The sequence below is a fragment of the Allobosea sp. P2_A10 genome, from assembly GCF_056405115.1.
On record NZ_JBFUCS010000004.1, the window covers coordinates 55,522 to 112,726 of the forward strand.

The following is a 57,205-nucleotide window of genomic DNA, read 5'->3' on the forward strand; positions in this document are numbered from 1 at the left end:
GTGCTGATGATCGAGAGCGCGCTCGGAATCGCCAACGCGGACGCGATCGCAGCCGTGCCCGGCGTCGATGTGCTGATGATCGGCGCCAACGATCTCGCCGCCGATATGGGCCATGTCGGCAATGTCGGACATCCCGAGGTGCATGCAGCTTTCGCGACCGTGGCGCGTGCGGCCCATGCCCATGGCAAGGTCTTCAGCGTGATCGGCGTCGGCGAGGCGCTGCTCGCCTCGCACGGGTTCGATCTCGGCGCGAAGCTGATCGTCGCCACCAACGACATCAACCTGCTGATCGACCAGGGTCTGGCGACGGCGGCGCGGGTTCGCGCGCTGCCCTGAAAGCTGCTTGCCGGAATGCGTTGACGGCCTGCCGCGTCGATGCGACCAATATACCGATTGTATGCAGTTTTTGAGCGTGCAGCCCGTTCCAGCCGGAGAGACGTCATGAGGTTCACGACCGCCGCCTGCCTGACCGTCGCTTATCTGTCCGTCGCCCTTGCCGCGCTGCTGCCGGGTCCGCTCGCCGCCAAGACGCTGCGCTGGTCCGCCCCGACCGACATCGCCACGCTCGATCCGTATGCACATACGGAGAGCTTCACCACCAGCATGCTGCACCACATCTTCGATCCGCTGGTGCGGCGCAGCCGGACGATGGAGCTGGAGCCGGCGCTGGCGACGAGCTGGAAGGCGGTCAAGCCCGATACCTGGCGCTTCGAGCTGCGCAGGAACGTGAAATTCCACAATGGCGACGCCTTCACCGCCGATGACGTCGTCGCCTCGATCACCCGCCTGATCGACCCGGCTTCGCGCGCCAAGGGCAATCTCTCGGCCGTGATCAAGGCCGAGAAGGTCGACGATTTCACCGTCGATCTCGTGACCAAGGGGCCGTATCCGCTGCTGCTGAACGACCTCGCCGGCATCTATATCATGGACAAGAAGTGGATGGAGGCGACCGGCTCGCTGAAGCCGGGCAACGCGTCGGCGGGTGTCGTCACGGCGGCGACGACCAGCGCGGTCGGCACGGGGCCGTTCAAGCTCGAATCCTACAAGCCCGACGCCGGCACGACCATGGTCGTGAACCCCGACTGGTGGGACAAGCCGCAGCACAACCTGACCCGGATCGAGTTCAAGCCGATCAAGTCCGACGCCACCCGCGTCGCCGCGCTGCTCTCGGGCGAGCTCGAACTGATAGCGCCCGCGCCGCTGCAGGATCTGGCGCGGATCGGCGCTGCCTCGGGTTTCAAGGTGATCGAGGAGCCGGCGCTGCGCCTGATCTTCCTCGGGCTGAACCACCGCCCCGAGCTGCTGGCGATGCCCGGCCAGAAGAACCCGATGCTCGACGTGAAGGTGCGCCAGGCGCTGTGGCAGGCGATCGACCTCGACACCATCCAGAAGCGGGTGATGCGCGGCAAATCCCGCAACACCGGCACGCTGGTGGCGCCGCCCGTGCCGGGCTATTCGGCCGAAGTCGACAAGCTGCTGGGCTATGATCCCGACAAGGCCAAGAAGCTTCTCGCGGAAGCCGGCTATCCCAACGGCTTCAAGACCGGGCTCGCCTGCTCCAACGACCGCTACATCAATGACGAGCAGATCTGTGTCGCGATCGCGGCGATGTGGACGAAGATCGGAGTGCAGACCGAACTCAAGACCGAGTCGCGCGCGACTTACTTTCCCAAGCTCGACAAGGGCGAGGTCGACGCGTTCATGCTGGGCTGGGCGACGCTGCCGCCAATGGACGGGTTCAGCGTGCTCTCGGCCCTGCTGACCGAGCCGAAGGAGGCCTATGGCGGCTCCAATCGCATGGGCTACGTCAACGCCCGGATCGAGGAGCTGACCAGGCTTTCGGCGGTCGAGCTAGACGAGACCAAACGCCGCGCCATGCTGGTCGAGGCGCTGCAGATCGCCAAGGACACGGTCGCATACATTCCGCTGCATCAGCAGCCGGTGGCCTGGGCGGCCCGCGCCGGGGTCGAGGTGCCGCAATTCCCCGACGAGTATGTGCGGCTCTGGTTTGCGCAGGTGAAGTGAGTGCAGCGTTCGCGCCGGCAAAAGGAAAGCCCTCATCCTGAGGAGCACCGCAGGTGCGTCCCGAAGGATGATCCAGAGATCACTGGAGCCTCCTTCGAGACGCCGCTTCGCGGCTCCTCAGGATGAGGGCTGGGGTGGCCCAATGCCGCTAGAGGCACAGAAGCAGGTTTGTTTGTGCGCGATGGAACAGCCTTGACGGATACCGCTCGATGCTGAGGCTTCTCCTCGCCCGGCTCGGCCAGGCGGCGCTGGTCATGCTCGCCGTCGCGGCGGTGTCCTTCGTGATGTTTCGCTTCGTCGGCGACCCCGTCGTCGGCATGGTGCGCGAGGACGCGAGCGTCCAGGAGAAGGCGGAGCTGCGACAGACGCTCGGGCTCGACCAGCCGGTAGTCGTGCAGTTCGGCCGGTTCGTCCTGCGCACGCTCAAGGGCGATCTCGGCGTCAGCTACCGCAACCAGCGCCCGGTCACGGAGCTGATCGCCGAGCGCCTGCCGGCGACGCTCGAACTCGTGCTGGTGGCGACGCTGCTTTCGCTATGTCTCGGCATTCCGCTGGGCGTGCTCTGCGCGCTGCGGCCGGACGGTATGGCGGCGCGGCTGGTGCAGGCGTCTCGCTGATCGGCATCTCGACGCCGACCTTCGTCACCGGCATCGTGCTGATCCTGGTCTTCGCGGTGACGCTGGGCTGGCTGCCGTCGTTCGGGCGCGGGCAGGTGGTGCAACTCGGCTGGTGGCCGACCGGCTTCCTGACCGCGTCGGGCTGGAAGGCGCTGCTGCTGCCCGGCGTCACGCTCGCGCTCTACCAGCTCACTTTGATCATGCGGCTGGTGCGCTCGGAGATGATCGACGTGCTCTCCAGCGACTATATCCGCTTCGCCCGGGCGCGCGGGCTGCCAAAACGACGGATCCACTTCACGCTTGCGCTGCGCAACGCGCTGATGCCGGTGATCACGGTGACGGGGCTGCAGATCGGCTCGCTGATCGCCTTCGCCATCGTCACCGAGACGGTGTTCCAGTGGCCCGGCATGGGACTGCTGTTCATCCAGGCCGTCAGCTTCTCCGATGTTCCGGTGATGGCCGCCTATCTGCTCTTCGTCGGGCTGCTCTTCGTGATCATCAACACCGCCGTCGATCTGCTCTACGGGCTGGTCGATCCGCGCCTGCGGGTGCGCGCGGGATGATGAAAGCGCTGCGCCGCGTCCCGGTCTCCGTGCTGCTGTCGGGCGCGCTCGCGCTTGCGATCATCGGCTGCGCGGCGCTGGCGTCCCATGTCGCGCCGTTCGACCCGACGAACCTGTCGAGCTTCAACCTGATCGACGCCGAAATCCCGCCGCGCTGGCTGCCGGACGGCGATGCGCGCTTCCTGCTCGGCACCGACAATCAGGGTCGCGACCTGTTCTCCGCGATGCTCTATGGCGCGCGGGTCTCGATCGCGATCGGCGGTGGCTCCGTGCTGGTCGCAGCCTTCGTCGGCGTCATGCTCGGCCTGGCTGCCGGCTATCTCGGCGGCTGGGTCGATGCGCTGATCATGCGCGTCGGCGACGTCATCCTGAGCTTTCCGACGATCCTGCTGGCGCTGCTGGTCGCCGGCATCGCGCGCAGCGTATTCCCTGGCGCCGGCACGGCGGAATGGGCGCCCTTCATCCTGATCGGTGCGATCTCGATCCATGAGTGGGTGCAATATGCCCGCACCGTGCGCGCCGCGACCATGGTCGAGAGCGCCCGCGACTATGTCCGGGCGGTCAAGGTCATCGGGCTTCCCTCGCACAGGATCATGCTGCGCCATATCCTGCCCAATGTGATGGGGCCGGTGCTGGTCATCGCCACGATCAATCTCGCCGGCGCGATCCTGACCGAGGCGACCCTGTCGTTTCTGGGCGTCGGCATGCCGCCGACCTATCCCTCGCTCGGCACGCTGATCCGGATCGGCAACGAATTCGTCTTCTCCGGCATCTGGTGGATCGCGCTGTTCCCGGCGCTCCTGCTGGTCGTGCTGGTGCTGGCGGTGAACGTCGTCGGCGACTGGCTGCGCGACCGCTTCAATCCCAAGCTCAGGGGGCGCTGATGGCGGTGCCCGCGCCCGTGCTGGAGATCGCCGATCTCAGGGTCGAGTTTCCCCTGGTCGAGGGCGGCGTCGTCACCGCCGTCGAGAGCGCGTCGCTCACCATCCGGCCCGGCGAAATCCATGCACTGGTCGGGGAATCGGGGGCAGGCAAGACCACGATCGGCAATGCCGTGCTCGGGCTGCTGGAGAAGCCGGGGCGGGTCGCCGGCGGCTCGATCCTGATCGAGGGCAAGCGCTTCGACCCAGAAGAACGCGGCGGCGAGATCAGGCTCGGGCGCGATATCGGCGCGGTCTTTCAGGATCCGATGACGAGCCTCAACCCGCTCTTCACGGTGGAGAGCCAGATCGTCGAGACGATCCGCGCCCATCTCCCGCTGGACCGCGCCGCCGCGCGGGCTCGCGCCCTGGACCTGCTCAGGGCCGTCGGTATCCCTGAGCCGGAGCGCAGGCTCCAGGCTTATCCGCACCAGCTCTCGGGCGGGCAGCGCCAGCGCGTGGTGATCGCCGCCGCGCTCGCCTGCAAGCCGCGATTGCTCGTCGCCGACGAGCCGACGACGGCGCTCGACGTCTCCGTTCAGGCGCAGATCCTCGAACTCCTGCGCCATCTTGCGGACACGCAGCGGATCGGCATCCTGCTGGTGACGCACAACATGGGCGTGGTCGCGCAGATCGCCGACCAGGTCACGATCATGCATCGCGGCAAGGTCGTCGAGAACGGTCCGGTGATCGAGGTGCTGCGGCGACCCAAGGCCGATTACGCGAAGGCGCTGATCGGGGCCGTGCCGCGCGTCGATGTGAGGCTTGACCGTTTCCCGATGCTCGATGGCGTCAACCAGCACAGGGCGGCTGCAGCGCGCGAGGCGCTGCGGGCGAAAGCTGGCCAAACCCACAGCCCTCATCCTGAGGAGGCCGCGTCAGCGGCCGTCTCGAAGGATGAGGGCTTGGGTGGGGGAGCGCCGCTGCTCGAGGTCGATGACCTTGTCGTGGAGTATGTCAGCGGCGGGTGGTTGCCGGGCGGCAAAGGCCAGCACTTCCGGGCGGTCGATCATGTCTCGTTTTCCATCCGGCAGGGCGAGGTCTTCGGGCTCGTCGGCGAATCCGGCTGCGGCAAGACCACCATCGCCAATGTCGTCGCCGGGCTGCGCAAGCCGAGCGCCGGCACCGTCTCGTTCAAGGGCAAGATCATCGCGGGCGAGGGGGCGACGGGCTGGAGAGGCCGGGTCCGGCGCGGCATCCAGATGATCTTCCAGGACCCGTATTCCTCGCTGAATGCACGGATGCGGATCGGCTCGATCCTGTCGGAGCCGATCCTGTTTTACGAGCTGGCGGCGACCAAGGCGCAGGCGCGCGACGATGTCGCCATGCTGATCGCGGCCGTGGGGCTCGAACCCGATGCTGCCCGGCGCTTTCCGCATGCGTTTTCAGGCGGGCAGCGCCAGCGGCTCTCGATCGCCCGCGCCTTGGGCGCGCGGCCGACTCTGATCGTCTGCGACGAGCCGACCTCCTCGCTCGACGTCTCCGTGCAGGCGCAGATCCTCAACCTGCTCAAGGATCTGCGCGACGCGACCGGGCTGACGCTGCTCCTGATCAGCCATGATCTCGCGGTGATCCGGCAGATGTGCGACCGGGTCGCGGTGATGAAGAGCGGGAAACTCGTCGAGGTCGCGGCCTCGGAGACGCTCTTCAACACACCGCAGCACGCCTATACACGCGAATTGCTCGCGCTGGCGCCAACGCTCGACCGTATTCGCGGCGAGCCGGCTTGAGACAATAAACGAACCCACCGGGAGATGCCTTCATGATCGACATTCTTATCGTCAACGGCACCGTCGTGACCATGGACGGCACGCGCCGCGTCATCGAGGACGGCGCGGTCGCCATCCGCGGCGATCGCATCGTCGCCGTCGGCACGACCGCCGAACTGCAGGCGGCCCATGAGGCGAAGACCATGATCGACGCCAGGGGCAAGCTCGTCATGCCCGGCCTGATCGACGGTCACGCCCATGCCGGGCATGGACTGATCAAGACCATGGGCGGCGGCCGAGGCGATCTCTGGTACGAGGCCTGCGGCACGGTCTACACGGTCGCCTCGACGCCGGAATTCTGGCGGGCGGAGGCGAGGCTTGCCGCGCTGGAGCGGCTGCGCTTCGGCGTCACCACCGGCGTCTCGCTGCTGGGCGGCGGCGACACCATCATGCGCTGCGATGAGCCCCCTTATGGCGATGCCCATTGCGAGGGCGTGCGCGAGGTCGGCACGCGTTCGGTCGTGGCGGTCGGCGCGACGCGCCCGCCCTTCCCGCGGACCTATGCCCGCTTCGAGAACGGCGTCGCGGTCGAGCGGCCGGTGACGTTCGAGGACCAGTTCTCGACCTGCGAGACGCTGATCGCGCGCTGGCATGGCGCCCATGGCGGCCGGCTCAACATCGCCCTGATCACGCCGACGCTGCGAGCCGAGCACGAGGCCTCGCTGAGCGCGTCGGATATGAGCGACGCCCGGGCGCAGGCGCAGCGTATGGCGGGGCTCGCGCGCGAAGCGAAACTCGTCTTCACGCAGGACGGCCACACCAGGGGCAGCGTCGCCTATGCCCATGCGCTGGGCGTGCTCGGCCCCAATGCGCTGCTCTCGCATGCGACGGCGCTGACCGACGAGGAGATCCGCATCGTCGCCGACACCGGCACCCATATCGCGCACAACCCGAGCGCGGTCGCCTCGATCATGGCGCGCTGCCCGGTGACGGAGCTGCTGGAGGCCGGCGCGAATGTCTGCCTCGGCTCGGACGCGACCGCGCCCGACCGCTCGGCCGACATGCTCCGGCACATGCAGCAATGCATGCACTACCACCGCACCTTCCATCACGATCCGAGCTGGCTGCCGCCTGGGCGCGTGCTGGAGATGTGCACGGTCGATGCGGCGAAGGCGCTCGGCATGGCCCATGAGATCGGCTCGCTCGAACCCGGCAAGAAGGCCGATGTCGTGCTGTTCGAGCTGCGCCGGCCGCATCTCTATCCGTTCAATATGCCGGTCTTCCGGCTGGTCTATTTCGCCAATGGCAACGACGTCGACACGGTGATCGTCGATGGCCGCATCGCCCTGCAGGATCGCAAGGCGATGTTCGTCGACGAGGACGAGGTGCTCGACGATGCGCAGGCCGAGACGGAAGCGATGCTGGAGCGCACCGGCTTTCGCTTCATGCTCGACACGCCCGCGACCTTCTGGGGCCATGTCCGGGCGACGGATCAGATCAGGAAGGCCTAACCAGCGAGCCAGCCGCCATCGACGCGCAAGGTCGAGCCGGTGGTGAAGCTCGCCTCGTCGCTGGCGAGAAACAAGGCGGCGCGCGCGACCTCCTCGGCAAGGCCGAGCCGGCCGAGCGGATGGCGCGCCACCGAGCGGGCGCGGGCAGCGTCGGGATCGGGCTGGCGGCCGAAGGAACGTGCCAGCAGCGGCGTCTCGATTGCGCCGGGGATCAGCGCGTTGACGCGGATGTTCTCGGGCGCGTGGTCGACCGCCATGGTCTGCATCAGGCTGACGACGCCGCCCTTGCTGGCGAGATAGGCGGCATTGGCCCGCCCGCCGGCGAAGGCGAGCTGCGAGCCGACCAGGATGATGGAACCGCTGCGGGCGGGCCGCATCGTCTTCAGCACGGCGCGGCTCCACAGGAACGAACCGGTGAGGTTGGTGCGCAGCACCGCCTCCCAGGTTTCGAGCGTGGTGTCGGGGACGCTGGTTCCGGCCGAAAACCCGGCGCAGGCGAGCAGGATGTCGATCCCGCCGAAGCGTGCGACGGCTGCGGCCGCGTGCGCTTCGACCGTCGCCTCGTCACCGACATCGCCGGTCAGCGCGATATGCTGCGCGCCCATCGCATCGAGCTCCGCGATCGCTCCGGCGAGCGCTGCCGCATCGCGATCGACCAGCGCCAGCGCCGCGCCTTCGGCTGCAAACAGCGCGCAGCTGGCGCGCCCGATGCCGGAGCCCGCGCCCGTGACGATCGCGGTCTTGCCTGAGAGCCTGCCTGCCATGAGTTTTGGGTGTCCGTATTGCCGTGGGGAGCGTCCGGCGAGCCAGTGTTAGAGAACAGGCCCCGGCAGCTCAACCAGCGTTGACGCTGCCCCCTGCATCGCCCGAAGGCGTTATGCTTTCGCCGTAGGCAGCGCGTCTGGAATTGAGCCTTGGCCCGCCCGGCACGGCGTGGTTACCTGCCGCTCCCGTTTCTGGCCGGATCAGCTTCATGTCGCCACGCATCGCCTTTGGCGGCTTCCTGCACGAGACCAACACCTTCGCGCCGAGCAAAGCGGGAATGGAGCAGTTCCTGCAGGGCGGCGGCTGGCCCGCGCTGGCGCGAGGCGAGGACATCTTCGCCGCCGTGCACGACGTCAATGTCGGCGCGGCCGGCTTCGTCGAGACCGCCAGATCGCTCGGCTGGGAGCTGGCGCCGACCTTGTGGTGCGCTGCCAGCCCGTCGGCCCATGTCACGGCGGAGGCGTTCGAGGCGCTGTTGACCGAGCTGGTCGCGGCGATCACGGCAGCGCTGCCGCTCGACGGAGTCTATCTCGACCTGCACGGCGCCATGGTCAGCGAGGCCTATCCCGATGGCGAGGGCGAGACGCTGCGGCGTGTCCGCGCTGCGATCGGTCCCGACATTCCGCTCGTCGCCAGCCTCGATCTGCATGGCAACATCACGCAGGCGATGATGGACGAAGCCGACGGGCTCGTCGCCTATCGCACCTATCCCCATATCGACATGGCGCAGACCGGCAGCCGCGCCACGACCTATCTGGCGACGCTGATCGGCACCAGGACGCGCCACGCAAAAGCCTTCCGGCAGATCCCTTACCTGATCCCGATCGCCTGGCAGGCGACGGCGATGGAGCCGTGCAAGACGATCTATCGCGAGCTTGCGGCGCTGGAGGGGCAGAGCGTGCCGACGCTCTCCTTCCTGCCCGGCTTCCCGGCCGCCGATTTCGCCGATTGCGGCGCGACCGTTCTGGCCTATGGCGTGACGCAAGCCGATGCCGACCGCGCGGCGGATGCGGTCTATGACCGCGTCATGGCGAGCGAGGCCGCCTTCAACGGCCAGGTGTTCACGCCCGATGCCGGCGTGCGGGAGGCGATGAAGCTGGCGGCGAGGGCGACGAAACCCGTCGTGATCGCCGATACACAGGACAATCCCGGCGCGGGCGGCGATTCCGACACGATGGGCATGGCGCGCGCGCTTGTGCGCAACGATGCCCAGCGCGCTGCGATCGGCGTCATCGTCGATCCCGCTGCGGCAAAGGCCGCCCATGACGCCGGCGTCGGCGCGACGATTACGCTCTCGCTCGGCGCAAAATCCGGCATTCCCGGCGATGCTCCGCTGGAAGGGGCCTTCGTGGTCGAGCACCTGTCGGACGGCCGCTTCGTCGCGCCGGGTCCGTTCTATGGCGGCTCGCGGATCAATCTGGGACCATCGGCCGCCTTGCGGATCGGTGGGGTGCGCATCGTCGTCGGCTCGCGCAAGGCGCAGATGGCCGATCAGGCGATGTATCGCCAGGTCGGGATCGAGCCGACGCAGCAGGCGATCCTGGTCAACAAGAGCTCGGTGCATTTCCGCGCCGATTTCGAGCCGATCGCGCAGGCGGTCCTGGTTTGCGCCGCGCCCGGCCCGATGCCGGTCGACCCGTCGGTGCTGCCGTGGAAGCATCTGCGCAAGGGCATCCGCACCGCGCCGCTCGGCCCCGTCTTCGGCTGAAGACCGCTTAATTTTTCAAGGAGATTTCACCCGTGCCGAGCCTTCCAGAAATCGACGCCTTCGCCGCCGAACTGCGCGCCATCCGCCAGGACATCCATGCCCATCCCGAGATCGGCTTCGAGGAGGTCCGGACATCGGCGATCGTCGCCGAGAAGCTGGCCTCCTGGGGCATCGCGGTGCATCGCGGCGTCGGCCAGACCGGCGTCGTCGGCATTCTCGAAGGCAAGGGCGGGCCGGGCAAGCGCATCGGCCTGCGCGCCGACATGGATGCGCTGCCGATGGACGAGACCACGAACCTGTCGTTCCGTTCGACCATTCCCGGGCGCTTCCATGGCTGCGGGCATGACGGCCACACCACGATGCTGCTCGGCGCGGCGCGCTATCTCGCCGAGAACCGGGACTTCACCGGCACGGCGGTGTTCGTCTTCCAGCCGGCCGAGGAGGGACTGGGCGGGGCACGCGCCATGCTTGCCGACAGGCTGTTCGAGCGTTTTCCCTGCGACGAGATCTACGGCCTGCACAACGCGCCCAACCTCGATGCCGGGCAGATCGCGGTGTTTCCTGGCCCGGCGATGGCGGGCGCGGATTTCTTCGACATCAAGATCACCGGCCGGGGCAGCCATGGCGCGATGCCGCAGGTCGGCCGCGACCCGGTGATCGTTGCGATCACGCTGGCCGCCGCGCTGCAGACCATCGTCAGCCGCAACGCCGATCCGCGCGAGGCGGCCGTGCTCTCGATCACGCAGATCCATGCCGGCTCGGCCTATAACGTCATTCCCAACGAGGCGGCGCTGGCCGGGACGATCCGGACCTTCTCGACCGAGGTCGCGACGCTGATCCGCGAACGCATGCGCGAGATCGCGGCGGGGCTCGCGATCAGCTTCGGCGTCGAGATCACCGTCGACATCCGCTCGATCTTCGATGTGCTGGTGAACCATCCCGAGCAGTCAGCGGCGGCAGCAGCGGTTGCGGCCGAGATCGTCGGCGAGGCCAATGTGCTGACCGAGGTCAAGCCGATCATGGGCAGCGAGGATTTCGCCGACATGCTGCGCGCGGTGCCCGGCGCCTATTGCTGGGTCGGCCATTCCGGCAACGTGCCGGTGCACAATCCGTCCTTCGTGCTGGGCGAGGAAATCCTGCCGGTCGGAGCGAGCCTGCTGGCGCGCCTCGTCGAAACCCGATTGGCGGCCTGAGCGATGTCGCACCAGACGCTGCCCCTCGACACCGATGCGATGCTGGCCGGCCTCAGGCGCTGGGTCGAATGCGAGAGCCCGACCTTCGACGTCGCGGCGGTAAACGGCATGATGGACCTCGCCGCCGCTGATATCGCGGCTGCAGGTGCGATCGTGACGCGTTTTCCAGGCCCGCCGGGGCTTGGCGATTGCGTCAGGGGCGATTTTCCCCATCCGCGCCAGGGCGAGCCGGGCATCCTGGTGATGTCGCATCTCGACACGGTGCATCCGGTCGGCACGCTCGGTGCGCTACCATTCCGGATCGAGGGTTCGCGCTGCTATGGGCCTGGCATCCTCGACATGAAGGGCGGCGCCTATGCCGGGCTGCAGGCGATCGTCGCGCTGGCCAGGGCCGGTATCGAGACGCCGCTGCCGGTCAGCGTGCTCTACACCAGCGACGAGGAGATCGGCAGCCCCGGCACGCGCGACCTGATCATGGAGCAGGCCGGACAGCATCGCTACATCCTGGTGCCGGAGCCCGGCCGCCCCGGCAACGGCGTCGTCACCGGCCGCTACGCCATCGCGCGCTTCAACCTCGTCGCGGAGGGCCGGCCAAGCCATGCCGGCTCGACGCTCAAGGACGGGCGCTCGGCGATCAACATGATGGCGCGCCAGCTCATCGCGATCGAGGAGATGACCGGCGACGACTGCACCTTCAGCGTCGGCGTGATCCATGGCGGGCAATGGGTCAATTGCGTCGCGACCTCATGCAGGGCGGAAGCCCTGAGCATGGCCAAGCGGCAGGCTGATCTCGACCGCGGCGTCGAGCGCATGCTGGCGCTCTCGGTCGAGCACGCCGACGGCACGCGCTTTACCGTGACGCGCGGCGTGACCCGGCCGGTCTGGGAGCCCGATGCGGAGACGCTGCGGCTTTTCGGCATCGCGCGCGGGATCGCCGGCGATCTCGGCGTCGATCTCAGCCATGCCTCGGCGGGCGGCGGCTCGGACGGCAACTTCACCGGGGCTGCCGGCATGCCGACGCTGGACGGACTCGGGCTGCTTGGGGCGGGCTACCATACGCTCGGCGAGTATATCGAGATCGACAGCCTGGCGCAGCGCTGCCGGCTGATGGCGGGCTTGCTGACGCGGCTCGAGGCGTGACACGATCTCATGCATGCACGCGGGAGCGGGTATGCGTCTGGCACGGCGCGTGCATTAATGCACGCGTCGGTTTGATTTGCGATCCGGGTGGAGGAGACAACACATGACGTTGCGCTGGAAGTCGTTCGCCGTTGCCGCCGCTCTGCTGGCTGGAAGCTCATTGGCTCCTCTGTCGCTCGCCCAGGCGCAGACGACGATGAAGGTCGTGATGCATTCCGACGTGAAGATCGTCGATCCGATCTGGACCACGGCCTATATCGTCCGCAACCACGGCTACATGATCTACGACACACTGTTTGCGCTGGACGAGAAGGGCGAGATCAAGCCGCAGATGGTCGATACCTTCACGGTGTCGGACGACAAGCTGACCTACAAATTCACCCTGCGCGACGGCCTGCTCTGGCATGACGGCAAACCGGTCACCTCCGAGGATTGCCTCGCCTCGATCAAGCGCTGGTCGGCGCGCGACCCGGTCGGCCAGAAGCTGATGACCTTCGTCGACGCGATGACGGCCGATGACGCCAAGAGCTTCACCGTCAAGCTGAAGTCGCCGACGGGACTTCTGACTTTCGGCCTCGCCAAGCCATCGTCCAACGTGCCGTTCATGATGCCCAAGCGCGTCGCCGACACCGACCCGAACACGCAGATTTCGGAGTTCATCGGCTCGGGGCCCTTCGTCCTGAAGACCGACGAATGGAAGCCCGGCGACAAGATCGTCTATACCAAGTTCAAGGACTACAAGCCGCGCTCCGAGCCGGCCTCGGGGTTTTCCGGCGGAAAGGTCGCCAAGATCGACCGCATCGAATGGCTCGCGATTTCGGACCAGCAGCAGGCGGTCAACGCCCTGCTGGCGGGCGAGATCGACATGATCGAGCAGCCCTCCTTCGACCTGATCCCGCTGCTCAAGGCCGACAAGTCGATCAAGCTGGTCGACTACAATCCGCTCGGCCTGCAATACACGCTGCGGCCAAACCACACGATCAAGCCCTTCGACAACCCCAAGATCCGGCAGGCGCTGACCTATGCGCTGAACCAGAAGGACTTCCTCGACGCGGTCGTCGGCAATCCCGACTACTATAAGGTCTGCAAGGCGATGTTCATCTGCGGATCGCCGATGGCGACCGAGAAGGGCATGGAAGGATTGCTCGAATCGAACTTCAAGAAATCGCAGGAACTGCTGAAGGAGGCCGGCTATGACGGCACGCCGGTCGTGCTGTTGCACTCGACCGACCTGCAGTCGCTGACCAATCTCGCGCCCGTCGCCAAGCAGCTGATGGAGAAGGGCGGCTTCAAGGTCGACATGCAGTCCTCCGACTGGCAGTCGGTCGTGGCCCGCCGCGTGCGCAAGACACCCGTCGCGGATGGCGGCTGGAACGCCATGCTGACCGCCTGGGTCTCGGCCGACGTGCTCAATCCGGTGATGGCCGGCTTCGTCAATGCGAGCTGCGACAAGGCTGCATTCGGCTGGCCTTGCGACGCCGAGATGGAGAAGCTGCGCGACGACTTCGCTAGGGAGCCCGATCCGGTCAAGCAGAAGGCGATCGTCGAGGCCGTGCAGATGCGCTGGCGCGAGGTGGTGACCCATGTCCATCTCGGCCAGTATTTCACGCCGATCGCGACGACCTCGAAGATCAGCGGCATCCTGAGCGCGGCTGCCCCGGTGTTCTGGAACGTCGAGAAGAAGTAAGCCGCTTACACGGTTCCCGGCATCATGCTCGGCTACATCCTGCGACGCCTGCTCGCGACGATCCCCGTTCTGGTGATCGTCGCGGTGCTGGTCTTCCTCATGCTGCGGCTGACGCCGGGCGACCCAGCCGCCGTGATCGCCGGCGACAACGCCTCGACGCAACAGATCGAGGCGATTCGCGGCAAGCTCGGGCTCGACAAGCCGATCGTCACCCAGTTCGGGATCTGGGCGGGCAATCTGCTGCAGGGCAATCTCGGCGAGAGCTTCTTCTTTAAGAAGAGTATCGGCGAACTGATCCTGGGGCGGATCGAGCCGACCCTGTCGCTCGCCTTCGCGACCATGCTGATCGCGATCTGCGTCGCGATCCCGCTCGGCGTGCTCGCTGCCTACAAGCACGGCTCGTGGATCGACCGGGTCGTGATGGGCTTCTCGGTGCTGGGTTTCTCGGTGCCGGTCTTCGTGATCGGCTATCTGCTGATCTATGTCTTCGCGATCACGCTGGGCTGGTTTCCCGTTCAGGGCTATCAACCCCTGTCGGGCGGCTTCGGCGGCTTCCTCCAGCGCCTAGTCCTGCCGGCCGTCACATTGTCGGTGATCTACATCGCGCTGATCGCGCGGATGACGCGGGCCAGCGTGCTCGAGGTGCTGAGCGAGGACTATATCCGCACGGCGCGCGCCAAGGGGCAGGTCGAGCGCAAGATCCTGTTCCGGCATGCGCTGAAGAACGCCGCCGTGCCGATCGTCACCGTGGTCGGCATCGGCATCGCGCTGCTGATCGGGGGCGTCGTCGTCACCGAAAGCGTTTTTGCGATTCCGGGCCTCGGCCGCCTGACCGTCGATGCCGTGCTGGCGCGCGACTACCCGACGATCCAGGCCGTGATCCTGCTGTTCTCCGGGGTCTATGTCGGGATCAATCTCGCCATCGACCTCGCCTATTGCCTGTTCGATCCGAGGATCAAATATTGAGCGCCGAACCTGCCCTGATCGCACCCGTCGTGCCGGAACTCGCGCGCCCGAATGCAGGCGCGGCGCGTCGGCTTGCGCGCAATCCGGCGGTGCTGATCGGCGGAACTGTGCTTCTCGTCATGGCGCTGATCGGCCTGCTCGCGCCGTTCCTCGGCACGCTCGATCCAGCCGCGATCAACCCCAGCGCCCGCAACCGGGTGCCCGGCGTCGAGCGCACGATCCGCGCCGATGACGGCTCGACCACAGTGTTCAAGCATCGGATGGGCACGGATTCGCTCGGGCGCGACGTCTACAGTCGCGTCGTCTATGGCGCGCGCGTCTCGCTGCTGATCGCGGTTTCCGTGGCCGCCGTCAGCATCTCGATCGGACTGTTTCTGGGATTGATAGCCGGCTATGTCCGCCCGCTCGACGCCGTCATCATGCGTTTCATGGACGGGCTGATGGCGATCCCGGCGATCCTGCTCGCCATCGCAGTGGTCTCGCTGTTCCGCGCCGGGCTCGTGGCGGTGATCGTGGCGATCATCGTGCCGGAAATTCCGCGCGTGGTCCGGCTCGTGCGCTCGATCGTGCTGTCGGTGCGCGAGGAGCCCTATGTCGAGGCGGCGATCATGCAGGGCACGCGGCTTCCGGCCCTGATGGTGCGCCATATCCTGCCCAACACCATCGCGCCGCTGATCGTGCAGGGCACCTTCATCGCGGCGTCGGCGATTCTGGTCGAGGCGATCTTGTCCTTTCTCGGCATCGGCATCCCGCCGGAAATCCCGACCTGGGGCAACATCATGGCCGAGGGGCGCAACGTCTTCCGCGTCTTCCCGCACAACATCCTGTATCCCGGCATCTTTCTCGGGCTGACCGTGCTGGCGGTGAACATGCTCGGCGACGGTCTGCGCGATACGCTCGACCCCAAGATGGCCGGCCGATGAGCGAGGCTGCGTCCCCGGTCCTGTCGGTCAAGGGCCTCTCGATCAGACTGCCCGGCGGCGGCGACCGCGCCCACGCCGTCGAGAATGTTTCCTTCGACGTCGCGCCTGGCGAGATCGTCTGCGTCGTCGGCGAATCCGGTTCCGGCAAATCCGTTACAGCCTTTTCGGTGATGGGGCTGCTGGCGAATGTACTGCGCCCGGTCGCCGGAGAAATCCTGCTTGAGGGCGAGGACGTGCTGGCGGCGAGCCCGCAGCGGCTGCGCGCCTTGCGCGGGGCGCGCATGGCGATGATCTTCCAGGAACCGATGACGGCGCTGAACCCGGTTCTGACGATCGGCGACCAGATCGAGGAAGTCCTGCGCATCCACACCGAACTCGACGCGGCCGAGCGCCGCGCCAAGGTGCTGGGCATCATGGCCGACATGCGCCTGCCCGACCCCGAGCGCATCCACGCCTCCTATCCCCATCAGGTCTCGGGCGGGCAGCGCCAGCGCATCATGATCGCGGCCGCACTGATCCTCGATCCGGCGCTGCTGATCGCCGACGAGCCGACGACGGCGCTCGACGTGACCACGCAGGCGCAGATCCTCCGGCTGATCAAGGATTTGCAGGGGCGGCGCGGCACCGGCGTGCTGTTCATCACCCATGATTTCGGCGTGGTCGCCGAGATTGCCGACCGTGTCGTGGTGATGGAGAAGGGCTTGGTCGTCGAGCAGGGCAGCGCCGAGCAGATCCTGCGGCGGCCGGAGCATCCCTATACCCGCATGCTGATCGGCGCGGTGCCTAGCCTGAAGCCGGCGCAGCGCAAGCCTGCGACCGGGGCTGTCGCGCTCGAAGCCGTCGGGCTGGGCAAGACCTACAGCTCCAAGAGCCTGTTCTCGAAGGAGCGCGTGGTCCATGCCGCGCGCGATGTCGATCTCAAGGTGCGTCGCGGTGAGACCGTCGGCATCGTCGGCGAATCCGGCTCAGGCAAGACCACGGTGGCGCGCTGCATCGCCCGGCTGATGCCGCCGACGCAAGGCGCGATCCTTGTCCCCGACATCGACATTGCAGGTTTGTCCGAGCGTCGACTGCGCCCCTATCGCCGCAAGATTCAGGTCGTGTTCCAGGACCCGTACCGTTCCCTCAATCCGCGCCGGACGGTCGGCGATTCCATTGTCGAGGGGCCGTGCAATTTCGGCATGACGCGGACCGCGGCGCTGGAGCGCGCCCGCGACCTGATGAGCCTCGTGGGCCTGCAGCCCCATGCGCTCGACCGCTATCCGCACCAGTTCTCCGGCGGGCAGCGCCAGCGCGTCGCGATCGCGCGGGCTCTGGCGATGGAGCCGGAAATCCTGATCGCCGACGAGGCGGTCTCGGCGCTCGACGTCTCCGTGCAGAAGCAGGTGCTGGCGCTGTTGGCGGATGTGCAGGAGCGCTTCAACCTGGCGATCCTGTTCATCACCCATGATCTGCGCGTCGCGGCCCAGATCTGCGACCGGATCGTGGTGATGGAGAAGGGCGTCATCGTCGAGCAGGGCGAGACGGCGCAGGTCTTCTCCGCGCCGGCGCATGCCTATACGCGCGCGCTGATCGAGGCCGCGCCCGGCCGCGAATTCGGGATCGGCGCGGCCTGAAGCTCAGCCCTGTTCGAAGCGCAAATTGACGCCGCCGGCCGCGCTCGCCGCCACGACGAGCGCACCTGCCTGTTCCGTGAACGGCACGCCATTGCCCGCAAGCGTGCTGCGGCAGGCGTCGAGGTTTCCGACGCGATAGGCGATGCCGAGGCCGCGCGTCTGCCCGGCCGTCATCGATTGGCCGAAACGCGCCTTGGCGACATCGTCGCGGATCAGTTCGATCCGGTGCGGACCGGTCGCCATCATCACGCCATCAGGCGTTTCCTCGACGCCGAGCACGGGAACCACCCGCCGCCATTGCGCAGCCGCCCCGGCAGGGTCGGCGCAGGCGAGCGTGACCCGGTCGATCGCATTTGCGGTGTTGGCGTGGTCCATCAGCTCGGGCAGCCAGACGGCGTCGCGTGTCGGCTGACTGCAGACGAAGATGCGCACGCCGGTCTGCGGTACCTCGGGCAGTGACACCACCTGGAAGCGCGCCTCCATCCTGACGCCGTCGGCGCGGATGACCTCGCGCGAGAAATCGATCGCCTCCTTCGGCGACAGGCCCTGCGCCTGCCAATGGGCGTAGGCGCCGGCAGGATCCTGCGTCGTCAGCGCGACGCCGGCGACGCCGCCGCCCTCGTCGAGCGCCTGCCGCCAGCGCGCATTGCGCTCCGTCGGTGCGAGCACGCTGAGCAGCTCGAAGTAGTCGCGCTGCAGCATGATCGTGTGGTTCGCGCTGCCCATCGCGGCGCTGTGCACGCCCTTGGGCGAGAGCGTGAAGCCGAGCCTGCGAAAGGTCGCGGCATCGCGGTCGAGATCGTCGACGACGATGATGACGTGGTCGATGCAACCGATCGCGGCGCTGGGGGTCGGTGTGGTCATGGTCCGTGGTCCTTACAGGGTCGAATAGCTGCCGCGCCCGACGGCGACGAGCCGTCCGGCATCATCGCTTACCTCGATATCGACGACGCCGACCGATTTGCCGGCGCGCAAAGTCCGCGCCTTTGCGGTCAGGGCGGTGTCGATCGCCGGGCGGAGATAGTCGATCCGCAGGTTGATCGTCGGGATGCCGCGCCCGAGCGTTGCAATCAGCGCGAAATCGCCGGCGATGTCGACCAGCGCCGCGATCGGGCCACCATGCCATTGCCGCGTGCCCGCGCCGCGCTCGTAGCCGTCATGCCAGGGCGCGCGGATGGTGACCGCGCCGATCTCCGCGTCATGGTCGAGCAGTTCCATGGCGAGGAAGCCGTGAAAGCCGCCGCCGCCGAGTTTCTCGCGCAAGAGCGCGCCGATATCGCTCGTGTCGGTCATGGCCAATCTCCTTAGCCACGCTCGCCCGCCGCCCGGCGCGCCTCGGCCAGCGTCTGCGCTTCTTGCGTCAGCCTGCGCCGGTCGGGCTTGTTGGTGGCGGCCAGCGGGATCGCGTCGCGGAATTCGACGAAGCGGGGATGCGCGAAGGCGGGGCCATTGGCGATGGTGAAGGCCTTGATCGCGGCTTCGCTTGCCTCGGCGCCGGCCTGCCTGACGACGAAGGCGAAGGGCAGGGTGCCCTTGATCTCGTCGGGCACCGGCACGACGGCGGCTTGCAGCACGCCGGGCGCGCGCTCGATCAGCTTCTCGACCTCGCCCGGCCAGACATTCTCGCCGCCGACCACGAACATGTCGTCGGCGCGGCCGAGGAAGTGGAAGAAACCGTTTTCGTCGCGGCGCATGATGTCGCCGGAGCGATACCAGCCATCGATCAGCACTTCGGCGGTCTTGGCAGGCAGGTTGTTGTAGCCCTCCATCAGCATCGGGCTCTTCATATAGAGCACGCCCTCTTCGGTTGAGGGGCCTTCGCGCAGTTCCGACAGCGCGCCGGGCACGGGGTAGCCGCAGGCGGTCGCAGGCCGCGGCAACCCGTCGGGATGAGGCCCGAAGGGGGCGGGGCCAGCCTCGGTGGTGCCATAGCTGTTGTTGATGACGGCCTTTGGGAAAAGCGCCTGGACCTTGTCGACCAACCCTTGCGTCAGCGGGGCCGAGCCCATGGTGACATTGGTGACGGATGAGAAATCGAGCCCGCCGATCAACTCGCGCTCCTTGGCGACCAGCGCCAGCATGGTCGGCACCGAGGTCAGCCAGGTCACCCTGTAGCGCTGGATCGCCTTCGCATAGGCTTTCGCCTCGAAAGCCGGCAGCAGCACGATGCTCGCGCCAGAGGCGAGCGCGCCCTTGATGCTGATCGTCGCGTTCATGTGGAACATCGGCGCGCCGACGATGTAGCGATGATGCGAGCGGTCGCCATAGAGCGTCTGGCTCGTCGCGATCGACCAGCTTTGCGACTCGTGCGAGAGCAGCACGCCCTTGGGTTTGCCCGTCGAACCGGAGGTATAGAGGATCATGGCGAGATCGCGCCCGCGCGGCTCGACCGTCTCGAACGGCCCGGGATCGAGCAGCGCGGCATAGCCGTCGGCAGCGTCGAAATCGATGCCGATCACGCCGTTGGGGACGAGGTCGGCCCGTTCGCGGTCATGGAAGACGGCGCGCAGATCGGCGTCAGCGACGATGTAGTCGACCGTCTCGCGCGCCAGCTTGAACGAGATCGGCACGGCGACGAGCCCGGCGCGCATGATGCCGAAATAGGCCGCCAGCAGAGAAATCGAGTTCAGCGCCATGATGCCGACGCGGTCTCCGGGCTTCAGCCCGCGCTTCAGCAATCCGCGCGCGACGGCGTCGCATTCGGCGTCGAAAGCGGCGTAGCCGATCTCGCGGGGGGCTTCGGGCTTCGCGAGGTCGATGATCGCAATCTTGTCGGGGGCGCGGGCGGCGTCGAAGCCGCGGCCGAGATTGCGGGAGGGCAGGGTCATGGCTGGGGCTCCGGGCATCTCATGCGGCATCACTGGCGGCGGCGTTGGCTCGTTTCGCGGCTGCCTCGCCGGCAATCTTTCCGCCAACGAAACATTCGGCGATGTTGCCGCCCGACATGTAGAGATGGCCGAAGACCGAGCCGAGTTCGCCGGCGACGAACAGTCCGGGGATAGGCGATCCGAAGGCATCGAGGACGCGCTGGCCCTCGTCATGGACGAGCCCGCCCTGCGTATTGGAGACGATCGGCCAGATCGGGGCGGCGGAGAAGGGCGGCTCCAGGATCGGCATCATGCTGCCTGGAGGACGGCCATGCTGCTTGTCCTGCATCATCAGGCAGCTTGCGTTCCACTGCGCGACCGTGTGGCGCAGAGTTGCCGGGTCGATCTCGAACCGCGCGGCGATGGCTTCGATCGTATCGCCCTCGAACAGGATGGCCTCATCGAACTGCCGCAGCGTCTGATCGCGATAGCGTTCCGCGACCTCGCGGTCGTGCCAGGTCGGGGCAGACAGAGGGTAGAGCGCTCGTCCTTTGGCGTCGAGCAGCATCAACGCGGGCACGCGCGGCAGGCGCTGCCTGGCGGGATCGTAGAACTCGAACGGCCGATGCCCGGTGTCCTGCATATAGGGCTCGTATTCGTTCATGAAGCGGCGGCCGTCCTGATCGACCAGGATCCAGCTCATGCTGACATCCTCGCGCAGGCCCTCGGCCGGATTCCAGTCCGGCAGGCGCTTGACCCTGACTCCGAACGGATAGTCCGGCGCTGGATGCCGGAAGCCGTAGGAGCCGTGATAGTGCCACATGTGCCAGAGTCCGGCACCGGCCATCTGACCCATGCGGATGCCGTCTCCGGTATTGAAGCGCACGGCAGCGGACAGCACCGGTTTTAGCGGCCAGAATTGTGCCTGTATCGCCGCATCGCCCTCGAAGCCGCCGCAGGCGAGCACGACGCTTCCGGCAAGGATGCGCCGGCCGTCCACGACGACGCCCTGAACCTGTCCGTCCTCGACAATCAAGCGCTCGGCGGTAGCGCCGAGCCGGACCGTGATGCCCGGCCTCAGCGCGACATTGCGCCTGACGACCTCGAACAGTCTCGCGCCCGCCGGTGAGCCGCGAACGGCAGGATAGGTGCTGGCGGGGTCGAAATCCGGCAGTTCGTCGACATAGGCGAAGCCGAAGCTCTCATAGCCGGGAAGGGGATAATTAGCCGGCGATGATTTCAGGCCGAGCTTCGCGCCGACGGCTTCACAAAGCGGCGTGACAGCCTCGGCCAATCCGACCATGCCCTGCGCCAGGGTTCGCAGGACCGGTTCGGGCGTCGTGCCGGCATTCGTCTCCACGAGATACGCCAGCGCCTTGCCCGCATCGTTGCTGATGCGCAAACCGCCGGCCGAGCAGACCGAGATGCCGCCGGGGTCGGGGTTCTTGTCGATCAGCAGCACGCGCGCCCCGGCGTCATGGGCATGGATCGCCGCGATGCCGCCAGCGAAGCCGTAGCCGATAACGACGGCGTCGAAATGTTTGGATGCCGCGCTCATGGTCGGCCTTTCAATGCCGTCAGCCCGTCGACCAGTTCGTCGATCATGGCGGCGAGCGTGGCGCGGCCCTTCTCGACCGTGGCGAGCGTCGGATCGCCGCGCACGCCAGTCGCGCTGTAATCGGGCCCCGACGCTGGATCGTCGCGGAAGATCGCCGGGCGGTAGAACACCGTCGCCGGCTCCTCGCGCATGTTGCCGTAATCGGCCCTCGCCTTGGTCATGTCGACCGAAGCCGGCTCGATGGCGAGGACCAGCGAGGTCTCGTGCTCGTCGCCATGGCCGCCGAGCGCCTGCTGCTGCAGCCCGCGCTGGCCTTTGCCGAGCGCGCGGATGTCGGCGACCGCGATGCGCAGGCCGTGACGCGCCAGCATGGTGCGGGCGACGATCTGCACCGGGCCTTCGGTGGAGACGCCGGTGTTGACGATGGCGATCTCGCGCACGCCCTGCCGTATCAGCCCTTCGAGGATATCTTCCAGCAGCGCGATGAAGGTCTCCGGCCGCAGATGCTGGCTGCCGGGATAGTTGGCGAAGGCGGGGTAGTAGCCGAAGTCGATCACGGGCGCGACGAGCACCGGCAGGCGCTCGGCGATGCCCCCGCAGAGCGCGCGGGCGAGCAGATAATCGGTCTTCATCGGCAGATGATGGCCGTGCTCCTTGGCGCGCGCACCGATCGGCACGATCACGGTTGCGCCTGCCGCGATGCGCTGCCCCACATCAGGCCAGGTCAGATCCTCGATCCAGGCCCCGGCCGGGTTCACAGCCAGCGCTCCAGGAAGCGGTGGACGTCTTCCGCCCAAAGCTGCGCGCCACGGCTCTCGAAGAGATGGCCCTCATTGGGATTGATGCCGAAGGCGGGATAGACCTTGCTCTCGACCGGGAGCGTGCTGTCCTTGAGCGAGGCGGCGAGCTCCGGCGTCGGGCGGATGCTGTAGTCGTTCTCCGCCTGAATCAGGAAAAGCGGCATCGTCACCTTCGCAGCCGCCGCCATCATCCCGGCGCGCAGGGCCGGGGCGCGGTCCCAGTTCATTGCCGCGCCGGCAAAATCGATGGCGCAGGTGAAGCGCGGCTCCTTGGCGGCGGCAAACAGCGTCGTCGTGCCGCCAAAAGACGAGCCCATCACGCCGATATGGGCGGCGTCGATCTCGGGCAGGGCGCTGACGCAGGCGAGCGCCGCGACGATGTCGTCGGCTTCGGCATCGAGGCGCGCCTGGATCTGGTTTGCGTATTCGGTTGTGCCGAATTCGGCTGAGACTTCGCTGCGCCAGGCGGGTCCCGGCGAATTGCCGTAGCCGCGCCGGTGCGGCAGGAAGGAGGCGATGCCCCATGACATCAGGAGCGCGCCGTTGCCCGGTCGGCTGACGTCGAGCGAGCCCTGCTCGATGCCGCTGCCATGGTTGCAGATCATGCAGGGGAACGGTCCCTTGCCCGGCGGCAGGAAGAGATAGCCTTTCAGCTCGCGGCCTGCGCTCGTGAAGGCGATTTCACGCGGAACGATCGGCAGATCGCGCAGATCGACGGGCTTCATGCCGCTGGCGAGGTCGAGCGCTTCCTCCGCAAAGACATAGCGGTCGAAGCGGTCGATCGAGGCTTTCATCTCTGCGCGCACCGCCTCGAAATCGGGGCTGGCGGCGCGTGCGGCGAGATCGGCCTCCTGTTCGGCTGCGTCATGGAAGCTGCATTCCCAGACCACATCGGGCGAGTCCGGTTGGCTGCCGGCGCTTCGCGTGAAGATGCGGCCCGACGACAGGCCAAGCGCGCGGCGGACCGCGCTGGCCTTGCGGCGAATGGCGAGAACCTGCTGGCTCAGGCCGGGCTTGGCGAAATACTGGGTGCGTTCGATGATCATCGTCGTCTCAGCTCGGGAAATGGCAGCGGACATCATGGCCTTCGCGGCGGCTGGCCAATGGCGGATCGGCTTGCGCGCAGAGATCCTGCGCCTTCGGGCAGCGGGTATGGAAATGGCAGCCGGAGGGGCGGTTCAGCGGGCTCGGGATTTCGCCGGTCAGCGGCGCGGGCGGCACCAGATCGGGAATAGGCTCGGGCACGGCGGCGATCAGCGCCTGTGTATAGGGGTGGGCGGTGCGCTCGAAGATATCGGCTTCCGGGCCGATCTCGACGATGCGGCCGAGATACATCACCGCGACGCGGTCGCTGACATGCCTGACCGCGCCGAGATTATGCGAGATGAACATCAGGCTGAGGCCAAGCTGTGCGCGGAGATCGGCGAGCAGGTTCAGCACCTGCGCCTGCACGGAGACATCCAGCGCCGAGGTCGCTTCGTCGCAGACCACGATGCGCGAGGAGGCAGCGAGCGCGCGCGCGATGGCGATGCGCTGGCGCTGGCCGCCGCTGAACGCATGGGGATAGCGCTCGGCGGCCTCCGGCGGCAGGCCGACCAGCCCCAGCATCTCCAGCACGCGGGCCTCGCGGGCAGGGCGCTCCAGCCCGATCGTGCGCAGAGGTTCGGCGATGACATCGCCGATGCGCATGCGCGGATTGAGCGAGGACATCGGATCCTGGAACACCGCCTGGATGGCGCGGCGCAGCGGCCGCATCTCGCGCTCGGCGAGATGGGTGATGTCGCGGCCCTCGAGCGAGATCGTCCCGCTCGTGGCCGGGAGCAGTTTCAGCACCATGCGCGCGAGCGTGCTCTTGCCGCAGCCGCTCTCGCCGACGATGCCGAGCGTTTCGCCGGGCGCGATCGCGAAACTGACATCGTCGACGGCGGTGAGTTTTGCGCCGTTGGGCATGGCAAAGCTGCGGCCGAGCCCGCTGACCTGAAGCACCGGCGCGCTCACGAGGTGGCCTCGGCCATCGCGGCATCCACATCGCCGCTGGCGGGTTGCGCCAGCCAACAACGCGCCGCCCGGTCCTTGCCGAGTGTGACGACTGGCGGGGCCATCTCGCGGCATTTCGCCATGGCGTCGGGGCAGCGCGGGTGGAAGCGGCAGCCTGATGGCATCGCGCCGGGCGAGGGCATCAGGCCGGGAATGACCGGCAGGCGCGCGCTGCGGCGGCTGGCGGTCGGCATCGCGGCCAGCAGAAGGCGGGTGTAGGGATGGGCCGGCGCGGCGAAAAGCTCGCGCAGCGGGCCGATCTCGGCGACCTCGCCGGCATACATCACGACCACACGGTCGGCCATGCGCGCGATCACGCCCATGTCGTGGGTGATCAGCAGGATTGCCGTGCCGTGCTCGTGGCGGAGCTCCTTCATCAGTGCGAGGATCTGCGCCTGGATGGTGACGTCGAGCGCCGTCGTCGGCTCGTCGGCGATGAGTAGAGACGGGCGGCAGGCCATCGCCATCGCGATCATGACGCGCTGGCGCATGCCGCCGGACATGGCGTGCGGGTAATCGTCGAAGCGCAGATCGGGGTTGGGGATGCCGACGCGGGCAAACCAGGCGACGACCTCGGCGCGGGCGGCGCTGCCGCTCAGGCCAAGATGCGCCTCCAGCACCTCGGCTACCTGCCGCCCGACCGTGATCAGCGGGTTGAGGCTCGACATCGGCTCCTGGAAGATCATGCCGATGCGCCGGCCGCGCACGGAGCGCATCGCCTCGGGGCGCAGCCGCGTCAGCTCGCCCGTGCCGGCGAGATGGATGGCGCCCTGCGTGATCGCGCCTTGCGCGCCGAGCAAACGCATGACCGCCAGCGCGGTGACGGATTTGCCGGAGCCGCTTTCGCCGACGACGCCGAGGATTTCGCCGGGCGCGATATCGAAGGAGACATCGCGCAAAACCTCGCGGCGGCCGGATTCGCCGTCGAAGCCGACCGAGAGGTTTTCGAGGCTGAGCAGCGCGTCGGTCATCGCATCAGCGCCCATGTAGCCGCGGATCGAGGATGTCGCGCAGGCCGTCTCCGAGCAGGTTGAAGCCGATGATGGTGGTGCCGAGAGCGACCGAGCCGAAGAGCGCGAGATAGGGGTCGGTGCGCAGCACGGGCAGGCCGTCGCGGATCATGCCGCCCCAGCTCGCGGCAGGCTCCTGAATACCCAGCCCCAGAAAGCTCAATGTCGCCTCGGCCATGATGATGAAGCCGACGCCGACCGAGGCGCGCACCAGAATGGGCGCGACGATGTTGGGCAGCAGATGCCGCCAGAAGATCGACAGGGTCGGCGTACCCGCAACGATGGCCGCGTCGATGAAGAGTTCCTCGCGCAGCACCAGCACGAGCGAGCGCGTCAGCCGCGCGATGCCCGGCCACCAGACCAGCGCCAGCGTGACGATGACGGTGCTCAGGCCCGGCCCGAGCACGGCCGCGATCAGGATCGCGATCACGACTTCGGGGAAGGCGAGCGTCGCGTCGACGACGCGCATCAGCGCGGCGTCGGTGCGCCCGCCGATGAAGCCCGAGACCATGCCGAGCAGGCTGCCGATCGCGAGCGTGATCGCCAGCACCGCGCCGGCGACGAAGAGCGAGGTGCGCGCGCCTGCGATGAGCCGGCTCAGGATATCGCGGCCGAGCTTGTCGGTGCCGAGTCGGTTCTCGACCGTCGGCGGACTCCAGGCGTTGAGCAGATCGGTTTCGGCGATCGGATGAGGCGTGATCCAGGGCGCCAGCAGCGCGATGACGACGACGATCGCGACGATGACGCCGCCGACGACGGCGTTGCGCTGGCGCAGGAAGCGACGGACGAAGCGGCGAGCGCCATCGGCGGCGGGCTGGACCGTCTGGAGTGTGACGGGGGCTGCGAGATCGCTCATGACGCCAGCATCCTCGTGCGCAGGCGCGGGTCGATCAGGGCGTAGGCGACATCGACGGCGAGGTTGATCAGGATAAAGAACAGCGTGAACAGCACGACGATCGCCATCGCCACGGGGTAGTCGCGGGCGAAGATCGAATCGATCGCGATGCGGCCGAGGCCCGGAATGTTGAAGATCGTCTCGATAACGAAGGTGTTGCTGAGCAGACCGCCGAAGATGATGCCGGCGGAGGTCAGGAGCGGCACCATGATGTTGCGCAGGGCGTGGCGGCCGATCACGAGCCGGTCTTTCAGCCCCTTGGCGCGGGCGGTGCGGATATAGTCCTGCTGCAGCACCTCCAGCATGAAGGTTCGCGCCAGCCGCGCGATATAGGCGGCGCTGGGGATGGCGAGGATGACGATCGGCAGCACCGCCTGATCGAGCCTGCCCCAGCCGGCGACAGGCAGCACCGCGAGCTTGATCGAGAAGATGTAGACGAGGAAGGTCGCGATCGCGAAATTCGGGATCGAGAGGCCCGCGACCAGCACGAGGATGATCGCGGTGTCGGCGTAGGTGTTGCGGCGCACCGCCGCGACGACGCCGGCCAGCGTGCCGAGCGGCAGCGCCAAGGTGAGCGCAGCCACCGCCAGCAACGGGCTGATCGCCAGCCCGTCCTTCAGGATATCGCCGACGGGAACGCGGACATATTTGAAGGACAGCCCGAAATCGCCGTGCAGCGCGCCGGTCACATAGGTCACGAACTGCCGCCAGAGCGGCTGGTCGAGCCCGTAATCGGCCCTGAGCCGGGCGGCCAGTTCCTCGTTCGAGGAGTGGTCGCTCAGCATCACCAGCACGGGGTCGCCCGGCAGCGCGCGCGTCGCCAGGAAGGTGACGACGAGCACGAGCGCGATGACGGGAAGCGTCCCGGCGATCCGGCGCAGGATGAAGCGCAGCATCGACCGATCGCCTATTTGATGACCACGTCCTTGAACGGCGCGAAGCCGAAGGGCGTGACCTCCGCGCCGGTGACGTTGGGCTTGCTCAGGCCGATGGTGGCGGTCAGCGGCAAGGGCGCCGTGCCCCAGTCATCCATCAGGATCTTCTCGGCCTTGTGGTAGAGCGCAAAGCGCGCCTTGTCGTCGATCGTGCCTTGCGCCTCGTCGATGACCTTGTCGTAGTCGGCGTTCTTCCAGCGCGGCCGGTTATAGGGGCTGGAGCCGTGCCACATCTGGGCGAGGTAATAGAGCGCGTCGGGATAGCCCGCCGTCCAGCCCCAGGGGAAGAAGGCGACTTCGCCGGCATTCATCGACTTGATGAAGGTGGCGCGCTCGACCACGGCGACGTTGACCTGCATGCCCAGCACGCGATTGAGCTGGTTGGCGTAGTAGGTGATTTCGTCCTTGAACGGCGCGGTGCAGGAGATGTCGATCGGCGGCATGCCCTTACCGTCGGGGAAGCCGGCCTCGGCGAGGAGTTTCTTGGCGCGCTCGGGGTCGAATTTCAGCGCCGGCAGCAGGTTCGGGTCGTAGCCGGCGACGCCTGGCGTCGAGACGCCGTTCAGCGGAAAGGCGGCGCCGTCATACAGGCCGCGGATCATCGCGTCGCGGTTCAGCGCCAGCGAGACGGCTTCGCGGACGCGCTTGTCCTTGAACGGCGCGTAGAGGTTCTGGTTCATGCCGAGATAGCGCGACTGGGCGCGCGGCACCTTCTGCATCTCGGTCTTGTAGCGCTCGTCGCGCAGGACGCGGCGAAAGATCGCCTCCTGAACGTCGAGGAAGTCGAGTTCGCCGGCATCGTATTGCGAGAGAGCGGTATCGGGGTTGGGCGCGACCATGAAGCGCACGCCGTCGATCTTGGGCGCGCCGCCCCAGTATTTCGGGTTGGCCTCGATCTCGACCTCGACGCCGCGCTTCCACTGCTTGAACTTGAAGGCGCCGGTGCCCGCCGATGCCTTCTGCATCCAGTCCTGGCCAAGCTCGGCGACAATGCCTGAATCCATGAACTGGAACGGGTAGATCGGGAACAGCACGTCGAGCTTGGTGAAGCGCACTTCGAGCGTGTTGTCGTCGACGATGGTGACGCCGGCGAGTTCCTTTGCGGTACCGGCCTTCATCTCCGGCGCGCCGACGATGTTGTTGAGGTAGCCCGCGGTCAGTCCGGCCTTGGAGCCCGGCGTCAGCAGCGCCTCGAAGGTGTATTTGACATCCTTGGCCGTAAAGGGCCGGCCGCTGTGAAAGACGACGCCCTTGCGCAGGTTGAAGCGGAAGCCCTTGCCGTCGGCCAGCCCCTCCCAGGAGGTCGCCAGCGCCGGGATGATCTTGCCGTCGGCGGTCTTGTCGGTGAAGCCCTCATAGATGTTGTCCATGATGCGGCCGGCGGTAATCTCGGAATAGGTGATCGGATCGATCATCGCCGGGTCGCCGGGAACGTTGACGCGCAGGCTCTTGGCCAGCGCTGGGCCCGATGCAAGGCCAAGCGCGGCGGCGACGGCGAAGGCAAGGCCCGCAGCGTGAAGGCTTCCTGGATAGCGGTAGCTCATGGCCATCTCCCCTGTCTGATGCTGGCGACCCATTCGCCAGCAGATATCATGCCGCCTCGCGCGCGATCCGCGCGACGGCGTCGGTGAAAGTCTCGATCTCGTCTTCGGCATTGTAGTAGTGCAGCGACGCCCGCACGATCCGGTCGAGCCCGCGCGGGATCATGTCGAGCCGCGTCGCCTGGGCGACCGCGACGGTGACGTTGATGCCCTGCGCGCGCAGCTGCGCCTTGATCATGTCGGCGGCGACGCCGGGGACCGAGAAGGTGACGATGCCGCAACGTTCCGAGCCGAGATCGTGGATGCGGGCGCGGCAGCGCGTCCGCAGCCGCTCGCGCAGGGTCTCGGCCAGCGTTCGGACGCGTTCGGCAACCGACGGCATCGACCAGCCCAAGGCATAATCGACGGCGACGCCGAGCCCGATCTTGGCGGCGAAGCTGCATTCGGGCGTCTCGAAGCGGCGCGCATCGCCGCGCACCTGGTAGCCGTCATCGCTCGACCAGTCGGCGGCATGGTCGTCGAGGAAGGGCGGGTCGAGCTTGTCGATCAGGCCGCGGCGGACATAGAGGAAGCCGATGCCGCGCGGGCCGCGCAGGAATTTGCGGCCGGTGCCCGAGAGCATGTCGCAGCCGATCGCCTCGACATCGACCGGCATCTGGCCGACCGACTGGCAGGCGTCGAGCAGATAGGGCACACCGGCCCGGCGCGCGACCCTGCCGATTTCGGCTGCCGGATTGACCAGCCCACCGCTGGTCGGGACGTGAGTGATCGCGATCAGCTTCGTCCTGTCGGTGATCATCGCCTCGAGCGCGGCCGGGTCGATTTCGCCCTCCGGCGTGCTCGGCGCGACGTCGATGGTCGCGCCATCGCGTTTGGCGCGATGCAGGAAGGCGATGAAATTGCTGCAGTATTCGCTCTTGCCAGTGAGGATGCGGTCGCCGGGTTTCAGCGGCACGGCGTAGAACGCCATGTCCCAGGCTCGTGTCGCGTTCTCGACCACGGCGATCTCGTCGGGGCTCGCATTGAGCAAGGTGGCGAGCGCCTGATAGGGCCGCTCGATCGCCGCGCGGCGGCAGTCATGCGCCTCGTAGCCGCCGATCGTCGCCTCGAGCTGGAGATGGGCGAGCATCGCGTCGAGCACGGGCTGCGGCGGTAGCGAGCAGCCGGCATTGTTGAAGTGCACGACATGCGAAACGCCGGGCGTTTCGGAGCGGGCGCGGGCGAGATCGAAACTCATCGGCACGGCTCCCGGCACGCGTCCATCACCGCCATGCAGGGCGAAGGCAGCAGGATTTCCTGAATTGGATATTGGATCCAATGTTTGTGGCCGTCAATCGAACAGAAGCGTCGCGCCATGTCTCAGCGCCATGCCCGCCAGAACACGATGCGCCGGTGCGCCCGCGTGATCAGGAAGCCGATCGTGCCGCCAATCAGCCCCAGCGAGGCGATTGCGGCAAACATCACGGCGGCGTTGAGGTCGTTGGCGAAGGTCTTGATGATGTAGCCGAGGCCGGCGCTGGAGGCGACGAACTCCGAGACGACGCAGCCGACGAAGGCCAGAACCAGCGCGATCTGCAGGCTCGCCATGATGTGATCGACCGCACCGGGCAGCTTGACGTCGAGGAACATGCGCCAGCGCGTCGCCGACGCCGCGCGATAAAGGTCGATCAACTTTGGGTCGGCGGCGTTGAAGCCTGCGACCGTGTTGACGAAGACGGGGAAGAAGCACAGCAGCGCCACGGTGGCGATCTTGGATGCGAGGCCGACGCCGAGATAGACCACGATCAGCGGCGCGATCGCGACCGTCGGCATCGACTGGATCGCGATCACCAGCGGATAGAAGGCAAGCGAGGCGACGCGGATTTCGGCGACGATCGCGCCCGCCACGATGCCGGCCAGCGCGCCGATCAGGCAGCCGATCAGCGCGCCCTGAACCGTGAACCAGGCATGGGGCCAGAGCGCGCCGCCAATCCAGCCGCGTTCAAGCGCGGCTCCGACGGCCGCGGGCGGGGGCAGGATATAGGCCGGGATCGCAAACAGGCCGATCGCGCTTTGCCAGAGCAGCGTCAGGACGATGAAGGTCGTCAGCGTCGCGAGCGCGAGCTTGAGCGGTTCAGCCATTGCGCAGCGCTCCAGCCCTGCCGCCCTGTTCCCAGAACAGGATTTTGCCACGCAGCAGCCGGATCAGCGCGTTGCCGGCGACGCCGATCAGCCCCAGCGTCACCACTGCGGCGAACGTCAGCGGCAGGTCGAAGGTGTTGGACGAGTCCTGGATCAGGAAGCCCATGCCGCGCGTCGCGCCGACGAACTCCATCACGACGCAGCCGATCAGCGCGAAGGCGACGGCGACTTCCAGGCCGGCGAAGATCTGGCTGGCCGCGCTAGGCAGCTTGACCTGCAGGAAGACATGGCCGCGCGAGGCGCCCGCAGCCCGCATCAGGTCGATCAGGTTGGGGTCGGCGGAGCGGAAGCCGGCGAGCGCGTTGGCGAACACCGGGAAGAAGCAGATCAGCGAGACGAGGATGATCTTTCCCTGCAGATCGAAGCCGGCCCAGAGGAAGACCAGCGGCGCGATCGAGACCTTGGGGATCGACTGGATTGCGATCAGATGCAGCAGCACGAAGCGCTCGAAGGTTTTGAATTCGGCGACGAGGGCGGCCAGCGAGAAGGCGGCGAGGCTGCCGATGGCGTAGCCGGTGACCGTCGCCTGAAGGGTCGGCGAGAGATGGCGCAGCAAGAGGCCCTCACTGGTGTTCGCCAGCAGGGCGGCCGCGACCTTGCCCGGCGCTGGCAGAAGGTAGGAGGGCACCAGCGCAAAGGCGACGACGAGATGCCAGGCGAGCAGCAGGATCGCCAGACCCGCCGCCGGGTAGAGCAGGGCAGGGGCGCGCTGCGCGAGCCAGCGGGTCATGGCTTTGCCTCGCCGCTCAATCTCTCCGCAGCCCTCATCCTGAGGAGCCGCAAAGCGGCGTCTCGAAGGATGCTCCAGCCAGCTCTGGATCCTCCCGGAGCATCCTTCGAGACGCGCCTGCGGCGCTCCTCGGGATGAGGGCTGTGGATCGGGGGTGTCGTGGGCGACAGCAGCGTCACGGCGTCGTCGCCCCAGGCAAATTCCTGAACAGGTTGCGCAGATGCGTCGTGATCTCGTTGAAGCGCGGCTGCGCCATGGTCTCGAGGTTGCGCGGACGCGGCAGGTCGATCTCGATCGTCTCGATGACGCGGCCCGGGCGCGGGCCCATCACCACGATCCTGTCGGAGAGATAGACCGCTTCGGGAATCGAATGGGTGATGAACAGAACGGATTTGGACGCCGACATCCAGATGCGCTGGAGTTCGTCCATCATCGTCTCGCGCGTCATCGCGTCGAGCGCCGCGAAAGGCTCGTCCATCAGCAGCAGTTCGGGATCGTGGACGAGGCCGCGCGCAATGCCGACGCGCTGCTGCATGCCGCCGGAAAGCTCGTGCGGATAATGCTTTTGGAAGTCGCTCAAGCCGACGAGATCGAGCAGTGCAGTCGCCTTGTCGCGATAGGCCGCGACATCGCCGCCGCGCGCCCGGATCGGCACCAGCACATTGTTCAGGACATTGCGCCAGGGCAGCAGGGTCGGCTGCTGGAAGACGATGCCGACATCGGGGCGCGGACCTGTGACCTCGACGCCGGCCAGGGTAATGCGGCCCTGCGTCGGGGCCAGCAAGCCGGTGACAAGCTTGAGCAAGGTCGACTTGCCACAGCCCGACGGCCCGAGAACCGAGACGAATTCGCGCCTGGCGAGGCTGAAGCTCAAGCCATCGAGCGCGGTCAGCGGACCGCGGCTCGTCTTGTAGACGAGCCTGATGTCGTCGATGGCGAGATGGCCGGGCCCAGCCGCGTCGCCTGCGAGAGGCGTCCCCGCGAGCGGCCCGACCATGGCGCGGCTCATTTCACCGCCTGCGCGGCCTTGGCGACCGCATCGGCGTCGAACCTGTTGAACTCCTCGACGAACTGGTTGGAGAACAGCTTGCTGAGGTCGAGGTCGGCCTTGGCGATCTGGCCCTCGCCATGCATCACGCCGATCAGGCCCTTCCAGGCCTCGTCGGGGTAAAAGCCGTATTTCTTCGACGGGTTCTTCGAGAAATCGTCGATATTCTTGCCGTCGAACATGACCTGCTTCATGTCGGTGGCGAGCTGGGCCGCTTCCTTGTCGGGCGCGGGCTTGGCGGCCGGCGTGACCTCCCAATAGGCGCGCACGCAGGCTTCGGTGTTGGCCTTGCAGGCGATCCACGACTTGACCAGCGCCCGGCCGAAGCCGGCGACCACCTTGGGCTTCTGCGCGATCAGCGCGTCCGAGGTCACCATGCCGTTGGAGAAGATGGTGCGGAACTGCTCGGGCAGCGGCATGCGCGTGATCGCGATGCCGGCGAGCTCCATGCGGCCATGCTCGCCGACGAAGAGGTTGAGCGCGTCGATCTCGCCGGTCTGGAGCCGGCGCCAGGCGGCAGCGCCGGTGCCGACGGGCAGGATCTCGACATCCTTGTTCCAGCCGAGGCCGGCATTGGCCAACATCGACTTGGTCAGCGGGATGTTGCCGAAGGTCAGCGCGCCGACGCCGAGCTTCTTGCCCTTGAGGTCGGCCAGCGTCTTGACCGGGCTGCCGGCCAGCGTGACGACCTCCCAGGTCGAGCTCTGCAGCCAGTTCTGCACGAACTTCAGCGGCAGCGGCTCGCCCTTGGCGAGCGCGATCACGGTCAGATCGGGATTGGCGTAGCCGAACTGGACCTGGTTGCTGGCGACCTGCGGCAGCAGTACGGCCGAGCCGGAGACGGCGATGCGCTCCAGCACCATGCCCTCTTCCTTGAAGAAGCCGAGCTTCTCGCCGAACTGGTAGAAGGCGTACTGCACCGACCAGCCGGCGCCGGGCAGGCCGACCACGACCTTTTCCTGCGCCATGGCGAGGGGAGCGGCCACGCATGCCAGCGCGGCGGCGAGAGCGAGAGTGCGAGACAAGCGAAGCGGCATCGATCGATCCTCCTGAAAACCCGTGGGAGTTGCCTGCCAATGGCCCATGACGAAGCCGCCTGCGTGAGGGACCCGCCGAGCCTTGCGCCGGTAGCGTGACAATCGACCGGTTCCGCTCTGCGGCGGCGCACCGGAGTTAGGCCAGTTCCACCCGATCCCTTCCGTGGATCAGGGCTCGACGATCACCTTGCCGTAGACCTGGCGATCGTCGAGAAGACGCAGGGCTTCGCCGCTCTGTTCGAGCGGGAAACGCTGCGGATGCAGCGCCGGCTGCAAGGAGCCGGCCTTGACCATGGCGAGCAGTGCCGTGATGTCCTCGCGCTTCCAGCCGTTCGAGCCGATGATGTTGAGCTCGAAGGTCCAGATGAAGCGGATGTCTTCCTTGGGGTCGTAGCCGGCGGTCGCGCCGCAGGTCAGCATGCGCCCGTCGCGGCGCAGCACGCGCAGGCTTTTGGTCCAGGTCTCGCCGCCGGTGAAGTTCACCACGACGTCGACGCCGCCCGAGCCTTGCGCCCGCGTGCGGGCCTTGCCGAAGCGGGCCTGGCATTCGGCGACCCAGTCGGTCTCGGCATAATTGATGCCGATATCGGCTCCGAGACCTTTCAGCCGCTCCAGCTTGTCGGCGCTGGAGGCGCAGGCGATCACGGTCGCGCCCGCGCTTTTGGCGAGTTGCACGCAGCAGGTGCCGACGCCGCCCGAGGCGCCCAGGATCAGCACGGTCTCGCCGGCCGCGATCTTTCCGCGCCCGAGCATCATGCGATGGGCGGTGCCGTAGGCCACGGGCAGGGCGGCGGCCTGGGCATAGCTCACGGCGTCGTCGAGCCTGATCAGCATATGGGCGGGCAGGCGGACATATTCGGCCAGGCCGCCGTCGAAGGTCTCACCGAGCAGGCCGCCCTTGACCCGGTCGATCGGGTCGACAAGCACGCGGTCGCCGGGCTTGAAATCCGTCACGCCTTGGCCGACGGAGGCCACGTCGCCGGCGACGTCGATGCCGATGATCAGCGGCAGCGGCACGGTAATGCCGGGCATGCCGTTGCGGGTGAAGACGTCGTGATAGTTCAGCGAGCAGGCGCGCACGCGCAGCACCACGTCGCCCGGCCCGGCCACCGGATCAGGATAATTCGCCGCGAAGGCCATCGCGTCGAGGCCGCCATGTTCCTTGAGGACGAAGGCGCGCATCAGATCTTGCTCCTGCGCCGGTCGAGCGCCTCGGCGAGGTCGACGCCGGCTCCGGCGATATGAGGCTCGCTCAGCGCGATCGCGGTCGCGACATCGCGCGCCCGGCAGGCGACGAGGATGGCGCGATGCTCGTCCTGGCTGTCGCCGGCATTGTCCATCTCGACCAGTTCGAGGCGGAGATAACGGTCGACCGCGTCGTACTGGCTTTCGATCAGGGCGATCAGCCGCTCGCCCGCACCGGCATAGAGCGTCAGATGGAAGCGCCGGTTCAGCGCGACCCAGCGGCTGATCTCGCGCTCGGCATCGAGTTCGTCGAGGATGCGGGCGGCCTCGTCGAAGACCGCCATCTCGACCTTCGGGAGCGACTGCTTCAACGCCAGCGCCTCCAACGTGAAGCGGATCTCGAAGATCTGGCGGACCTCGTCGCTGGAGAGCGTCGCGACGACCGCGCCGCGATGCGGCGAGAACTCGACCCAGCCCTCGGCCTCCAGCAGCCGCAAGGACTCGCGCACCGGGGTGCGGCTGACGCCGAGCGCTTCGGCGATATCGTTTTGCAGAAGCTGGTCGCCCTCGGGGAGTTCGCCGGTGGCGATCGCCTCGCGCAGCACGTCGGCGACGAACAGCGTCGCCGTGCGATGGCGATTGCCGACCTTGCTCGCGAGTGCCTGAAGGGCCTGTTCCGACATGATTGGATATTGGATCCAATCGAATTTCGTTGTCAATCACGAGGAGAGCGGCTGACCGCCGCGACGGACGGTCTGCCTGGCCGACGAAGGCGCTTGACCGCATTCATCCAACAGTAGATATCATGATGATAGTCACTTCTGGAGGCGTCGATGCAGCGCAAGAGTTTCGGGGCGATGACCTGCCCGATCGCGCGCGGCCTGGAGCGGGTCGGCGAGTGGTGGAGCATGTTGATCCTGCGCGACGCCTTTGCCGGGATCGCGCGCTTCGACGACTTCCAGCAGAGCCTCGGGATCGCGCCGACGATGCTGACCCGCCGGCTGAACGCGCTTGTCGAGAGCGGCCTGCTGGAGCGGCGGCGCTATAGCGAGCGGCCGCCGCGCGACGAGTATGTGCTGACCGAGCGCGGCGTCGATTTCCGCCCCGTGCTGATCGCCATGATGGCCTGGGGCAATCGCCATTTCGCGCCGGAGGGCGCATCGATCCTGATCGTCGACAGCAGGACGGGCGAGCCGGCCGAGCCGATGCTCGTCGATCGCCGGACGGGCCGGCCCCTGATGTCGCCGGATTATGAGGTCGCGGCCGGTCCGGCCGCGACCGAAGGCACGCGTCGCCGGGTGGCGCGCAGCAAGCTGCTGCGCGAGGCGGCGTCCAATTCCGCGACGGGAGCCGTCTCATGAATGTCGCCGTGCCTCCGCCGGCCGTGGCTGTCGCTGCCTCCGGCACGGTCGATCCTGCGATGAGCCCGCGCACGCGCCGGCTGCTGCAAGGGGCGATCCTGCCGACGCTGCTCAGCATGGCCTGGCCCAACATTCTGGTGATGCTGGCTCAGGCCTCGACCGGGCTGATCGAGACCTGGTGGATATCGCATCTCGGCACCGATGCGCTGGCCGGCATGGCGCTGGTCTTCCCCGGCTTCATGATGATGCAGATGCTGTCGGCGGGCGCCATGGGCGGCGGCATCTCGTCGGCGATCGCGCGCGCGCTCGGGGGCGGCCGGCGCGAGGATGCCAGTGCGCTGGTGCTGCATGCCCTGATCATCAACGGGTTGCTGGGTCTCGGTTTCTCCGCGCTGTTCCTGGTGTTCGGCCCGCAGCTTTATCGTGCGATGGGCGGGCAGGGCGGCTCGCTTGAGGCGGCGCTGCAATATTCCAACATCGTCTTCGCCGGCAACATCCTGGTCTGGCTTTTGAACGCGCTGGCGAGCTCGATCCGCGGAACCGGCAACATGCTGGTGCCGTCGCTGGCGATCTGCGTCGGTGTCGTGCTGCTCGTCCCGCTCTCGCCGGTGCTGATCTTCGGCTTTGGCCCGGTGCCGGCCATGGGCATCGCCGGCGGCGGGGTCGCGGTCGTGCTGACGACGGCGCTGACCGCTGGCGTGCTCGGCTGGTATATCCTGTCGCGCCACAGCCTGGTGCGGCCGAAGCTGGCGCGGCTGCGGGCTGCCCTGTTCGGGGACATTCTCCGGGTCGGCGTCGTCGGCTCGGTCAGCACCTTTCAGACCACGCTGACGGTGGCGCTGACGACGGCGCTGGTGGGCGCTGCCGCGGGCCCGGATGCGGTCGCCGGCTACGGTACCGGCTCGCGGCTGGAATATCTGCTGATCCCGCTCGTCTTCGGGCTCGGCGCGCCGCTGGTGGCGATCGTCGGCACCAATATCGGCGCGGGCCAGCCCGAACGCGCCTTGCGCGCCGCGCTGCTGGGTGGCGCGGTCGCGTTCTTGCTGACCGAGACCATCGGGATCGCAGCCGCGATCTGGCCGCTGGCATGGCTTGGCCTGTTCGACACGGACCCGCGCATGCTGGAGACGGGCGCCGCCTATCTGCGGCTGGTCGGGCCGACCTATGGCTTCTTCGGGCTCGGCCTGTGCCTGTATTTCGCCTCGCAGGGAGCGGGCAGGCTGCTCTGGCCGCTGCTGGCGGGTCTGCTGCGGATGGTGCTGGCGGTCGGTGGGGGTTGGGTCGCGCTGCGCCTGACCGGCTCGCTGTTCTGGGTCTTCGCGGCGCTGAGCTTTGCGCTCGTAGTCTATGGCGCGCTGCTGGCGAGCGCTGTCGCCTCGGGCGTCTGGTTCCGCAGGACAAGCTCCGCAGCCGGGCACTGAGAAGGCTGTCGAAGCACGGTCCACAATGTCGGGACTTGCGGGGATTGCAAGTTGAGGGTATATGCCCGCATCATGAATGTCGGTTGCTACTGCACGATCCTGAAAGCCGCCACCCGGCGGATGGCGACAGCCTATGACGAGGCGCTCGCGCCCGTCGGGATCAATGTCGCGCAGTTCAGCCTGCTGCGGACGATCACACGGCTGGAGCCGGTTACGCTGACCGAACTCGGCCGGCGCATGGAGCTCGATCGCTCGACGATCGGGCGCAATGTCCGCGTCGTCGAGCGGATGGGGCTGGTCGGCCTCGGGCGAGGCGAGGACCAGCGCGAAGCCATGGTGACGCTGACCGATGCCGGCCGCGAGGCGCTGGAGCAGGGCACGCCGCTCTGGGAAGGGGTCCAGACGACGCTGGAGGCGCGAATGGGTCCGAAGGCTACGCAGGAACTGCGCGATATCCTCGCTCGAATCTGAATTTTTCGAATAATTACGGGTAGATACCCATAATCAGGAGACGATCATGGCGTCCTTCGCCGATACGACGACCCCGATCCCGAGTTCCGCGCTGGCGCGTCTGCTGGCCAGGCGTGGCATCCATTACGGCTGGGTCGTCGCCGCCGTGACCTTCCTGACCATGCTGGTGACGGCCGGCGCGGTCGGAGCGCCCGGCGTGCTGATCGGGCCGCTGCAGCGCGAGTTCGGCTGGGCGACGGCCGATATTTCGTCGGCGCTGGCGGTCCGCCTGATGCTGTTTGGCCTGTTCGGGCCTTTTGCGGCGGCGTTCATGAACCGCTTTGGCGTGCGCCCGGTTGTCGTCGTGGCGCTGACGCTGGTTGCGAGCGGCATCCTCGGCTCGTTTTTCATGACGCAGCTCTGGCATCTCGTACTGCTCTGGGGCGTCGTCGTCGGCATCGGCACGGGCATGACCGCGATGGTGCTGGGCGCGACCGTCGCGACGCGCTGGTTTTCCGCCCGGCGCGGGCTCGTGCTGGGCCTGCTGACGGCCAGCACCGCGACGGGTCAACTCGTCTTCCTGCCGCTGCTGGCAAACCTGACCGAGCAGATCGGCTGGCGTTCGGCGCTTGCCTTCGTGCTGGTCATGCTGGTCGTCGCCGCGCTCGCCGTGCTCGCGCTGATGCGCGACCGGCCGGCCGATGTCGGGCTTGCCCCTTTTGGGGCGGACGCGATCGTGCCGGCTCCGGCGCAGGCGGCGGGTCTGGGCGCCATGTTGATGTCGCCGCTGGTGGCGCTCGGGGATGCCGCGAAGACGCGCACCTTCTGGGTGCTGTTTGGCACCTTCTTCGTCTGCGGGGCCAGCACCAACGGGCTGGTTCAGACGCATTTCATCTCGCTTTGCGGCGACTACGGCATGGCTGCGGTGACGGCGGCCGGCGTGCTGGCGATGATCGGCGTCTTCGACTTTGCCGGCACGGTCGGCTCGGGCTGGCTGTCGGACCGCTATGACAGCCGCTGGCTGCTGTTCTGGTATTACGGCCTGCGCGGGCTCTCGCTGCTCTATCTGCCCTTCACCGATTTCTCGTTCTACGGCCTGTCGCTTTTTGCGGTGTTCTACGGCCTCGACTGGGTCGCGACGGTGCCGCCGACGATCAAGATCGCGGCCGACCGCTTCGGCGAGAAATCGAACCTCGTCTTCGGCTGGATTTTCGCCGGCCACCAGATCGGCGCGGCTTTCGCGGCTTATGGCGCAGGCTTCACGCGAACGGTCTATGAGAGCTATCTGCCGGCGTTCTTCATTGCCGGTGCACTCTGCCTGTTTGCGTCCGCCGCCGTGGTGACGTTGCGCGGGACGGCCGTTCCGCGGCTGAAGCTGGCCTGAAACGCGACCCTTTGCAGGAGCAGACGACGATGAGCTTTCCCTATCGCACCGCCTTGATCGTCGGGACCGGTCCCGGCATCAGCGCCTCGCTTGCCCGGCAATTGACGGAAGCCGGCGTCAAGGTCGCGCTCGCCGCCCGCAATGTCGAGAAGCTAGACGCGCTCGCGGCCGAGACCGGGGCTTCGACCTTCACGGTCGACGCCGCCGACCCCGCCGGCGTCGCCGCGTTGTTCGAGGCGGTCGACGCCGCGCTCGGCGAGCCCGACGTCGTGATTTACAACGCAAGCCAGCGGGCGCGCGGCCCGCTCGCCGAACTCGACCCCGCCGAGGTTGCCCGCGCGCTTGCGGTCACGGCCTATGGCGCGTTCCTGGTGGCGCAGCAGGCGGCCCGGCGCATGCTCAAGCATGGGCGTGGCGCGATCCTGCTCACCGGCGCGACGGCCGGCGTGAAGGGCTTTGCGCTGTCCTCGCCCTTCGCCATGGGCAAGTTCGCGCTGCGTGGGCTCGCCCAGAGCGCGGCGCGCGAACTCGGCCCCAAGGGCATCCATGTCGCGCATTTCGTCATCGACGGCGGCGTGCGCAGTGCGGTTCGTCCCGATGCGAACGACAGCATGCTCGATCCCGACGCTGTCGCGCAGACCTATCTCGATGTGCTCAGGCAGCCCAAAAGCGCCTGGTCGATGGAGGTCGAGCTGCGCCCCTGGGTCGAGACGTTCTGACTCACTCCGCCGCGCATGCGGTGAGCGGAGGCAGGCTCGTGCGGCGCTGGATCAGGTCGTCGCGGGCAAAAAGCTCGGCCAGCCAGTCGACGAAGACGCGCACCTTGTTGGAGAGGTGGCGGTTGGGCGGGTAGACGATGTGGAGCGGTTTTGGGCTGGAGCACCAGTTCGTCAGCAGCGGCACGAGCCGCCCGGCCGCGATATGCTCCTGCACCATGAAGGTCGGGACCTGGATGATGCCGAGGCCGGCGAGCGCGGCGGCGATATAGCCCGAGCCCTCGTTCAGCGAGACGACATAATCGCCCCTGACCTCGATCGTCTCCTTGTGATCGACATAGGTGAAGGGCATGGCGCGGCTGGTGCCGGCCAGCCGATAGCCGACGATGGCGTGGCCGTTCTCCAGGTCGCGCGGATGCTTTGGCGTGCCGTGCCGGGCAAGGTAGTCGGGCGTGGCGCAGGTGATTAGCAGCATCTCGCCGATGCGCCGTGCGATCAGGCTCTGGTCGTGGAGTTCGCCGCCGCGAATGGCGCAGTCGAGGTTCTCCGCCAGCAGGTCGGCCGGCCGGTCGCTCAGGCCGAGATCGATCTGGATGTCGGGATAGCGGGCATGGAAGGCGGCCAGAGCGGGGATCACGACCTGCACAGCCAGCGGTCCGCTGCAATCGACGCGCAGCCGCCCGCTCGGCCGCGCCTGCGACAGCGCCATGCTCGAATCGAGCTCGTCGATTTCGCCGAGCACGCGCAGCGCCCGCTCGTAATAGGCCGCGCCGTCCATGGTCACGGTGACGCGGCGGGTGGTGCGGTTGAGCAGCTTTGCGTGCAGATGCGCTTCCAGTTGCTGGATCTGCTTGGTCACGGTCGGTTTGGGGATATCGAGGAGGTCGGCGGCGCGGGTGAAAGTGCCGGCCTCGACGACGCGGACGAAGGCGCGCATGGCGCTGAGCTGGTCCATCGTTCATTCTCCGTCACTCGATCATTGTTTCCATATGGGAATAATGAATGAGCGAACCGCTTATTTATTAGCGCATCAGTATCACCTAAATCCTACCGCACCGCAACATCCCTGGTCGCGCCATGACTGCCTTGCCCGCCCTTCAGCAACAACGCCGCCGCGCCGTCTTCTGGCGTCAGGAGACGATTATGGCCGGGCCTGCAACACTCGAGGGTCGTCTCTATGCGCCGGCCGAGGTTGCTGACGAGGCCGGCCTCGTGCTGCATCTGCATGGCGGCGCTTTCACGGGCGGCTCGCTTGCCGAGGGCGAAGGCGTCGCGACGGCGCTGGCGGAAGCCGGCGCGGTGGTGTTCTCGCTGGACTATCCGCTTGCGCCCGGCAGCCGCTTTCCCGAGGCGCTGGAGACCGCCTTTGCTGCCCTGCAGACCCTTGCCAAGTCACGCGCCCGCTATGCCACCAAGCATGCTCCGATTTATGTCGCCGGCGAGGAAGCCGGCGGCAATCTTGCCGCTGCGCTGGCGATGATGGCGCGCGACCGGCGCGGTCCGGCGCTCGCGGGCCAGATACTGTTCTCGCCGATGCTCGATGCATGTCTGGGCACCCAGTCCCTGCGCGAGGTCGACGCCGGGCCGGTCGGTTGCCGCTGGGCCGATGGCTGGGCCGATTATCTCGGCACGCCCGACAGGGCGGCGCACCCTTACGCGACGCCGCTCAATGCCTCCAGGCTGTCGGGCCTCGCGCCGGCGCTGCTGATCACGGCGCAGGACGACCCGATGCGCGACGAATGCGCGGGCTATGCCCGGCGTCTGCAGGAAGCGGGTGTGACGGTGCGCCACCATGTGCAGACTGGCCCGAGCCGTTGGCCCGACGCCTATGCCGGCACTCTCACGGAAGGCTCCTGCCTATGTCTGGCATGTGACCACGTTACCAAATTCTACGAGCTGACCGCGCCGCCCTAGAGACGCTCAGCTGGAGCAGGATTTCCGCGGAAAACCGGTTTCCACTTTTCCGCATCCTGCTCCAGGCGCGCTTTCGGCACACCTCATTCAAAGTTTCTCTTGGAAGGACCAAACCCATGATTCAGGGAACGAACCGTCGTCGCCTGCTGGCTGGCCTCGCAGCCAGCGTCTCGCTCGCGGCCGTCATCATCTTCAACGCATCGGGCGACCATGCGCAGGGCGACACCCCGCCCGCCGCACCGCCCGCGACACCCGTCTCGGTCGCCACCGTCGAACAGCGCGACCTCGTCGCCTGGGCCGAGTTTTCGGGTCGACTGGAGGCGATCGAGCGCGTCGAGGTGCGCTCGCGCGTCTCCGGCGTGGTCGAGGCCGTGCATTTTCGCGAGGGCAGCCTCGTCAGGCAGGGCGACCTGCTGATCAGCATCGACCAGGCGCCCTATCTCGCCGAGTTCGAGCGGACGCAGGCGCAGGTGCTGGCGGCCGAGGCGCGCGTCGCGCTGGCGGCCGGCGAGCATGAGCGCGGCCAGCAACTGATGGCCAGCCGCAACGTCTCGCAGAAGGATCTCGATACGCGCTTCAATGCGCTGCGGGAGGCGCAGGCCAATCTGCGCGCCACTGAGGCGGCCCAGCGTACGGCGCGGCTCAATCTCGACTACACCCAGATCCGCGCGCCGATCAGCGGCCGGATCGGCAAGCTCGACGTCACCATCGGCAACCTCGTCGCAGCGGGCGCAGGCGCGCCCCTGATGACGACACTGCTTTCGGTCGATCCGATCTACGCCTCGTTCAACGCCGACGAACGCACGGTGCTCGATGCGCTGGCATCGCTGCCTGCAAACAATCGTTCGCTCGAACAGATCCCGGTCAGGCTCGCGACCGCCACGAACGACGCGGCGAGTTATGCCGGCAAGCTGCGCTTCATCGACAACGGCGTCGATGCCGCCAGCGGCACCGTCAGGGTGCGCGCGGTGCTGGACAATCCCGAGGGCAGGCTGATGCCGGGCCAGTTCGTGCGCGTCCAGATGGGCCAGGCCCGCTCCGAACCGGCTCTTGTGATCAACGAACGCGCCGTCGGCACCGACCAGAACAAGAAGTTCGTCTTCGTCGTCGGCGAGGACAGCAAGGCGCTCTGGCGCGAGGTTACGCTGGGGGCATCAAATGAAGGCCTGCGCATCGTCACCAGCGGCCTGAAGGCGGGCGAGCGCATCGTCGTCAACGGCCTGCAGCGCATCCGGCCGGGTGCGACGGTCGCGCCTGAATCCGTGCCGATGGCGGAGAAATCCGAACTGCGCCGCGCTTCGGCCAAGACCGAGATCGCGCAGCGCTGAGGGGTTTAGCCGTCATTCTTGGGCGAAGCGAAGCGCAGACCCGAGAATCTCCTGCCTGAGATGCTCGGGACAAGCCCGAGCATGACGCGCCGGAACGGCGCCACGCATTTTCCACGCAAGACATCCGCTCCAAAGGGGGGCGTGCCATGAACCTGTCCAAATTCTTCATCGACCGGCCGATCTTCGCCGGCGTGCTCTCCGTGCTGATCCTGCTCGCCGGGCTGATCTCGCTGCGCATCCTGCCGGTCTCGGAATATCCCGAGGTGGTGCCGCCCTCCGTGGTGGTCAGGGCGCAGTATCCCGGCGCCAATCCGCGCGTCATCGCCGAGACGGTGGCCACTCCGATCGAGGAGGCGATCAACGGCGTCGAGAACATGCTGTACATGTCGAGCCAGGCGACGACGGACGGGCTGATGACGCTCACCGTCACCTTCAAGCTCGGCACCGACGCCGACAAGGCCCAGCAGCTCGTGCAGAACCGCGTCAGCCAGGCCGAACCGCGCCTGCCCGAGGAGGTCAGGCGTCTGGGCGTCACCACGATCAAGAGCTCTCCCGACCTGATGCTGGTCGTGCATCTGCTCTCGCCCAACAACCGCTACGACATGACCTATCTGCGCAACTACGCGGTGCTGAACGTCAAGGACCGGCTGGCGCGGATCGACGGCGTCGGCCAGGTCCAGCTCTTCGGCTCTGGCGACTACTCGCTGCGCATCTGGCTCGATCCGCAGAAGGTCGCCGAGCATGGCCTGTCGCCGAGCGACGTCGTGCGCGAGATCCGGGCGCAGAACGTCCAGGCGGCGGCCGGCGTCGTCGGCGCGTCGCCGAGCGCGCCGGGGCTCGACCTGCAGCTTTCGGTCAATGCGCAGGGCCGCCTCCAGAGCGAGGAGGAGTTCGGCGAGATCATCGTCAAGACCGGCCCGACCGGCGCGGTGACGCGGCTGAAGGACATCGCCCGGATCGAGCTCGGCGCGGCCGAATACGCGCTGCGCTCGCTGCTCGACAACAAGCCGGCGGTGGCCGTCCCGGTGTTCCAGGCTCCCGGCTCGAACGCGATCACCATCGCCGACCAGATCCGTCGGACGATGGAGGAGATCAAGCAGAACATGCCCGAGGGCGTGGACTACAATATCGTCTACGACACCACGCAGTTCGTGCGCGCCTCGATCCATGCCGTCGTTACCACCCTGCTGGAGGCGATCGCGCTGGTCGTGCTCGTCGTCATCGTCTTCCTGCAGACCTGGCGGGCCTCGATCATCCCGCTGGTCGCCGTGCCGATCTCGGTCGTCGGCACCTTTGCGGTGATGCATCTGTTCGGCTTCTCGATCAACGCGCTCAGCCTGTTCGGGCTCGTGCTGGCGATCGGCATCGTCGTCGACGACGCCATCGTCGTGGTCGAGAATGTCGAGCGCAACATCGAGCAGGGTCTCGAGCCGCGCCAGGCGACCTACAAGGCGATGCGCGAGGTCTCCGGTCCGATCATCGCGATCGCGCTCGTGCTGGTGGCGGTGTTCGTTCCGCTCGCCTTCATCAGCGGCCTGACCGGGCAGTTCTACCGCCAGTTCGCGCTCACCATCGCGATCTCGACTGTGATCTCGGCGGTGAACTCGCTGACGCTGTCGCCGGCGCTGGCGGCGCTTTTGCTGCGCGGCCACCACGCACCCAAGGACGCGCTGACGCGGGCCATGGACTTCGCCTTCGGCTGGTTCTTCCGCGGATTCAACCGCTTCTTCAACCGCTCGTCGCAGGCCTATGGCCATGGCGTCGGGCGCATCCTGTCGCGCAAGGCGGTGATGATGGCGGTTTATCTGGTGCTGGTGTGCCTCACCGCCGTGCTGTTTCGCACCGTGCCGGGCGGCTTCGTGCCGGGCCAGGACAAGCAGTATCTCGTCGGCTTCGCGCAACTGCCCGACGCCGCCACGCTCGACCGCACCGAGGACGTCATCCGCCGGATAGGCGAGATCGCCCTGAAGCATCCCGGCGTGCAGAGCGCGGTCGCCTTTCCCGGCCTCTCGATCAACGGCTTCACCAACTCGTCCAATGCCGGCATCGTCTTCGTGACGCTGAAGCCCTTCGAGCAGCGCAAGGATCCCTCGCTCGGCGGGGCTGCGATCGCGATGCAGCTCAACGGCCAGTTCGCCGCGATCAAGGACGCCTTCATCGCGATGTTCCCGCCGCCCCCCGTGCAGGGTCTGGGCACCATCGGCGGCTTCAAGCTGCAGATCGAGGATCGCGCCGGGCTGGGCTACAAGGCGCTGGACGAGGCGACCAAGGCCTTCATGGCCAAGGCCGCGGCCGCGCCGGAGATCGCCGGCATGTTCTCGAGCTTCCAGGTCAATGTTCCGCAGCTTTTCGCCGATATCGACCGCACCAAGGCGCGCCAGCTCGGCGTCGCCGTGACCGATGTCTTCGACACGCTGCAGATCTATCTCGGGTCGGCCTATGTCAACGACTTCAACAAGTTCGGGCGGACCTACACCGTCCGCGCCCAAGCCGACGCTGCCTTCCGCGCCTATCCCGAGCAGATCGGCAAGCTGCGCGTGCGCTCGTCCTCGGGCGAGATGGTGCCGTTCAGCGCGGTGCTGAACGTGCGCGCCGACGCCGGCCCCGAGCGGGCGATGCGCTATAACGGCTTCCTGGCGTCCGACATCAATGCGGGCCCCGCGCCCGGATATTCGTCGGGGCAGGCGCAGGCGGCCGTCGAGCGCATCGCGGCGGAGACCCTGCCCAAGGGCTTCGCCTTCGAATGGACCGAACTGACCTATCAGGAGATCCTCGCGGGCAATTCCGCCATGCTGGTGTTCCCGATCGCGATCCTGCTCGTGTTCCTGGTGCTTGCCGCCCAGTATGAGAGCCTGACCCTGCCGATCGCGATCATCCTGATCATTCCGATGGGGCTGCTCGCCGCGATGACCGGCGTCTGGCTGACGGCTGGAGACAACAACGTCTTCACCCAGATCGGGCTCGTCGTGCTGGTGGGCTTGTCGGCCAAGAACGCGATCCTGATCGTCGAATTCGCGCGCGAGCTCGAATTCGAGGGCAGGACGCCGGTCGAGGCCGCCATCGAAGCCAGTCGCCTGCGGCTGCGGCCGATCCTGATGACCTCGCTCGCCTTCATCATGGGCGTGGTGCCGCTGGTGACCTCGACGGGAGCGGGCGCGGAAATGCGCCATGCCATGGGCGTCGCGGTCTTCGCGGGCATGATCGGCGTCACCGCCTTCGGCATCTTCCTGACGCCGGTGTTCTACGTGCTGATGCGCAAGCTCGGCGGCAACAGGGCGCTGAAAAGCGTCGCGCATCAACCCGATGCGCCGGAGCTTGCGCGGGCCGCCTGAGGGTTCATCGCGCCGCCAGGACAACGATCGCGGCTTTACTTTCGGCTGCCCTTGCGAAAAAGCAGGGTGGCCGAAACGCCAAGATCCGTTTTCACCGGGACGATGAGACGCACCATGGCGCAACTGCCGCTGTTCTATTCGAGCATCGTCGTGCTCGACCGCAATACGCATCGCGAGACACGCCTGGCCTCCGCCGAGAAGGCCTATGCCTTTGCGTCCGTCAGCCATCTCGTGCCGGCCATGGTCGCGGAGTTCGCGCTCGGCTGCCGCGACATGCCGATCCTGTTCGTCGAGGAGGCCGCCGGCATCTCGCCGCTGTTCATGGTCGGCATGCGCAACGGCGAAAGCGATTTCGTCGATGCCGCCGGCCGCTGGACCGGCCTGCACATCCCGGCCTATCTCCGGCGCTATCCCTTCATCGGCGGCGAGGTCTCGCAGGAGCAGCAGGTCGTCTGCCTCGATGGCGGCTTTGCCGGGCTGCAGGAGAAGGAGGGTGAGCGCCTGTTCACCGAGGCAGGCGAGCCGAGCGAGATGCTCACGCGTGCCGTCACCTTCGTGCGCGAATATGCCGATGCGGCGAAGGCGACGGGCGCTTTCACCGCCGCGCTGAAGGCGCTCGATCTGTTCCAGACGATGTCGGTCGAAATCCGCTCGCCCTCGGGCGCGACGTCGAGCTTCAACGGCTTTTCGGCGATCAGCGAGGAGCGGCTGAACGCCCTGCCGGAGGCGACGCTGGCCGAATTGCGGGCCAAGGGCTATCTCGCGCCGATCTATGCGCATCTGATCAGCGCCGCCAATTTCGGCACGCTGGGTGAGCGCGCCGCCGCGAAGGCCGCAGCCTGAGCCGGCCCGGAAAACGGGCCTATTCCATCGACAGGTCTTCTTCCTCGCGGGCTTTCGACATCGCCCGCGTCGCCTTGACGTGGCGTTCCATGCGGCGGAAGGCGGCGTCGCCGTCGCCGGCCTCGATCGCCGCGATGATACGTTCATGGGCGCGCACGACCTCGCCGCGCAACGCCGGCAGATCATATTCGTCGATGACGGTCGAGGCGACGACGCCGTAGGAGACCGAGTAGAGGAAGGCCGCCAGCAGATCGTTGCCGCTCGCGGTGGCGACCGCGTTGTGCCAGTCGACGTTGATGGCGGCGAACTGGTTGCGGTCGTCGAGCGCATCGGCCATTTCGCCGTTCAGCTCGCGCAGGCGCTCGATGTCGTAGGCGTTGCGCCGCTCGGCCGCGAAGCGTGCCAGCGCCGGTTCCAGCGTCTCGCGCACCTCCTGCAGCGTGCGCAGCGAAAGCCGCCGCCCGCGGACGAACTGGGTGATGACATGGGCCATGGATTCGGCGCCGGGGCGGCTGACGATGTTGCCGCCGAGCCGGCCTAGCCGGGTCTTGACCAGCCCTTCGACCTCGAGCTTGCGCAGGGCCTCGCGGACGGAGCCGCGGCTCAAGCCGGTCTGGCTGACCAGCTCGCGCTCGGTCGGCAGCCGCACGCCTTCGGCCAGTTCACCGTCAATGATGGTCTGGCGCAGCTTGTCGGCGAGCACCTCGTATGATTTCTGGACCGAGATCCGGCCCAGCTTCGTTTCCGGGGCGCTGTCCGCCTTCTTCATGAAAACCTCTGCTCGGCGGGCCAAATCCGACCATAGCCTTTTAATGATGCAATGGTAAGAGCAAATTAGGCTGGATCGCGACCCGCCTGTTCCTCTTGTTACAGACCCTGCCGGAGGGGCATGTTACCCATCATCCACCGCGAGGATCGTGGCGGCGATGGGGGTTATGATGGACTCTGCGAATCGACGGCCTTTCGGGCGGCGCGAATTTCTGCAAGCCGCGGCTCTGGGAGGTCTCGGCATGCTGGCCGAACCTGCGCTCGCCGACACCACGGCAGGCCTCGTCACGGCCGTCAGCGGCGACGCCATCGCACAGCTGAACGACGCCAGGCGGACGCTTTCGGCGGATGGACCGGTCTTCGTCGGCGACCGTCTCGCCACCGGTGACGGCGCGCGTGCAAACCTTCGGCTTGGCCGCGCCACCGATCTGCGCCTCGGCGAGAAGGCGAGGCTGACCATCGACCGTTTCATCATGGAGGCCGGCGGAACCATCACCCTGGGCTCGGGCGCGCTGCTGCTCGACCGGACGCCCGGCAGCGGGACCGGGCAGATTCGCGTGCGCTCCGCCTATGGCCTGATCGCGGTGCGCGGAACGCGCTTCTTCGCGGGGCCGAGCAACGGCGTCTTCGGCGTCTTCGTGGTGCGCGGCAAGGTCGATGTCAGGGCCGCCGGGCAGACGGTGTCGCTGGTAGCTGGCGAGGGTACGGACATCGCCAAACGCGGCGCGGCCCCCACGCCTGCCAAGATATGGGGCGAGGCGAGAATCCGCGCCGCGCTGGCACAGGTCGAATAGGTGAGCGACAGTTCAGCCCTTGCCGCGCTGCTTGGCGAAACCGCGCTGTTTGCGCGCCTCGACACTGAGGCGCTGCTCTCCTGCGCCGAGGCCTTCCGCGAACAGCGCTTCGAACAGGGGCAGATGCTGTTCTCGCGCGGCGACCCCGGAGACCAGCTTATTCTGGTCGCCGCCGGGCGCATCCGGCTCGCGGTCACGACCGAGGACGGCCGCGAGCTCAGCGTCCGCCATGCCGTGCGCGGCGATCTGCTCGGCGAGATCGCGGTGCTCGACGGCGGGGCGCGCTCGGCCGATGCGGTCGCGCTGACGCCGGTCGTCATCCATGGCCTGCGCAGCGCCGAGTTCGGGCGGCTCGTCGCCCGTTATCCGATGCTGTCTGGCGGCATCATCGCGTTCCTGTGCCGCCGCCTTCGCCAGACCACCGACCAGCTCGAGGGCATCGCGCTCTATTCGATAGAGGTCAGGCTCGCGCGCTTCCTGTTGGTGGGGCTCGGCGGGCGAAAGCCGGAGCCCGGCAAGCGCGTGCCGCTCGACATGGCGTTCTCGCAAAGCGAGCTCGCACAGCTGCTCGGGGCGAGCCGGCCCAAGGTCAATGCTGCGCTGGGCGCGCTCGAACAGAGCGGCGCGATCAAGCGCACCGCCGACCGGATCTTCTGCGACCCTGAGGCGCTGGCGAAATACGCAGGCGTCGGCGATGGCTGAGCGGCGGCGATTGTCGCCGCCGGTTACAGCCGGGCTCATCGCCGGGGTCAGCCTCCTCCTGCTGTTGTTGCTGGCCTTGCCCACGGGCTGGCGCGAGACGCTGCGCGAACGCGTCTTCGACGCCATGCTGCGCGGCGCCGCGCCCTGGCGGACGGTGGTGTCGACGCCGAAGCTCGCGATCCTCGATATCGATACCGCGAGCCTTCAGGCGATCGGTCCATGGCCGTGGCGGCGCGAGACCATCGCGAAGCTGATCCAGGCCACGAATGCCGCCAGGCCCGCCGCCATCGCGCTCGATGTGCTGCTGGCCGGGGAGGACACGCGCTCGCCTGCCGCGCTTGCCCGCCAGCTTGCTGGCGAGACCGGCCGGAGCGATCTCGCCATTCTCGCGGAAACGCTCGCCGACGGCGACAAGGCGCTGATCGAGGCGCTGGAGGCGGCTCCTGCGGCTGTAGGTTTCGTGCTCGATCCGCGTGGCGGCAGCGCGATCGCCGAGGTTCCGATCCTGACGCGCGAGGGCGCGGGTCTCGGTGGCCTCTGGACGGAGGCGGGCGCGACCGGCCCGCCGCCTGCGATCGCTGGCGCCGCGTCGGGTGCGGGCGCGATGTCGCTGCCGGGCGACGAGGACGGACTGGTGCGGCGCACGCCGCTGTTCGTCTCAATTCGTGGCGAGATCCGTCCCGGCCTCGCGCTGGAGGCGCTGCGGCTGGCCTCGGGCGCGTCGGGTTATCTGGTGGCCGGCGATCCCGCCCGATTTGGCGTCGGCGAGATGACGCGGCGGCTGCCGCCCGACGGTATGCTGAGGCTGGTTCCCGGCAGCACTTCCGTGACGACCCTGCGCGCCGCCGATCTGCTCTCCGGCCGCGCCGATATCGCGGCACTGGCCGGCGCGATCGTCTTCATCGGCGGCTCCGCGCCCGAACTCGGCGCCTTGCGGTCGAGCGCGCGCGATCCGCTGACGCCCTCGACGCTGCTGCAGGCCGACGCCACCCGCCAGATCGCGGCGGGCATCGTCCCGATCCGGCCCACTTATGCTGTCGCGTGGGAGCTTTGCGCGGCGGGCGTCCTCATCCTGTCGGGCGTGGCGATGGCGCGCCGGTTGCGGCCGTTCCTTGCCGCGCTGGCGATGGCGGCGCTCGTCGCGCTCGTCCTTGCGGTTACGCTGCGGCTGGCGGCCTCCGATCATCTGCTCGACCCGCTTGCGCCGGCTGCGTCCGGGCTCGCGGCGTTTCTGGCGACGTCGCTGGCGGCGTTTTCCGAGACGCGACTGCGCGAGGCCCGCTTGCGCCGGCGTTTCGAGCAGCATCTGGCGCCCGGCGTGGTCGAGCGGATCGTCGCCAATCCATCAGTGCTGAAGCTTTCGGGTGAACGGCGCGAGATCACCGCGCTCTTCACCGACATCGAGGGTTTCACGCAGACGACGCGCGAGATCGGGCCGGAGCAGCTCGTGGCGGTGCTGGACGGGTATTTCGGCGGCGTCACACGCATCGTCGGCGAGCATGGCGGCATGGTCGACAAGCTCGTCGGCGACGCCGTCCACGCCTTCTTCAATGCGCCGCTCGATCTTCCCGAGCATTCCAGGCGCGCGGTGGCCTGCGCGGTGGCCGTACTGGACTGGACCGAGACCTACCGGGCGAGCGGGTTGCCCGCGCAGATCAGGCTCGGCCGGACGCGGCTCGGCATCGAGACCGGCGAGGCGATCGTCGGCGATGTCGGCGGCGGGGCCAAGCTCGATTACACCGCCCATGGCGATGCGGTGAATACCGCAGCCCGGCTGGAGGCGCTGAACAAGGAACTGGGTTCGTCGATCTGCATCGGGCCGATGGCGGCGCGGCTCTGCGGCGAGGGGCTGGTGTGTCCGCTGGCGCGGGTGGAGCTGCGGGGCCTGGGCGAGGTCGAGGTGTTCACGCCGGTCGAGGGCTTGCCAAAGGATATGCCAGTCTGAAACGCGCCGTCGTCCCGGGCGACCGCAGGTCGACCCGGGACCCATTCCTGAACCTGTCCGAGATGCGTTCCGGAATGGGTCCCGGGTCTTCGCTTCGCTGCGCCCGGGACGACGCCTTTGTTTTGATCCGCAATCGCAGCCCGGGCGGCGGCGCCAACGCCGCCTCACTGGTCTCGCATCGCCTTGGCCAGACTGTCGCGCATGGGGCCGATCAGGTAGGTCAGCATGGTCCGCTCGCCGGTGATGATGAGAACGTCGGCGGGCATGCCGGGCAGGATCTTCGCCATCAGATCCCTTGGCAGAGCGGCGGCGTCGATGGTGACGCGCGCCTGATAGAAGGTCTCGCGTGTCGTCGGGTCCTGGACCGCATCGGCCGAGACGGTTTCGACCACGCCGAAGAGCGGGTCGGTCTTGCGCGAGAAGGCGGGGAAGCGGATCTCGGCCTTCTGCCCGGCGGCGACGCTCTGGATGTTCAGCGGCGAGACGCGGGCCGACAATACGAGGTTTTGCATCGGCGGCACGACTTCGGCCAGCGTCGATCCGGGCGAGACGACCGCGCCGAGCGAAGGCACCTTGACGTTCAGCACGACGCCGGAGCGCGGGGCGCGGACATCGACGCGCCCCAGCACATCCTGCGCCACCGCGCGCCGCTCGCGCAGGTCGGACAGTTTTGCACGCGCCTCCGTCAGGGTCTGGGTCAGCTCCTCCTGGCCACGCTGGCGGGTCTGGCGGATCTGCAGGCGCGATTCCGCGATCACCTGATGCTGGCGCGCCATGTCGCCTTCCAGCCCGCCGATCTCGCCGTCGATGCGGGAGCGCTCGCGTTCCAGCGCTCGGAACTTGTTGCGGGCGAACAGGCCGCGATCGACCAGCGGCTGCACCGCGTCCATCTCGGCGGTAAAGCTCTTGAGCTGGATCTGCAGCGCGGCGAGCCGGCGCGTCTTGCCCTCGAGATCGTTGCCGGTCTGCTCGATCCGGGTTTCCAGAATGCCGACCTGATTGGCCATGGAGCGCAGCCGCTCGCCCAGCAGGCGCTGCTGCTCGGCCATGACGGTGGCGACCTCGGGCCGCTCGGCCCGGCTTGTCAGAACCTCGGGAAAGGGAATGGTCTGGTCGCCGTTGCGCTCGGCGATCAGCCGCGCCTCCAGCGCCAGCGCGGCGTCATACTGCTTGCCGATCAGGTCGGCATTGGCCCTCGCGGACGTCGGATCGAGCCGGAACAGGACCTCGCCCTCCTCGACATGCTGGGCGTCCCTGACGAGGATCTCCCGGACGATGCCGCCTTCCAGATGCTGCACCGGCTTGCGCTCGCCTTCGACCGCGACGCGGGCCGGGGCGATGGCGGCGCTGTCGAGCGGGGCGAGCGACGCCCACAGCCCGAAACCGCCGAAGACAAGCGCGACAGCGCCATAGCCCAGAAAGGCGAAGCGGCGGTGGTCGCCGGAGGTCTGGGTCTCGAAAGCGATGGTCATGACATGGTCTCCCCTGGCCGCGGCATTGCTGGAACCGACCATGCCGGCGCGCGCCGGGCTTTGCTGTCACGCGGGGAACAGCGCGCGCACGGCAACGAACCGCCGCGGTTGCCCGCGGCGGCCCGGTCCCGTCGTGACGCGTCGTCTCAGCCGAAGAGATGGAAGGACGAGGGTTGGTGCTTGTCGTCGAAGTCGCCGAAATCATGCTTTGCGGCGACGGGATGATCGTCGAAATGGGCCGGGGCGGCCTTGCCCTTGGCGACGCTGGCGTGGCTGTCATAGCCATGGTCTTCGTTCTGGGCCGGGGACGACTTGCCCTTGGTGTCGAAGGCATGGTCGTCGAGGTGCTTGTCGGCCTTGCCGCCCTTGATCGACCCGAAGTCGAAGTCGCCATCGTCGAACTTGCCCGCATCCTTCTTGGGCGAGAGGCCGAGCTTCTCGAAGACCTCTTTCGGCAACTCTTCCTTGAGCTCGAAATGGGGCTTCTCGATCTTCGTATCCTGATCGTGCCGGAGGTCGCCGAGCTTGTCGGCCGCCGCGTCCTTGAGGGAGACGACGACGTCCGAGCCGCCCTTGTGACCGTCGGATTTTCCGGCGGAACTCGCCGCGTCGGCAGCATGGTCAGCCGCTTCCTTGACCTTGTCGACGGCCTTCTGGACCTCGTCGAAGAAGCTGCCGAAGAAGCCGTCCGAGGAGCCCTGCGAGGAGCCTTGCGACTTGCCGCCCTTCAGGCCCTGTGACGTGCCGGTCTGGACCAGGTCGAGCGCGTCATTGGCGCCAGAGCCCTCCTTGAAGCCGTCGACGAAGGCATCGACGATGCGGGAGCCTGCGCCGACCGCTGCCTCGGCCGCCTTGCCGAACCCTTCGGTGACGCCGCCGGCGACGCTGCCCACCGTCTCGGCGACATCGGTCGCCGTGTTTTTGACGTCCTGGGCCCGGTCGCCGATGAAGTCGACGACGGTCGAGGCGGTCTTGCCGGCTGAGTCGGCCAGATCGCTGACCGCCTCGCCCGCATCCTGACCCACCTTGCCGGCTTCGCGCCCGAAGTCGACGACGCCGACGCGGAGGCTTGTCGCGCCGTCCTCGGCCGCGCCCTGCACGGTCTCGACCGCCTGGTCGAGCAATCCCCGCAGGCCGTCGGCGAAGTCGGACGATGCGTCGCCCGCGCTGTCGGCGAGATCCTGGCCGGCTTCCGCCACGGTCGCGGCCGCCTTGTCGAGGAGACCGCGCGCACCATCGGCGAAGTCGGAGGCTGCGTCCGCGGCCTTGCCGCTGAGCTCTCCGGCCTTGCCGGCCACGTCGACTGCGGCATCGACGCCTGCATCCGCCGCGTTGCCGACCGCTTCCTTCGCCCCGGTGAAGGTCCGGACGAGAAGGTCGGGGACGTATTCGCGGGCGAAATCCGCGATTTCGCGAGCGTCGTCGATCTTCTCGTCGATCGCGTCCTTGGCCTGACCGAGGCCATCAGCCACGGTTTCGACGACATCGCCCAGGAACTTGCCCGTCGCTTCGGCCGCATCGGAGCCCTTCTGCGCGACATCGCGCAGGAACTGGCCGGAGGCCAGCCCGAAATCGACGCCGGCGTCGCGGAGTTCCTGACCGATCTCGTCGGCCCCCTGCTTCAGGTCGGCGACGACATCGCCGGCCGTCTCGACGAGGTTCTCGCCTGCCTTGACCGCGCCGTCCTTCAGGTCGGTCGCGACTTCGACGCCGGTGCGGACACCATTGTCGATCGCGGTGAAGACGCCGTCGGCGATGTCCTTAAGGTTCTTGCCGGCGGTCTCGACCGTGTTTTCGACCGCCTCGGTGACGCCGTCCTTGAGGTCGTTGACGACCTTGCCGGCGGTCTCCAGGAAATTGCGTCCGTTGTCGACGATGCCGTCCTTGGTGTTGTTGACGACGTCTTCAGCGGTTTCCAGGGCATTCTTGCCGCCGCGGATGACGCCGTCCTTCACGTCGGTCGCGACATCGACAGCGGTCTCGAAGGCGTTCTCGGCGGCATTGAAGACGCCGTCGGCGACATCCTTGACGTTCTTGCCGATCGTCTCGACCGTGTTTTCGACCGCCTCGGTGACGCCGTCCTTGAGGTCGTTGACGACCCTGCCGGCGGTCTCCAGGAAATTGCGTCCGTTGTCGACGACGCCGTCCTTGGTGTTGTTGACGACGTCTTCGGCGGTCTCGAGAGCATTCTTGCCGCCGCGGACGAAGCCGTCCTTCAGATCGGTTGCGACGTCGACGGCCGTCTCGAAGCTGTTCCCGGCGGCGCGTTCGGCACCGTCCTTCAGATCGCTGGCGACCTCGACTGCCGTCTCGACCACCTTCCCACCGATCCGGCCGATGCGCTCGGCCACTTCGGACGCTGCATCGACGCCTTTGCCGATTTCGCGACCGATATCTTCGGCGACGTCCTTGCCGGCCTCGATGGTCTTCCCGACCTCCTTGGCGGCATCCTCAGCGCGATCCCTGACGAAGTCGCCGCCGTTGCCGATCTCCTTGCCGACCGTCTCGGCAGTATCGACGGCGGCGTTCTTGCCGTTCTCGATCGCCTTGCCGATTTCGGCCACGGCGGCCTTGCCGCCCTTGCCGACTTCGTTGGCGACGTCACCGACGAAGTTCACCGCAGCCTCCCCGGCCTTGATCGAGCCGACGATGCCGGCCTTGACGCCGTCCGCGCCAGCCGCCGCACCGTTTCCGATCAGGTTGATGCCCGTCTCCACCAGCTGGCCCGCGCCGCGGAAGCCTTCGCGAACCGTTTCGCCCGGATTCTCGGCGAAGCTCGTCAGGGCGGAGCCGATATCGGCCGCGGCCCGGCCGATCGCCCGGCCCGCTTCGCCGGCGGCGTTCGCGCCGGCCTGGGCGGCATCCTGCGCCGTGTCGGTGACGGCTTCGACGACATTCGCCGCGGTCTCCACGACCGCCTCGCCGACATCCTGCGCGGTGTCGACAATGGCTTCGCCAGTATCCTGCGCGGCTTCGCCGACGCCGTTCAGGAAATCGCCGACTGCATCAAAAAGGCCCATGACACGCTCCATCTTAATTGCGCGGCCGTCGCGCGGTCCGCCGGGTTGCTCGTTGCGCCGGCCTGTCCGCTTCCCGCGGTCCGGCTCGACATCGCCAACATGAGCGAGGAAGGTCTCCGCCGCTGTTCCGCGCGGAACAGCGGGCAGGCGCGGGTCGCCGCATGGTCGCGGTCATCGGGCGAGCGCGCGGATCAGAATGCGTCGCAAGCCCCGGGGCACACCGAGCCGCAGGAGCGACCATCATGGGCAAGTCCGCCAGCCACGCCGCCAGGAGCCCGCTCTCGATCGCGATCCGCGCCTGCATGCCAGGCCTCGTCGCAACCGCGGTGATCAGCATGTTCATCAACGCGACCATGCTGGCGACGCCGCTCTACTCGATGCAGGTCTATGACCGCGTCCTGTCCAGCCGCAACGAAACCACGCTCGTGCTGCTGACGCTGATCGTGCTGGCCTTCCTGATGCTCTACGGCATCCTCGAATATGCCCGCTCGGGCGTGCTGGTGCGCACCAGCATCGCCTTCGAGCGCCAGCTGCGCCGCCCGCTCTTCGACACAATGATGCGCGCCGAGCTCGACCCCGAGCACCGCCAGGGCCAGCAGGTCATCCGCGACGCCGAGATCATCCGCGAATCGCTCGCCAGCGGCACGG

The 57,205-nt window shown here is 67.5% G+C and carries 48 protein-coding genes and 1 pseudogene (2 of these 49 running past the window's edge); 26 read left to right on the plus strand and 23 right to left on the minus strand.

Going from position 1 to position 57,205, the window contains the following annotated elements:
- From AC1DZY_RS07760 to AC1DZY_RS07785, 6 genes and pseudogenes are all read left to right on the plus strand, one after another.
- On the plus strand, positions 1–336 hold the end of the coding sequence (locus AC1DZY_RS07760; RefSeq protein ID WP_476819521.1) for an HpcH/HpaI aldolase family protein. 438 nt of this gene lie to the left of the window's left edge; the window shows 336 of its 774 coding nt (coding positions 439–774); its start codon lies off the left edge, out of view; the stop codon is at positions 334–336.
- A gap of 105 nt (positions 337–441) precedes the next feature.
- Entirely contained in the window at positions 442–2,025 is a 1,584-nt protein-coding gene (locus AC1DZY_RS07765) for an ABC transporter substrate-binding protein (protein ID WP_476819522.1), read from the plus strand.
- A gap of 209 nt (positions 2,026–2,234) precedes the next feature.
- Positions 2,235–3,205, plus strand: a pseudogene (locus AC1DZY_RS07770) (ABC transporter permease).
- Positions 3,202–4,089: an ABC transporter permease gene (locus AC1DZY_RS07775; RefSeq protein ID WP_476819523.1), complete on the plus strand. Its 888-nt coding sequence runs from the start codon at positions 3,202–3,204 to the stop codon at positions 4,087–4,089. Before AC1DZY_RS07770 ends, AC1DZY_RS07775 begins: the two are co-directional and overlap by 4 nt.
- Positions 4,086–5,855: a dipeptide ABC transporter ATP-binding protein gene (locus AC1DZY_RS07780; RefSeq protein WP_476819738.1), complete on the plus strand. Its 1,770-nt coding sequence runs from the start codon at positions 4,086–4,088 to the stop codon at positions 5,853–5,855. The genes AC1DZY_RS07775 and AC1DZY_RS07780 overlap by 4 nt, the downstream gene beginning before the upstream one ends.
- Before the next feature lie 32 nt (positions 5,856–5,887).
- Positions 5,888–7,345, plus strand: coding sequence for an amidohydrolase family protein (locus AC1DZY_RS07785; protein ID WP_476819524.1), 1,458 nt, complete (start codon positions 5,888–5,890; stop codon positions 7,343–7,345).
- Here the strand turns inward: AC1DZY_RS07785 and AC1DZY_RS07790 are convergent.
- A complete protein-coding gene (locus tag AC1DZY_RS07790) occupies positions 7,342–8,109 on the minus strand; it encodes a glucose 1-dehydrogenase (protein WP_476819525.1) in 768 nt (255 codons plus the stop codon). The two genes, AC1DZY_RS07785 and AC1DZY_RS07790, sit on opposite strands and share 4 nt — an antisense overlap.
- A gap of 209 nt (positions 8,110–8,318) precedes the next feature.
- Here AC1DZY_RS07790 and AC1DZY_RS07795 point away from each other — a divergent pair, with 209 nt between their 5' ends.
- The 7 genes from AC1DZY_RS07795 (at position 8,319) to AC1DZY_RS07825 (ending at position 17,343) form a co-directional block, all read left to right on the plus strand.
- Complete coding sequence (locus AC1DZY_RS07795; protein WP_476819526.1) at positions 8,319–9,818, plus strand: M81 family metallopeptidase; 1,500 nt, start codon at positions 8,319–8,321, stop codon at positions 9,816–9,818.
- 32 nt (positions 9,819–9,850) lie between these two features.
- A complete protein-coding gene (locus AC1DZY_RS07800; RefSeq protein ID WP_476819527.1) occupies positions 9,851–11,011 on the plus strand; it encodes a M20 aminoacylase family protein in 1,161 nt (386 codons plus the stop codon).
- A 3-nt stretch (positions 11,012–11,014) separates the two neighbouring features.
- Entirely contained in the window at positions 11,015–12,151 is a 1,137-nt protein-coding gene (locus tag AC1DZY_RS07805) for a M20/M25/M40 family metallo-hydrolase (RefSeq protein ID WP_476819528.1), read from the plus strand.
- 103 nt (positions 12,152–12,254) lie between these two features.
- A complete protein-coding gene (locus tag AC1DZY_RS07810; protein WP_476819529.1) occupies positions 12,255–13,838 on the plus strand; it encodes an ABC transporter substrate-binding protein in 1,584 nt (527 codons plus the stop codon).
- A gap of 24 nt (positions 13,839–13,862) precedes the next feature.
- Entirely contained in the window at positions 13,863–14,804 is a 942-nt protein-coding gene (locus AC1DZY_RS07815) for an ABC transporter permease (RefSeq protein WP_476819530.1), read from the plus strand.
- Between the two features lie 29 nt (positions 14,805–14,833).
- Entirely contained in the window at positions 14,834–15,727 is an 894-nt protein-coding gene (locus AC1DZY_RS07820) for an ABC transporter permease (RefSeq protein WP_476819739.1), read from the plus strand.
- Positions 15,724–17,343, plus strand: a complete 1,620-nt coding sequence (locus AC1DZY_RS07825) for an ABC transporter ATP-binding protein (protein WP_476819531.1) — start codon at positions 15,724–15,726, stop codon at positions 17,341–17,343. Before AC1DZY_RS07820 ends, AC1DZY_RS07825 begins: the two co-directional genes overlap by 4 nt.
- A gap of 3 nt (positions 17,344–17,346) precedes the next feature.
- Here AC1DZY_RS07825 and AC1DZY_RS07830 read toward each other — a convergent pair whose 3' ends face one another.
- The 18 genes from AC1DZY_RS07830 to AC1DZY_RS07915 form a co-directional block, all read right to left on the minus strand.
- Positions 17,347–18,207 carry a VOC family protein gene (locus AC1DZY_RS07830; protein WP_476819532.1) on the minus strand — a complete coding sequence of 287 codons (861 nt, stop codon included), beginning with the start codon at positions 18,205–18,207 and terminating at the stop codon, positions 17,347–17,349.
- A 12-nt stretch (positions 18,208–18,219) separates the two neighbouring features.
- Entirely contained in the window at positions 18,220–18,636 is a 417-nt protein-coding gene (locus AC1DZY_RS07835; protein WP_476819533.1) for a PaaI family thioesterase, read from the minus strand.
- 11 nt (positions 18,637–18,647) lie between these two features.
- Positions 18,648–20,171, minus strand: coding sequence for a class I adenylate-forming enzyme family protein (locus AC1DZY_RS07840; protein WP_476819534.1), 1,524 nt, complete (start codon positions 20,169–20,171; stop codon positions 18,648–18,650).
- A gap of 19 nt (positions 20,172–20,190) precedes the next feature.
- On the minus strand, positions 20,191–21,708 hold the full coding sequence (locus AC1DZY_RS07845; RefSeq protein WP_476819535.1) for an FAD-dependent oxidoreductase: 1,518 nt from the start codon (positions 21,706–21,708) through the stop codon (positions 20,191–20,193).
- Positions 21,705–22,466 carry a creatininase family protein gene (locus AC1DZY_RS07850; RefSeq protein ID WP_476819536.1) on the minus strand — a complete coding sequence of 254 codons (762 nt, stop codon included), beginning with the start codon at positions 22,464–22,466 and terminating at the stop codon, positions 21,705–21,707. The genes AC1DZY_RS07845 and AC1DZY_RS07850 overlap by 4 nt, the downstream gene beginning before the upstream one ends.
- On the minus strand, positions 22,463–23,554 hold the full coding sequence (locus tag AC1DZY_RS07855; RefSeq protein ID WP_476819537.1) for an alpha/beta hydrolase family protein: 1,092 nt from the start codon (positions 23,552–23,554) through the stop codon (positions 22,463–22,465). The genes AC1DZY_RS07850 and AC1DZY_RS07855 overlap by 4 nt, the downstream gene beginning before the upstream one ends.
- A gap of 7 nt (positions 23,555–23,561) precedes the next feature.
- Complete coding sequence (locus AC1DZY_RS07860; RefSeq protein ID WP_476819538.1) at positions 23,562–24,506, minus strand: ABC transporter ATP-binding protein; 945 nt, start codon at positions 24,504–24,506, stop codon at positions 23,562–23,564.
- A complete protein-coding gene (locus tag AC1DZY_RS07865) occupies positions 24,503–25,516 on the minus strand; it encodes an ABC transporter ATP-binding protein (RefSeq protein ID WP_476819539.1) in 1,014 nt (337 codons plus the stop codon). The genes AC1DZY_RS07860 and AC1DZY_RS07865 overlap by 4 nt, the downstream gene beginning before the upstream one ends.
- A 4-nt stretch (positions 25,517–25,520) precedes the next feature.
- Entirely contained in the window at positions 25,521–26,411 is an 891-nt protein-coding gene (locus tag AC1DZY_RS07870; RefSeq protein WP_476819540.1) for an ABC transporter permease, read from the minus strand.
- Complete coding sequence (locus AC1DZY_RS07875; RefSeq protein WP_476819541.1) at positions 26,408–27,346, minus strand: ABC transporter permease; 939 nt, start codon at positions 27,344–27,346, stop codon at positions 26,408–26,410. The genes AC1DZY_RS07870 and AC1DZY_RS07875 overlap by 4 nt, the downstream gene beginning before the upstream one ends.
- Before the next feature lie 11 nt (positions 27,347–27,357).
- A complete protein-coding gene (locus AC1DZY_RS07880) occupies positions 27,358–28,929 on the minus strand; it encodes an ABC transporter substrate-binding protein (RefSeq protein ID WP_476819542.1) in 1,572 nt (523 codons plus the stop codon).
- A 46-nt stretch (positions 28,930–28,975) separates the two neighbouring features.
- Complete coding sequence (locus AC1DZY_RS07885; RefSeq protein WP_476819543.1) at positions 28,976–30,163, minus strand: aminotransferase class V-fold PLP-dependent enzyme; 1,188 nt, start codon at positions 30,161–30,163, stop codon at positions 28,976–28,978.
- 122 nt (positions 30,164–30,285) lie between these two features.
- Positions 30,286–31,047 carry an ABC transporter permease gene (locus AC1DZY_RS07890; protein ID WP_476819544.1) on the minus strand — a complete coding sequence of 254 codons (762 nt, stop codon included), beginning with the start codon at positions 31,045–31,047 and terminating at the stop codon, positions 30,286–30,288.
- Entirely contained in the window at positions 31,040–31,837 is a 798-nt protein-coding gene (locus AC1DZY_RS07895) for an ABC transporter permease (protein WP_476819545.1), read from the minus strand. The genes AC1DZY_RS07890 and AC1DZY_RS07895 overlap by 8 nt, the downstream gene beginning before the upstream one ends.
- A 175-nt stretch (positions 31,838–32,012) precedes the next feature.
- Positions 32,013–32,834, minus strand: coding sequence for an ABC transporter ATP-binding protein (locus AC1DZY_RS07900; protein ID WP_476819546.1), 822 nt, complete (start codon positions 32,832–32,834; stop codon positions 32,013–32,015).
- Between the two features lie 8 nt (positions 32,835–32,842).
- On the minus strand, positions 32,843–33,922 hold the full coding sequence (locus tag AC1DZY_RS07905) for an ABC transporter substrate-binding protein (RefSeq protein ID WP_476819547.1): 1,080 nt from the start codon (positions 33,920–33,922) through the stop codon (positions 32,843–32,845).
- A 168-nt stretch (positions 33,923–34,090) separates the two neighbouring features.
- Complete coding sequence (locus tag AC1DZY_RS07910; protein WP_476819548.1) at positions 34,091–35,104, minus strand: SDR family NAD(P)-dependent oxidoreductase; 1,014 nt, start codon at positions 35,102–35,104, stop codon at positions 34,091–34,093.
- On the minus strand, positions 35,104–35,790 hold the full coding sequence (locus tag AC1DZY_RS07915; protein WP_476819549.1) for a GntR family transcriptional regulator: 687 nt from the start codon (positions 35,788–35,790) through the stop codon (positions 35,104–35,106). The genes AC1DZY_RS07910 and AC1DZY_RS07915 overlap by 1 nt, the downstream gene beginning before the upstream one ends.
- Before the next feature lie 150 nt (positions 35,791–35,940).
- On the opposite strand from AC1DZY_RS07915, the gene AC1DZY_RS07920 reads away from it, so the two are divergent.
- From AC1DZY_RS07920 to AC1DZY_RS07940, 5 genes are all read left to right on the plus strand, one after another.
- The gene (locus AC1DZY_RS07920; RefSeq protein WP_476819550.1) at positions 35,941–36,468 is read left to right on the plus strand and encodes a winged helix-turn-helix transcriptional regulator; all 528 of its coding nucleotides are present in this window, start codon (positions 35,941–35,943) and stop codon (positions 36,466–36,468) included.
- 59 nt (positions 36,469–36,527) lie between these two features.
- Positions 36,528–37,889 (plus strand): MATE family efflux transporter, encoded by a 1,362-nt coding sequence (locus tag AC1DZY_RS07925; protein ID WP_476819740.1) that lies wholly within the window; start codon positions 36,528–36,530, stop codon positions 37,887–37,889.
- A gap of 72 nt (positions 37,890–37,961) precedes the next feature.
- Positions 37,962–38,360, plus strand: a complete 399-nt coding sequence (locus AC1DZY_RS07930; protein WP_476819741.1) for a MarR family winged helix-turn-helix transcriptional regulator — start codon at positions 37,962–37,964, stop codon at positions 38,358–38,360.
- Positions 38,361–38,436: 76 nt separating this feature from the next.
- Positions 38,437–39,723 (plus strand): MFS transporter, encoded by a 1,287-nt coding sequence (locus tag AC1DZY_RS07935; protein ID WP_476819742.1) that lies wholly within the window; start codon positions 38,437–38,439, stop codon positions 39,721–39,723.
- Between the two features lie 29 nt (positions 39,724–39,752).
- The gene (locus AC1DZY_RS07940; RefSeq protein ID WP_476819551.1) at positions 39,753–40,442 is read left to right on the plus strand and encodes an SDR family NAD(P)-dependent oxidoreductase; all 690 of its coding nucleotides are present in this window, start codon (positions 39,753–39,755) and stop codon (positions 40,440–40,442) included.
- 1 nt (position 40,443) lies between these two features.
- On the opposite strand, the gene AC1DZY_RS07945 is transcribed toward AC1DZY_RS07940, so the two are convergent.
- Complete coding sequence (locus AC1DZY_RS07945) at positions 40,444–41,394, minus strand: LysR family transcriptional regulator (protein WP_476819552.1); 951 nt, start codon at positions 41,392–41,394, stop codon at positions 40,444–40,446.
- A 188-nt stretch (positions 41,395–41,582) separates the two neighbouring features.
- On the opposite strand from AC1DZY_RS07945, the gene AC1DZY_RS07950 reads away from it, so the two are divergent.
- The 4 genes from AC1DZY_RS07950 (at position 41,583) to AC1DZY_RS07965 (ending at position 47,856) form a co-directional block, all read left to right on the plus strand.
- The gene (locus AC1DZY_RS07950; protein WP_476819553.1) at positions 41,583–42,353 is read left to right on the plus strand and encodes an alpha/beta hydrolase fold domain-containing protein; all 771 of its coding nucleotides are present in this window, start codon (positions 41,583–41,585) and stop codon (positions 42,351–42,353) included.
- 116 nt (positions 42,354–42,469) lie between these two features.
- Complete coding sequence (locus AC1DZY_RS07955) at positions 42,470–43,681, plus strand: efflux RND transporter periplasmic adaptor subunit (protein ID WP_476819554.1); 1,212 nt, start codon at positions 42,470–42,472, stop codon at positions 43,679–43,681.
- Positions 43,682–43,827: 146 nt separating this feature from the next.
- Complete coding sequence (locus AC1DZY_RS07960) at positions 43,828–47,013, plus strand: efflux RND transporter permease subunit (RefSeq protein ID WP_476819555.1); 3,186 nt, start codon at positions 43,828–43,830, stop codon at positions 47,011–47,013.
- A gap of 114 nt (positions 47,014–47,127) precedes the next feature.
- Complete coding sequence (locus AC1DZY_RS07965; protein ID WP_476819556.1) at positions 47,128–47,856, plus strand: SapC family protein; 729 nt, start codon at positions 47,128–47,130, stop codon at positions 47,854–47,856.
- Between the two features lie 19 nt (positions 47,857–47,875).
- Here AC1DZY_RS07965 and AC1DZY_RS07970 read toward each other — a convergent pair whose 3' ends face one another.
- A complete protein-coding gene (locus AC1DZY_RS07970) occupies positions 47,876–48,625 on the minus strand; it encodes a FadR/GntR family transcriptional regulator (RefSeq protein WP_476819557.1) in 750 nt (249 codons plus the stop codon).
- A gap of 241 nt (positions 48,626–48,866) precedes the next feature.
- Between AC1DZY_RS07970 and AC1DZY_RS07975 the strand changes: the two genes are divergently transcribed.
- The 3 genes from AC1DZY_RS07975 to AC1DZY_RS07985 are packed head-to-tail and all read left to right on the plus strand — an operon-like array spanning position 48,867 to position 52,065.
- Positions 48,867–49,418, plus strand: a complete 552-nt coding sequence (locus AC1DZY_RS07975) for a FecR family protein (protein WP_476819558.1) — start codon at positions 48,867–48,869, stop codon at positions 49,416–49,418.
- On the plus strand, positions 49,419–50,120 hold the full coding sequence (locus AC1DZY_RS07980) for a Crp/Fnr family transcriptional regulator (protein ID WP_476819559.1): 702 nt from the start codon (positions 49,419–49,421) through the stop codon (positions 50,118–50,120).
- Positions 50,113–52,065: a CHASE2 domain-containing protein gene (locus AC1DZY_RS07985; protein WP_476819560.1), complete on the plus strand. Its 1,953-nt coding sequence runs from the start codon at positions 50,113–50,115 to the stop codon at positions 52,063–52,065. Before AC1DZY_RS07980 ends, AC1DZY_RS07985 begins: the two co-directional genes overlap by 8 nt.
- A gap of 164 nt (positions 52,066–52,229) precedes the next feature.
- Here the strand turns inward: AC1DZY_RS07985 and AC1DZY_RS07990 are convergent, their stop codons facing one another.
- Positions 52,230–53,537: an HlyD family type I secretion periplasmic adaptor subunit gene (locus AC1DZY_RS07990; RefSeq protein ID WP_476819561.1), complete on the minus strand. Its 1,308-nt coding sequence runs from the start codon at positions 53,535–53,537 to the stop codon at positions 52,230–52,232.
- A 146-nt stretch (positions 53,538–53,683) separates the two neighbouring features.
- Positions 53,684–56,557: a hypothetical protein gene (locus tag AC1DZY_RS07995; RefSeq protein WP_476819562.1), complete on the minus strand. Its 2,874-nt coding sequence runs from the start codon at positions 56,555–56,557 to the stop codon at positions 53,684–53,686.
- 242 nt (positions 56,558–56,799) lie between these two features.
- Here AC1DZY_RS07995 and AC1DZY_RS08000 point away from each other — a divergent pair, with 242 nt between their 5' ends.
- Positions 56,800–57,205, plus strand: partial view of a type I secretion system permease/ATPase gene (locus AC1DZY_RS08000; RefSeq protein ID WP_476819563.1) — the 5' end (the start) only. 1,316 nt of this gene lie beyond the right edge of the window; the window shows 406 of its 1,722 coding nt (coding positions 1–406); its start codon is at positions 56,800–56,802; its stop codon lies off the right edge, out of view.

Excerpts from the sequence above, each read along its gene's own strand:
- AC1DZY_RS07910 (WP_476819548.1), bottom strand. The coding sequence starts at position 35,104 with ATGCGCGCCTTCGTCCTCAAGGAACATGGCGGCCTCGACGCGATGGCC.
- AC1DZY_RS07955 (WP_476819554.1), top strand. The coding sequence starts at position 42,470 with ATGATTCAGGGAACGAACCGTCGTCGCCTGCTGGCTGGCCTCGCAGCC.
- AC1DZY_RS07775 (WP_476819523.1), top strand. The coding sequence starts at position 3,202 with ATGATGAAAGCGCTGCGCCGCGTCCCGGTCTCCGTGCTGCTGTCGGGC.
- AC1DZY_RS07870 (WP_476819540.1), bottom strand. The coding sequence starts at position 26,411 with ATGAGCGATCTCGCAGCCCCCGTCACACTCCAGACGGTCCAGCCCGCC.
- AC1DZY_RS07990 (WP_476819561.1), bottom strand. The coding sequence starts at position 53,537 with ATGACCATCGCTTTCGAGACCCAGACCTCCGGCGACCACCGCCGCTTC.
- AC1DZY_RS07790 (WP_476819525.1), bottom strand. The coding sequence starts at position 8,109 with ATGGCAGGCAGGCTCTCAGGCAAGACCGCGATCGTCACGGGCGCGGGC.
- AC1DZY_RS07890 (WP_476819544.1), bottom strand. The coding sequence starts at position 31,047 with ATGGCTGAACCGCTCAAGCTCGCGCTCGCGACGCTGACGACCTTCATC.
- AC1DZY_RS07925 (WP_476819740.1), top strand. The coding sequence starts at position 36,528 with ATGAGCCCGCGCACGCGCCGGCTGCTGCAAGGGGCGATCCTGCCGACG.
- AC1DZY_RS07880 (WP_476819542.1), bottom strand. The coding sequence starts at position 28,929 with ATGAGCTACCGCTATCCAGGAAGCCTTCACGCTGCGGGCCTTGCCTTC.
- AC1DZY_RS07920 (WP_476819550.1), top strand. The coding sequence starts at position 35,941 with ATGCAGCGCAAGAGTTTCGGGGCGATGACCTGCCCGATCGCGCGCGGC.
- AC1DZY_RS07995 (WP_476819562.1), bottom strand. The coding sequence starts at position 56,557 with ATGGGCCTTTTTGATGCAGTCGGCGATTTCCTGAACGGCGTCGGCGAA.
- AC1DZY_RS07875 (WP_476819541.1), bottom strand. The coding sequence starts at position 27,346 with ATGCTGCGCTTCATCCTGCGCCGGATCGCCGGGACGCTTCCCGTCATC.
- AC1DZY_RS07945 (WP_476819552.1), bottom strand. The coding sequence starts at position 41,394 with ATGGACCAGCTCAGCGCCATGCGCGCCTTCGTCCGCGTCGTCGAGGCC.
- AC1DZY_RS07905 (WP_476819547.1), bottom strand. The coding sequence starts at position 33,922 with ATGCCGCTTCGCTTGTCTCGCACTCTCGCTCTCGCCGCCGCGCTGGCA.
- AC1DZY_RS07830 (WP_476819532.1), bottom strand. The coding sequence starts at position 18,207 with ATGACCACACCGACCCCCAGCGCCGCGATCGGTTGCATCGACCACGTC.
- AC1DZY_RS07950 (WP_476819553.1), top strand. The coding sequence starts at position 41,583 with ATGGCCGGGCCTGCAACACTCGAGGGTCGTCTCTATGCGCCGGCCGAG.
- AC1DZY_RS07805 (WP_476819528.1), top strand. The coding sequence starts at position 11,015 with ATGTCGCACCAGACGCTGCCCCTCGACACCGATGCGATGCTGGCCGGC.
- AC1DZY_RS07940 (WP_476819551.1), top strand. The coding sequence starts at position 39,753 with ATGAGCTTTCCCTATCGCACCGCCTTGATCGTCGGGACCGGTCCCGGC.
- AC1DZY_RS07835 (WP_476819533.1), bottom strand. The coding sequence starts at position 18,636 with ATGACCGACACGAGCGATATCGGCGCGCTCTTGCGCGAGAAACTCGGC.
- AC1DZY_RS07900 (WP_476819546.1), bottom strand. The coding sequence starts at position 32,834 with ATGGTCGGGCCGCTCGCGGGGACGCCTCTCGCAGGCGACGCGGCTGGG.
- AC1DZY_RS07975 (WP_476819558.1), top strand. The coding sequence starts at position 48,867 with ATGCTGGCCGAACCTGCGCTCGCCGACACCACGGCAGGCCTCGTCACG.
- AC1DZY_RS07855 (WP_476819537.1), bottom strand. The coding sequence starts at position 23,554 with ATGATCATCGAACGCACCCAGTATTTCGCCAAGCCCGGCCTGAGCCAG.
- AC1DZY_RS07840 (WP_476819534.1), bottom strand. The coding sequence starts at position 20,171 with ATGACCCTGCCCTCCCGCAATCTCGGCCGCGGCTTCGACGCCGCCCGC.
- AC1DZY_RS07785 (WP_476819524.1), top strand. The coding sequence starts at position 5,888 with ATGATCGACATTCTTATCGTCAACGGCACCGTCGTGACCATGGACGGC.
- AC1DZY_RS07865 (WP_476819539.1), bottom strand. The coding sequence starts at position 25,516 with ATGACCGACGCGCTGCTCAGCCTCGAAAACCTCTCGGTCGGCTTCGAC.
- AC1DZY_RS07765 (WP_476819522.1), top strand. The coding sequence starts at position 442 with ATGAGGTTCACGACCGCCGCCTGCCTGACCGTCGCTTATCTGTCCGTC.
- AC1DZY_RS07915 (WP_476819549.1), bottom strand. The coding sequence starts at position 35,790 with ATGTCGGAACAGGCCCTTCAGGCACTCGCGAGCAAGGTCGGCAATCGC.
- AC1DZY_RS07965 (WP_476819556.1), top strand. The coding sequence starts at position 47,128 with ATGGCGCAACTGCCGCTGTTCTATTCGAGCATCGTCGTGCTCGACCGC.
- AC1DZY_RS07795 (WP_476819526.1), top strand. The coding sequence starts at position 8,319 with ATGTCGCCACGCATCGCCTTTGGCGGCTTCCTGCACGAGACCAACACC.
- AC1DZY_RS07960 (WP_476819555.1), top strand. The coding sequence starts at position 43,828 with ATGAACCTGTCCAAATTCTTCATCGACCGGCCGATCTTCGCCGGCGTG.
- AC1DZY_RS07845 (WP_476819535.1), bottom strand. The coding sequence starts at position 21,708 with ATGAGCGCGGCATCCAAACATTTCGACGCCGTCGTTATCGGCTACGGC.
- AC1DZY_RS07930 (WP_476819741.1), top strand. The coding sequence starts at position 37,962 with ATGAATGTCGGTTGCTACTGCACGATCCTGAAAGCCGCCACCCGGCGG.
- AC1DZY_RS07895 (WP_476819545.1), bottom strand. The coding sequence starts at position 31,837 with ATGACCCGCTGGCTCGCGCAGCGCGCCCCTGCCCTGCTCTACCCGGCG.
- AC1DZY_RS07970 (WP_476819557.1), bottom strand. The coding sequence starts at position 48,625 with ATGAAGAAGGCGGACAGCGCCCCGGAAACGAAGCTGGGCCGGATCTCG.
- AC1DZY_RS07885 (WP_476819543.1), bottom strand. The coding sequence starts at position 30,163 with ATGAGTTTCGATCTCGCCCGCGCCCGCTCCGAAACGCCCGGCGTTTCG.
- AC1DZY_RS07985 (WP_476819560.1), top strand. The coding sequence starts at position 50,113 with ATGGCTGAGCGGCGGCGATTGTCGCCGCCGGTTACAGCCGGGCTCATC.
- AC1DZY_RS07825 (WP_476819531.1), top strand. The coding sequence starts at position 15,724 with ATGAGCGAGGCTGCGTCCCCGGTCCTGTCGGTCAAGGGCCTCTCGATC.
- AC1DZY_RS07815 (WP_476819530.1), top strand. The coding sequence starts at position 13,863 with ATGCTCGGCTACATCCTGCGACGCCTGCTCGCGACGATCCCCGTTCTG.
- AC1DZY_RS07810 (WP_476819529.1), top strand. The coding sequence starts at position 12,255 with ATGACGTTGCGCTGGAAGTCGTTCGCCGTTGCCGCCGCTCTGCTGGCT.